This window comes from Sutcliffiella sp. NPDC057660 (genome assembly GCF_042800035.1).
Lineage (GTDB): Bacteria > Bacillota > Bacilli > Bacillales > Bacillaceae_I > Sutcliffiella_A.
This window is the reverse complement of record NZ_JBHVHV010000012.1, coordinates 1-57,671: the sequence shown is the minus strand read 5'-3', so window position 1 is coordinate 57,671 and position 57,671 is coordinate 1. Positions and strand designations below refer to the sequence as shown.

The following is a 57,671-nucleotide window of genomic DNA, read 5'->3' as shown; positions in this document are numbered from 1 at the left end:
AAAAATACTTGAAGCTTTAATCCTGCCAATTATTTGTCCAAATAAATTTTCCCGATTGTCTCACACTATATAGTGGACGCTTGTTGTCCTATATGAAAAGGGGGGCTTTCATAATGGGTAGAAGCAGCAAATCCAAACGTTTTGTACAACAAGGCAAGAACTCCGTGCAGCAGCATGATCAGCAAATCCCTTACCATCTGACAATGGAACAAGCTGAGGAACGCAAAGCCCACAAGGCCGAACAGAACTCACTTGGAGGATTTTAGATTATGGGCAATCAGCTTTTTCAATCCGCACGTGAGGCAGTCATGAATGCGGAAAAAGCCAACATGAATTCTTCATCCGTACAAAATGAAATAGATGTTGCAAAGAACGCATTATCCTCCGCCTATGCAAACACAACCGAGGCAGAACAACGCCAGCTTCGTGAATTGCAGGACCGTTTGCATTCATTAGAAGGTAAGTAAAAAAACAGCGCAGCCACTCTCTCTAGGGCTGCGCTGTTTTTCTGTTATCAGTCTTTACGGAAAAATCCAAAGATGCCCGCTGTCTGGACGATATTGGTGAAAGCATTTGGATCGGCATCCTTGATGATGCGTTCCAGATCATACATTTCATATCTGGTAATGACAATCATAAGCATCTCCTTGTCTTCCCCAGTAAATGCACCCTTAGCAGGGACAGATGTAATTCCACGAACCATTTTTGCATGGATCGCATCCTTGACATCCTTGCCTTTTTTCGTGACAATCATGGCCGTCAATTTCTCATGGCGTGTATGAATCGCATCAATGACCCTTGTTGATGCATAAAGCGTCACTAGTGTATAAAGCGCTTTTTCCCAGCCGAACACAAGTCCCGCTGTGATAATGATCACGGCATTCAATGCGAAGAAATAAGTTCCAACAGGCTTGTCCTTCATTCGGGAAAGGATCATGGCGATTATATCCAATCCTCCTGTTGATGCTCCCCACTTCAGTGTTAATCCAACTCCGACTGCTGCAATGACTCCTCCAAATACTGCATTGAGGAGAATATCGTCATTCACCTTATAGATAGGGACAATTTCGAGAAACAGGGACATCAGGAAAACACTTAAAAAACTATAAATGGTAAAAGAACGTCCAACCTTTTTCCATGCCAATATCGTCACAGGAATATTTAAGAGGAACAACGAAATACCTGTGGAAATGGTAAACGGAAAATAATCCTCGGATATCCGGAATATCAACTGTGACACCCCTGTAAAACCACTTGCGTAAACATCTGCGGGTATTAAGAAAAAATTCATTGCGATGGCATTCAGAAATGCCCCGATTAATACGATCAATACTTTCTTCACATGCTGTTGCATCATCATATGACTAAATAACCTCCTAACCAACCTACTGCCTTATTCTATGTATTTTTCCTCTTTTTACCCATCTCAAACGGTTGCTGCGATTTCTTTTCTTGAAGAGTTTTCATTTAATAGGTAAACTGAAAAAAAGGAGTAATCTTCCACGGCAGGGAACAAAAGAATACATGAATGTAAGTATAATAAAGAAGGTGACAGAATGACAATAAAAATCATTGCAGATAGTGCCAGCGACTTACCAAAAGACTTTTTTAACCAGGATCATGTAGAACTGCTTCCACTAAAAGTCTTATTTGGAGAAACGGAATATGAGGATATGGTAACGATCGACTCCTCCACTGTATATAACTCTATGCGTGAAGGACAGGTTATAAAAACCTCCCAGGCATCCCCTAATACAATGAAAGAAATTTTTACCGAAATTGCAGAAAAAGGTCAAACTGCCATCTATATCGCCTTTTCCTCTGAATTGTCAGGTACATATCAAACAGCTGTTTTGATGCAGCATGAGGTGATGGAGGAGCATCCAAACCTCGATCTCACCATCATTGATTCAAAATGCGCTTCCCTCGGTTTGGGGCTTGTTGTGAAGCATGCAGCCGAATTAGCCGCAAATGGTGCTTCCAAAGAGGACATCCTGGCTAATATCGACTATGACATATCCCATATGGAACATGTATTCACAGTGGATAATCTCGATTATTTGGCTCGGGGCGGACGTGTCAGCAAGGCGTCTGCATTTGTTGGCGGACTATTGAATATCAAGCCTTTACTACATATGGAGGATGGGAAGCTTATCCCCCTTGAAAAAATCCGCGGCCGAAAAAAAGTGCTGCGTAGGATGCTTGAAGTCATGAAAGAGCGAAACGGATTCACCGCTGCCAATCAACGGGTGGGAATCAGCCACGGAGACGACGAAGTGACTGCCATTGCACTTCAAGAAATGATAAAGGAATCCTCTGATTGCAGCAATTTCACGATCACTACAATCGGATCAGCGGTCGGTGCCCACGCAGGACCGGGCACGATTGCGTTATTCTTCCTGAACGATGACAAAGCATAATTAACTGGCACATAGTAGCTTCTGCATTTGGATAACCTATTCCTATCCTTATTTTGAAAGGGGTACATCCTGATGCCACATACAAGCGACAATGATAAAAAAGCGAAAGACAATAACGCTAAACGCCACGAAAAGAACATGGAACGCGAAAAGAGCCGCAAGAACGGCGAACGTCAATATTCCAAGAAAACAGATCATCTATAATTGGAAAGCCCGGCTTTTGGGAGCCGGGCTTTTTGATGGAGATATTTCAAAAAGAAACCAAGAAGACAAAGTTTCCTGGTAAATATTTTGCAAGCTTCAAGCCTTTTTCAGGGAATCCAATAAAAAAATTACCTTTGTACGCAAAAAGTAACGATTTTTAGGGTAATCCTCTTTCCAAATTGCGTTATGCCTAGTATAACAGGTGCATTCTAACAGATTTTCAAATCATTCTAACAGATGCAGCAATCATTCTAACAGATGTAGCAATCATTCTAACAGATGCAGCAATCATTCTAACAGAAATCCCCAACATTCTAACAACTTCACATTTGAGAAGAAAAAAGACCCGCCAAGTAGTCAATGCTGAATGACTTGTTTTGCTCAGCCCTTGCCCAAGACTATTCCCCTTTTTCCTCGTCCTTCTTATAAGTCCAGCCTTCCTTCTGTGTAATCAGGCCTTCCTTAAGAAGTTTCCCCATTGCACGCTTAAATGCCGCCTTACTGATCAGGAAGCGTTCTTTGATATCCTCTGGTGCACTCTTATCGCTGTATGGCATTGCGCCTCCGCGCAGCTCGAGATAATCCATGATAGCTTTGGAATCATCATCCATGGCATCCTGTTTTCGAGGAAGTAAGGAGACGTTGATGGTGCCATCATCCTTCACACCAATCACTCTACCTTCGACGATGCCGCCCAATCTCGGCTCTTCCTTACGTTCCGAGTGGTGAATAAACCCGACATATCCCTCATTGGTAATCATATAGCTGCCGACCTTCAGCAGTCGATAGATCGTCCCTTGGACATTCTGGTTTACGATGTCTGTTGGAGCATTGATGGAGCGATCGAGCATGACATCCTGGGACGCAAGCTTACCGATCAATTTGCCCCTGCGATCCGTCTTCACACGGCATAACAGAAGATCCCCCACTTCTGGCCAAACATCTTCAAATACCGGCAGATCATCCTCCGGGATCAATGCATCCTTGGCAATTCCGATATTGATAAAAACGCCAAGCCCTTGCAGAACTTCCACCACTTCCACCCATTCATGGCCATTGAGACCTTTAGGGATGGTCATTGTTGCAGTAATGCGGCTCTTCTGATCGGAATAGAGAAAGACCTCTACTGCTTCATCCTGCTGTAATTCTCTTGTCGCTTCATTCTTATGAAGCAGGATGGTCTCTTCCCCATCCGTAAGCATATATCCAAGTGGGGTTTCCCTATCCACTGTCAATTCCAAAATAGTACCTGTTTCCAACGTCATTCTTACCATTCCTTTTCATCCGTTCTTATGTAAAGTGTACCCGACTTTCATTAAGTTGTCCAAACCGCTTCATTCTACTATAATTAAGAACAGAATGCGATATTTTTTTATTCTATTGCCTTTTGGTAAAAATTTAAACATTAAATGGAGGGATTTCCCATGGCTAAAGAAAGCTCCTTTGATATTGTTTCAAAAGTAGATTTAGCAGAAGTAACAAATGCCATCAATATTGCCTTGAAAGAAATTCAAAACCGCTTTGATTTCAAAGGCTCTGTCAGTGACATCAAATTGGAGAAGGAGGAGCTTGTCCTGCTTTCCGACAGTGAGTTCAAGCTCGACCAGCTGAAGGATGTCATGGTTAGCAAAATGATCAAACGCAATGTGCCTACAAAGAATATCCAATACGGAAAAATCGAGGATGCCTCCAAAGGTGCTGTACGCCAGCGCGGAACATTGGTACAAGGCATCGATAAAGAGAACACAAAGAAAATCAACACCATTATCAAGAATTCCGGTCTGAAGGTAAAAACCCAGATCCAGGACGACCAGGTGCGCGTAACGGGCAAAAACCGCGATGACCTGCAACAGGTCATCGCCGCATTAAGAGCAGCAGACCTTGATATTGATCTGCAGTTTGTGAACTACCGCTAATATTTACAAAGTGCCAGGCCTCTATCAGGGTACCTGGCACTTTTTAGATACTTTTTAATTTTGTCAGGATTGCCTCCGATAGAAATTCGTACCCTTTGTAATTGAAATGCAATCCGTCCTCCGTCAGGAAATCCTCGTAGCCTGGGTGCTTGAGCATCTTTTTGAAAAAGTTTAGATAGTGTGCCCCTGTATCAGCTGCAATCTTTTCCACCACACTTGCAAACTCTTGAAGCGTTTCATTTTTACGTGCATCCTGCCTTTCTTCCACGACTGGAGCTGCACTGATTAATAATGTTTTTTCGGGACCGATCGTACTCGTAATCCTTCTCAGGTTTTCTTCGTACAACTCAATTTCTACATTCCGGTGAATGGCAGAATCATTGGCTCCAAGTAATACTGTGACCAGGTCCGGATGATGGTTCACAACATCCTCTTCGATACGCAGTAGGGCATCGACAGTGGTATTTCCAGATATCCCACTGTTCACAACCTTCCAACCAGGCATTTCCTTTGCAATACGAGGCGTCAACCTTTCTCGGCCTTCTTCGTCAAATTCCCTTGCTGTAATGCTATCACCAAAGCAAACCAATGTTTTCATTCTTTTCCACTCCCTTTTACAAATCTCCCCATGACATACTCATCTGCATATGTACCATCTTCAAACTTTGCATGTCTTTCTTTTCTGCCTTCCACCTTGAAGCCGAGCTTTTCATATACATGGATTCCTCTATCATTGTGTGAGAAAACTTCCAGGTTGACCTTTTCAATAATCGGATCCAAGGCGGCCCAATCGAGCAGCATTCTAATCATCCTGGTGCCGATGCCGTTATTGCAATAAGCTTCCTGAATGCTGATTCCGAATTGGCAATTGTGCTGGACCCGTTTTCTCGACCCCCTTTGCGCATTCAGCATTCCGATTATCCGGTTATCCTGTTCCGCAACGAGTACCAGATTGTTCTTAGCCTTATTATCAGCAAGCCAACGAAGCTCCTCTTCGACTGTAATGGTGAATTCTTCAGGTGTGGTCAGGAGGTTCCTGCTCTCTGAAAATGCTATTCTGCTATGTTCGAGAATGGATGCAGCGTCATCCCTTGTAGCCTCACGTACTATTATCTCCCCCATCGTTCCCCCTCATTTCCCCTCTTATTGTTCTAGCTTTATTAGGATAAATTATAAGGGTTTTTCCAATAATATGAAAGAATTATTGGAGGTGTCTACATGTCAAATGAAACAAAGAAAACCTTGCCTGCTCAACACCAAAATCAACAGCCAGGGCTGGAGTCCGAAATGGTCCCAGAACCAAAATCGGAGGATTCTTCCTATAAGGGAAGCGGAAAGCTAAAAGGTAAAGTGGCCATTATTACCGGGGGCGACAGTGGAATCGGACGTGCAGCAGCCATCCTTTTTGCAAAAGAAGGTGCCGATGTCGTGATTGCCTATTTGAGTGAACATAATGATGCAAATGAAACGAAACGACAGGTTGAACAGGAAGGCCGTCGTTGTCAACTGATTGCCGGGGATATCGGGCAGGAATCCTTTTGCAAAAAGGTGATCGATGAGTGCATGGGCAAGTTCAGCAAACTTGATATACTAGTGAATAATGCTGCAGAACAGCACCCTCAGGAAAGCATTGAAGATATTACTGCGGAACAGCTGGAGAAAACGTTCCGCACCAACATATTCTCTATCTTTTATCTGACAAAGGCAGCATTGCCATTCCTGGCTGGCGGGAGCTCCATTATCAACACAGCTTCTGTCACAGCATACGCCGGAAATGAAACCTTGCTCGATTATTCCGCAACAAAAGGCGCTATAGTCACCTTTACACGTTCACTTGCCCTGCAATTGGTCGGAAAAGGAATTCGCGTCAACGGTGTCGCACCGGGGCCGATTTGGACCCCTTTGATTCCGTCCACTTTTTCGGCTGATAAGGTGGCGAGTTTCGGTTCCAATACACCAATGAAACGTCCTGGTCAGCCAGAAGAGGTCGCGCCAAGCTACGTTTTCCTTGCAAGTGATGATTCCTCCTACATGACAGGACAGATCTTGCATGTGAATGGCGGGAAAATTGTGAATGGGTGATGAATCAGAGATATAGAGGTCAGTTTATGAAGAAAAAGCTTCTCTGTTATGAGGAGAAGCTTTTTCTTAGCTGATTTTTCAGTCACTGTGGGTCCTATTGAACTTTTTTCGGTTTGTATCGAACTTTTTTTAATGTCTATTGAACTTTTTTTAATGTCTATTGAACATTTTTTGAGGTCTATCGAACTTTTTTGACTTTCTATCGAACATTACCCAAATTCTTACAACAAAAACCACCAAACCAACCGCTCAAAAACAAAAAAGCCAGTCCGAAATTCAGACTAGCTTTCCACTATGTTGCATTTATGTTCCTTGCACGTTTGGCGCTTTACCATATTATGAGGAATGATGATTCGTTTCGTCGGTTCTGTTGGATCCTTCACTTTCTGAATCAGTGTTTTCGCTGCCTGAAACCCAAGTTGAAAGATATTGATATCCACTGAGGTCAAAGGCGGACGTGCCACTTCTGCCAACAGGACATTGTTGAAGCTGACAATCGACATCTGTTCTGGCACATCGATTCCCATATCATGTAGTGTATTCAGGATGCCCAATGCCATCAGATCATCGGCTACCACGAGGGCCGTTGGCGGCTCTTCCAAACTAAGCAGTTCGGATACCGCTTCCTGTCCACCCTCTTTCAGGAACTCCTCGTGGATAATGTATTCATCCTTGTAAGGAATTTCCGCTGTGCGCAACGCTTTTTCATAGCCCAGAAGGCGGTCGATCGTCACCACAAGCTGGATGCTTCCACCGACAAATGCCACACGTTTGTGCCCAAGGTCTATCAGGTGCTCGGTCGCTTCTTTTGCTGCCCGGTAATTGTCATTGTCCACATGTGTGATCTCTTCAACCTGCTCAAATGGCTTTCCGATCACGACAAACGGAAAACACTCTTTTTGCAAATACTTGATAATTTTATCCTCAACTGCTGAATACAGCAGAATGATCCCGTCTACTCGGCGTCCCTGCACCATCTGCATCACACCATCGAGAATTTCGTTTGCGGTTTCCCCGGTGGACATTTGAAGTGCATACTGCTTTTCGTGTGCGGCCGTACTTATTCCCCTTAGCACTTCCGGAAAGAAAGGATTTTGAAATGTTTTATCAGCTGAAGCCGGCATCACAAGACCAATGACCTGTGTGGATTGGTTTGCCAGGCTTCTAGCGATAAAGTTTGGATGATACCCAAGCTCTTCCATTGCTTCTCTCACGCGTTTTTTTGTTTTTTCACTTATGCGCGGACTGTTCGCGATCACGCGAGAAACTGTGGAAGGTGCAACATTGGCAATCTTTGCTACATCCTTTATCGTAACTGCCATGCACCTATCCCCTCCCTTTTAAAATGAAACTAAAATCATGTAAACGGATACATTTATCCACATGGAACATCTTCAATAAAAGAAAATGTATCCACAAAAAGTTATTCTTTCTTTTTCCGGCGTCTGACAACAGCAGCCACAATGAATGCAATAAAGCCACCGTATATAAGTGCCATTGCTCCAACGAATGGAACATTCATACCAGAATCCTCGCTTACCGTGTATATCTCAGCGGTTTCACGGTCCAGGCTGATCAAGTATTCGCCGTCGCTATTGCGGACCAGCTCATCACTCAGGGTGCCGCGAAGCTCAAGCTCTTCACCAATCATGTCCTGTTTTATCGGGGCGACTTGAGTGCCTGTTGTATTGTTTATTGCGATAATCGTCATTTCTTTCTCATATTCTCGCTTGAATACGGCCATACCGCCTTCTTCATAGAGCATCTCAAAGCTTCCATGTGTCAATGTTGGCATGCTGCTTCTCAGTTCTGCAAGCTTGGTTACATAGTCCACAATCTCTTGCTCCGCACGGAAGTTCATATCACGGCGGTTATCTGGATCCGGTCCGCCATCCAGGGCAATTTCCGTACCATAATACACGATTGGGATACCCGGAGCTGTATAAAGATACGCGAGTGCCTGCTTTATTCTTGCAGGGGGATACTGTTTTTTCTTGATTGCTTCTCTTGTAAAACGCTCCACATCATGATTATCGATGAATTTCCCCATGACATATGGATTGGAGTAGAAATTCTGGTTATGTGCCCATACCGTATCCAATCGACTCAGAGATTGATCTGGTGCAGAAAATACACGAGTTATCTCATTATAAGTAGGGAAATCCACGAATGAATCGATTCCCGTTTGCTCATATGAAGCCACATAACGTGGGTCATCATTCCAGACTTCCCCTATTAAAAAGAAGTCTTCTTTGACGGATTTCATTTCCTGAGCAAATTCAGTCCAGAATTCCTTTGGGACATGTTTTACGGTATCCAGTCGGTAGCCATCGATGTTTGTTTCTTCAATCCACCATTTGGCCATATCCAGTAAATATTGACGCGTCTCAGGATTTTCCTGGTTCAGATCCGGTAAGCCATAAATCCAGCCATTCTCCACCTCATCCTGGTCTTCCCAGTCTCTTACATCTTTTTTGGGATGGAACCAATCAGCCTTGTCGGACTCTTTCAACCAGGCATGTTGATAGCCTGTATGATTCACCACAATATCCACAATGATTTTAATGTCACGTTTGTGTGCTTCTTTTACAAGCTCTTTGAATTCTTCTATCGTTCCAAAATGCTCTTCCGTATTGTAGAAGTCCTCTGTCCAGTAGCCGTGGTAGCCCTTATCCTCATTTTTCACAATTGGTGTCAGCCATAAAGCAGTAAAGCCCATGTCCTTGATATAATCAAGCTTTTCTATAATTCCACGGAAATCCCCGCCATGATAGGCTTTCGGATCATCTCGGTTTACTGCGAAATCATTAGACGTGTCTCCATTGTTAAAGCGGTCGATCATAATAAAATAGATCATCTCATCTTGCCATGCGTGTTCTTCTTTTTCAGCTTTTACAGGTTGAACTGGTTGTACGAACCATGCAGAAAAAAGAAGAAACGGAACGAGAATGAGCCCCATCACTCTTTTCATCAATTCCGCTTCCCTCCCTTAAATCGTTTTAGTAGTTTTCGCTATATGTTCCTTCAATTAAAAGAACCTTTGCTTTCCTTAAACGATTATATACTATTATTATCCTTTTGTACCACCGGCAGTTAATCCCGCGATCAGATAACGCTGCAGGAATAGGAACATCAGCGCTATCGGGATGGCGATGAGTATGGATCCTGCGGCAAATCGGGTAAAGTTGTTGGCAAATTGATCATTGATAAAGTTGAACAATCCTAAAGCCAGTGTAAAGTTTTCAGGACTTCTTAAAATGATACGCGGTAATAGGAAGTCAGTGAAAGGTGCCATAAAGTTAAATAGTGCAACAACAGCCAGGATAGGTTTTGCAAGTGGAAGCATGATTTTGAAGAATACTCCAAAATGCCCCGCTCCGTCCATGCGAGCTGCTTCATCCAATTCTTTAGGAATGGTGTCGAAATATCCTTTAACAAGCCAAGCATTAAATGGAATTTGACCGCCGATATAGATTAGTGTTAATCCAACTAGTGTATCATCAAGCTTGATCATGTTCAGCATGATGTAGATGGCAACCATCGCCATCAATGCAGGGAACATTTGAAGCAGAAGGAATGCATATAATCCGTATGTTCTTCCGCGGAAGCGATAGCGTGAAAATGCGTATGCAACAAAGGATGTTACCAATACGGAAAAGAATGCATTTGCTACTGCCACAAGTATACTGTTTTTATACCAAAGCACATAATCACTCTGAGGGCTCGTAAATAGCCATTTGTAATGAGCCAATGACCAGTTTTCCGGTATCATGGAAGCTGAATAAAGGCTAGTTCCCGGATTCAGGGAGAGACCGATAGTCCACAATAACGGGTAGGCAATAATGATGAACATGAAGCCCAGGAATAAATAGATCAGTGATACTTCGATCTTTGATTTAGTTTTTCTGTTCATTAAATATTATCCTCCTCTTTAAACGAACGAGTGCGACGGAACTGGAAGAAAGCAAAGCCTGCTACAATCAATCCAAGTAGGATGGATATTGCTGCTGCCATGTTATAGTTGTTCGTCTCGAACGTCAGTTTAAATACCCAAGAAATCAGGATATCCGATCCACCGGCATTTTGTCCGCGAACTGCCGGACCACCATTATTGAATAGATAGATGATGTTAAAGTTATTAAAGTTTCCTGCATACTGCATGATTAACAATGGTGCAGTAGCATATAAAAGATGCGGCATTGTGATGAAACGGAATTTCTGGAAACGTGTTCCGCCATCCACGTCCGCTGCCTCATACCAGTCCTTCGAAATACTTTGAAGTACTCCTGTAAACAAAGCGAAAACAAACGGGAATCCAAGCCATGTCTGAATCATGATGATTGCAATTTTTGTATAAAATGGATCAGTCAACCAAGGAAGTGCCATGCCGATTGTTCCCAAGATATCACGGTTGATTGCTCCAAAGCGGTCATTGAACATTGCCGCGAAAATCAGGATTGTAACGAAAGCAGGTACTGCCCAAGGCAAAATCAATATTGTACGAATAAAACGCTTATATTTAACACGGGGGTCGTTAACTAGTAGCGCCAAAAATAGTCCTAATGCAATTTGTGTTGTGGTTGCAACAACAGTCCAAACAATCGTCCATGAGAATACACTCAAAAATGTGGATTTCCAAAGTGGAATCGATACCAGATTGATGAAGTTCTCAAATCCAACCCAACTAAGAAGGTTTCTAGGTGGAGAGTTATAGAGATTGTAATCGGTAAATGCAAGTGAAACCATGAATAATAATGGTAATACTACGATAAATACAAGCATGATCATACCGGGAATGACCATGAAATATGGGAACCCGGTATCATAGAAGTTTTTAAGTCCTTCTCTGATTGAAGGTTTATCTTTACCTAACTTAATATCTATGGCATTATTGCGGGCATCCATGACATTCAGGTAATACAAACCAGCTGCAAATACAGTGATAATAATGGAAATCAAGCCTTGAATTAATAAAAATATGGAGTGGTCCACCTTTGGGATTTCCCCAAGTGTGAAGATTCCCCAGTAACCCCAGCTTAAAAAGTTCCAGAAAGTTATTAAAAATGAAGCTTCGATGATAATGAATGCAATACCTTTCGCATATCTGCGGTTATACAGTTGCCCTAACCCTGCAAACAAAATGGAAAGGATCATGGCTAAGGTCGGGTTATGTTTCCGCATTGCAGTTGTTGCTGTCTCAGGCATAGCAGATCCTCCTTCTTAAAGAATAATAGTGGATAGACAAGCTTCAAGCTTTATCTATCCACCAACTTCTAACTCTTAATTGTTACTGTGCTCCACTTGCAGCAATTTTATCTTCAATTTGTTGTTTCGCTTCAGCTAGAACGTCTGCAACGTCGTCGCCATTAGCAATGAATTGAAGTGCAGAACCCATTGGATCCCAAACTTGTTGCATTTGTGGAATATTTGGCATAGGCTCGCCGTATTGAGTTTGCTCAGCGAATGCACCGATCAATTCGTCGTTTGCAATCTCTTCGCTTTCAAGAGCTTCTTGAAGAGCAGGCATTTCACCAGCAGCAGAGTAGTATTTCATTGCATTGTCATAGTTTGTAACGAATTTCATCAAATCGATCGCCCACTCTTGGTTTTCAGAGTAAGAGCTTAGCATCCAAGTCTTAACACCAACGAAAGATTTAGGAACGTCGCCATTGTCAAGCTTAGGAAGTGTAGCTGTACCAAGTTTATCTCCTAAAGCTTCTTTATAAGTCGGGATATTCCAAGGACCTGTGATTACAGCTGCAGTTTTACCTGCAGTAAATAGACCATTCATGATGTCCCCAGTGATTTCTTTAGGAATATAGCCATTAGAGAACCAAGATTGTACCAATTCTCCACCTTCAACTGCACCTTCGTTAGCAAGACCGATGTCTTTAGCATCGAAGCCGGAACCATCGTTCTTGAATACGTATCCGCCATTACCAGCGAAGAAAGGATAGATGAAATAGAAGTTAGTAGCTTCCATTAAGAAGCCGTATTTGTCTTGTGCTTGATCAGTTTGATCAGCAGCAACTTTCATTAAACCTTCCATAGTAGCAACTTCTTCAGCTGATACTAGGTCTTTGTTATAGAATAATCCATAAGTTTCAATAACTTGAGGCACACCGTAAACTTCTCCGTCAACAGTAACTGCATCCATAGCTGTTTCGCTGTATTTCGCAGCATCTTCACCTAAGTCGATAGGATCAGCTAAACCTTGAAGAACGATATCACCGATACGATCGTGTGGCTGGAAGAAAATATCTGGACCTTTTCCAGATGGAGCATCAAGCGCTAATACTTCGATTTGGTCAAGCATGGAAATTCCAGTAGCTTCTACTTTGATTCCAGTTTCTTCAGTGTAAGCAGCAAAAATTTCTTCAAGAGCTGCTTTTTGCTCTTCTTGATCATTTACCCAAACTGTAAGCTTTTCTGGTTTTTCAACACCTTCAGTTGTCGTGCCTTCACCATTGTTTGCAGCATTTCCGTTGCCTTCGCCAGCGTTTCTGTCTTCACGCTGTGGACCACAAGCAGCAAGAACGCCTAGAGTAAGGACCGCAACCATTAACATTACTAGGAACTTCTTCATATTGACCCCTCCGTCATTTTAAGTATATCTTTTACTAGATTGTACAAGCGGTTGCATTACCATGTAAGCGAAAACATATAGCGCTTACATTTTCGTGAAAACGATTGCACAACTTTCACTTTTTATTATACATGTATTCACCCAATTGACAACCTGTTTTTTTAAAAAATTTGATATATTTATAGAGAGGAACGTCTCTCATACCGGCAATCTATCAAAAAACCATTGATACACATGGCTTCCTTTCATTTTGAAAATGAATCATCCAGAAGATCGTCCATGACATTTCCTCCTCATCCCCCGCTCCTCTTTGCTTTTCATTGACAACGATTTCAATTTGACATAAGGTTATGTTGAATAAAATGGCAATGAAGCGATTTCAACCATTTTTTTCTCACATTAGATGCAAGCGATTGCATAAAGGAGAGGTTGAATACATGATGCTAAAAGAAGCGATCTACCATCGCCCTAAAAACAATTTTGCATACGCATACAACGACACCACTCTTCACATTCGGCTTCAGACAAAGAAGAATGATGTAGATTCGGTGGAATTGATCCATGGTGATCCGTATGTATGGGAAAATTCCGAATGGATTTCAACAAAAACGTCTATGACAAAAACAGGCTCAGATGATCTATATGACTATTGGTTAGCAGAAGTATCTCCAGAATTCAGAAGGCTGCGCTACGGTTTCTCTCTTACTTCAAAGGAAGAAAATCTGACACTTACAGAAAAAGGCTTCTATGAAGAAGAACCGAAGGATTGCGGTCTATACTTCTGTTTTCCTTTCTTGAATAAAGCGGATGTGTTCCATGCACCTTCATGGGCAAAGGATACAATCTGGTATCAAATTTTCCCTGAAAGGTTTGCAAACGGAAACAAGGATAATGATCCAGAAGGTGCACTTCCTTGGGGAAGCACTGAACCTACTACCACCAACTTGTTCGGAGGGGATTTCGAAGGAGTCATCGAGCATATCGATCATCTTGTTGACCTCGGCATATCGGGAATCTATTTCACTCCTATCTTCAAAGCACGTTCCAATCATAAATACGATACAATCGATTATATGGAAATCGATCCTCAATTCGGAGATAAAGAGACATTTAAAAAACTGGTGGAAACCTGCCATGAACATGGCATCAAGGTGATGCTCGATGCGGTATTCAACCATAGCGGATACTACTGGGCCCCATTCCAGGACGTATTGCAAAATGGAGAGTCTTCCAAGTATAAAGACTGGTTCCACATTTGGGACTTCCCGGTTCAAACGAAACCAAAGCCAAACTATGACGCATTCGCCTTCGTGTCGGATATGCCAAAATTAAATACGGAAAACCAGGAAGTGAAAGACTATTTACTTGAAGTGGGACGCTACTGGGTAAGAGAGTTCAATATCGACGGCTGGAGACTCGATGTAGCAAATGAAGTCGACCACCAGTTCTGGAGAGAATTCAGACAAGCAGTGAAAGCGGAAAAAGAAGACGTCTATATCCTAGGGGAAATCTGGCACGATTCCATGCCATGGCTGCAAGGAGACCAGTTCGATGCGGTCATGAACTATCCTTTTACAACTGCAACATTGGACTATCTTGCAAAAAACAAGACAAAAGCGGAGGAATTCGCTCATTCCATTACGAAAGTTCTCCACTCTTATCCGAAGAACGTAAATGAGGTAGCCTTCAATCTACTCGGAAGCCATGACACTCCACGGATCCTAACGATTTGTGACGACGACAAGAACAAACTGAAGCTTTTATTTCTATTCCAGCTTTCCTTCATCGGTGCACCTTGCATTTACTATGGAGACGAAATCAGCATGACCGGAGACCAGGATCCAGGCTGCCGCAAGTGTATGATCTGGGAAAAAGAGAATCAGGACGAGGACATGTTTGCTTTCGTGAAAAAGCTTACACACCTTAGAAAAGAACGTCCGACATTCGGGAACCACGGGGATATCCGATTTATCCAAGCGAGCAATGAAACCAATCATGTGATGTACGAAAAAACAGCCGATGACGAAACAATCTTGTTCATCGTTAATAACAGTGATCAGGAATTGGTTGTGACTCTGCCTGATGGGACGCAAGGAAAAGTGCTGCACGATATCTGGAACGACGAGGAGTTTGCGTTTGCAACTGATGCAAATGTTCTGCAGGCAAAACTTCCTGCATACGGGTTTCAGATTTTATCTTATAAATAAGTATTAGTGAAAAAAGCCTGATCTGCATGCTTGCGGATCAGGCTTTTTTCAGGTTGGTCGTTGTCCATCCTTACTTTTCCTTATTTTCGTGCCGTCACCCCACCCTTTTTCCACTGTCTAACGGTACAATTCCTCGTTCTTCTCTCAAAAGCCTGAAACATTCAAAGCAAAGGAACAGCTACTATTTACGATGCACCAGCCTCCTATATTCCATCGGCGTGGTCCCTTCCATCTTTTTAAACAGCTTGGAAAAGTAGGTAACATCCTCTATGCCTACTTCACGCGAAATCGTGGATACTTTATATTCCGTCTCCACCAGCAGGCGTTTTGCCTGATGCAGCCTGAAATGGGTCAAATATTGTACAGGGCTGATCCCTAACGTTTTTTGCATGCATCTTGTGATGTAATCCGGGTGGAAATTCAGCTCTTCCTTCAACCATGTCATGCTTATCTGGCTCTGATAGTTTTCCTGTATCAGCTTCATGGCCAACTCACATACCTTTTCTGTCGCACTGGGTATGGAAAACGCTTCTTTTTGAAGCTGTAAAATGAATTCCGAAAAATAGATCTGCTGCTTCAGATAGTCATCCGGTAGATGTGCATCCCCGTCACTGATACTCAGCATATTTTCAAGCTGCTGTTCCACAATCTCTCTTCTTTTTACCTCGGCATACTGCGGGATGTGAAACTGATAGTGGCCAGGTTCAGTGAATGTCGGCTCCTTTTTATAGACGTAGGACCAATCCAATTCCTTTGTGCCCACTACTTGATACTCATCGTTCGGAATGACAAAGTGAAGCCAGAAATACGTGGTATCCTCATCACACCCTTTGTATCCGGTATGCCTTTTTCCCGGAACCAAAATCACATACTGGCCCTCTTTCACTTCAAATTTTTCTTCATCTTCCTGCATATAGAGTGTTCCTTTTGTTACATATAGCAGATCAAAGACGGTAAACACTCTGGAAAAATGGCTCTTACCCTTCTGGAAGGTGAATTCTCCTCCTCTGATAAAAGTCGGGAAAGGAGGGATGGAAAGCGCAATCATTGACATTCTTTACACCTCAAGTCGTAATACTCCAATAAGAATCGAAATCATCTCTTTCTATTATAATAAAATCCGGTTAAACTATAAATTGTTTTATGTCGGAATCATCAAAAGGAGTAACTTAATGAAAGAAACAAACACGAAGAAATTGACCCTTTTCGCCTTAACCTGGCCAATTTTCATAGAAGTATTATTGCATATGGTAATGGGAAATGCAGATATCCTGATGCTGAGCCAGTACTCAGATGACTCAGTAGCCGCCGTCGGGGTGGCAAATCAGCTTCTATTCATGCTTATTGTCATGTTCGGCTTTATTGCAACAGGGACCTCCATCCTGGTTGCTCAGTACCTCGGAGCAAAAAATAGAACCCTAGCCTCTGAAGTTACCGTAGTATCCCTCGGTGCCAACCTTGCATTCAGCATTGTCATTAGTCTGATTGTCTTTGGATTCAGTTCACAATTACTGTTGCTAATGAATCTTCCTCCAGAGCTCCTGGCAGAGGCTGATTCCTATCTGAAAATAGTCGGGGTATTCTCATTTGTCCAGGCACTTGTCATTACAATGGGAGCCACCATCAGAAGCTACGGATTTACCAGGGATGCCATGTATGTGACAATCGGAATGAACATCCTGAATGTCGTCGGTAATTACCTGTTCATTTTCGGGCCATTCGGAATCCCTGTGCTCGGAGTGGAGGGAGTTGCCCTTTCGACTGTTGTCAGCCGTGCACTTGGTCTAATCGTCATTTCAGTCTTGTTATTTAAACGGATTGAAGAGCCTCTTCCTTTCAAAAGAATTTTCCAATTACCGATGGAACATTTGAAAAATCTTTTGAAAATCGGCATTCCCTCAGCCGGAGAGCATCTTTCCTATAATACCTCCCAGATCGTCATCACCTTTTTCATCGTGATGATCGGAACGGAAGCGTTAACCACCAAGGTCTATGCACAGAGCTTGATGATGTTCATCTTCCTTTTCGGCGTTGCCATCGGTCAAGGTACGCAGATCATGATCGGCCACCAAATCGGTGCGGGCAATATAGAGGATGCATATAAACGATGCATAAAAAGCTTGCGTTTGGCAATTTTGATAAGCATCCTTACCGCGGTACCAATTGCAATATTCTCTGATACCCTTTTAGGATTTTTCACTACCAATCCTGATATTATCGCACTTGGAGGTACATTGATTCTCCTAACCATCATATTGGAACCCGGCCGCTCCTTTAATCTGGTGGTCATCAGCTCGCTGCGGGCTGCAGGGGATGTAAAGTTCCCTGTTTATGTTGGAATCCTATCTATGTGGGGCATTGCCGTAACAGTCTCCTATGTGCTTGGAATCCATTTTGGAATGGGCCTTATTGGTGTTTGGATTGCCATGATCATGGACGAATGGCTTAGAGGCCTGATCATGCTGCGACGCTGGAGGTCAAAGGTCTGGGTAAATAAATCCTTTGTTGCATCAGAATCGAAAAATGCTTCCTAACTGAAAACAAATTACAGATGCACTCCCATTATAGGGGGTGTTTTTTTATGTTTTCGTACAATTGTCAGAATTCCTTACATACTTGTAAACGTTTTCGCCTGAATTTTTCGAAAATTCGTATTGCAAAGTGAGTAAATATGAAATATGATAATAAACATACCATATGATGTTAGGAAATATAACATTATTAAAAAGGAGAGATGACTATGAAAAAGGTGGAAGCAATCATTCGTCCAGAAACTTTTCGCAGCCTTCGTGAACGCCTCGAGGAAGTAGGGATAAACGGCCTGACCGTTTCCGAGGTGGCAGGATGCGGTCAGCAAAAAGGACAGCAGGGTGTGTTTCGGGGCAATACGTTTGAAATCAAACTTCTCCCGAAAGTAAAAGTCGAAATGGTCGTAGAAGCGGAGTTTGTCGATGAAATCGTCCAGATCATACAGGAAACATGCAGCACCAATTCTGTAGGAGACGGAAAAATATTTATCTACCATATTGAAGATGCCATTCGTATTCGTACCGGGGAAACTGGCAAACTTGCAATTATCTAACCATTACAGGAAGGGTTGATCTATATGAAAAAGAAAATCGGTTTAATGATGACAGGCGGCTTATTGCTTGGTTCTACGGCACATGCCCAAGCTCCGACAGTGGAAACATTGAGCATTTCCATGGATATGGTGTGGATCATGATTGGTGCATTGCTTGTATTCTTTATGCATGCAGGATTTGCGATGGTGGAGTCAGGGTTTACACGTTCCAAAAACTCTCTTAATATCCTGATGAAAAACTTTCTTACCATTTCCATCGGTTCCATCCTCTATCTGGCAGTTGGATATGCCTTTATGTTCGGCTCATCTGCAGAAGGCTTCATCGGGACAGAAGGATTCTTTCTTTCAGGACGCGAAGGGGACATCGGCTTCTTCGTCTTCCAGGCAATGTTTGCTGCCACATGCGCAACAATCATTTCCGGGGCAGTGGCAGAAAGAATGAAGCTTAGCAGTTATATTCTTATCACGGTTGTGATGACGGCTTTGATCTATCCAGTTGTGGGACATTGGGTATGGGGCGGAGGATGGCTGTCGGAAATGGGCTTTACTGACTTTGCGGGATCCACGGTCGTGCATCTGACCGGAGCGCTCGGTGCTGTTGTTGCGGTCCGATTCTTAGGCGCCAGACTTGGCAAATATTCAAACGGCAAAGTGAATGTCATTTCAGGTCATAATATCCCTTTAGGTGCACTTGGAGTTTTCATTCTTTGGTTCGGATGGTTCGGATTTAACGGCGGAAGCACGCTTGCTGCTGATCCCGAGCTTATCCCGCATGTCATTACGACCACCCTATTATCGGCTTCTGCAGGAGTAATAGCCTCCGCTTTTTATTCTCAAGTCCGCTATAAGCGGGTGGATGCTTCCCTTACGCTGAACGGAGCATTGGCAGGTTTGGTAGGGATCACCGCAGGAACAGGTGACGTTTCACCGATTGGCGCCATCATTATCGGTATAATCGCAGGTGTGATTCTGGTTGAATCGGTTTCCTTCATTGACAGAGTGTTAAAACTGGATGATCCTGTAGGGGCCATTGCTGTTCATGGAGTGTGCGGGATTTGGGGTACACTTGCTGTAGGATTATTCTCCACTTCAACCGGCCTTTTCTATGGTGGTGGTGCCAGTCAATTGGGGATCCAGGCAATAGGAATCTTGGCGGTAATAGCATGGACCGGTGCAACAGTAGCCGCTTTCCTTTTCCTTGTTACCCGTTTTACCAGCATCCGCGTTACAAAGGAAGAAGAAATTTCAGGCCTCGATTTTGCTGAGCACGGTTCCTCCGCATACGAGCTCAGAGAATCGGTATTCTCTGATAACAGCTCAGCACCGGAATTCGGAACGGGACTCGTCCACCGGTTAAACAACCTTGGAAGCACCAAACAGAAAGCCAAGCAAGTTTAACAGAAACTCTTATAGGCAATCATAGTAATCTACAATGGCGATCCATTCCGTTTGGATCGCTTTTTCATGTATACAAAACATATACATACATTTAACTAAAGTGGTATAATTCCTCCTAGAGGTGATAGTTATGGTCAGTAAATGGGAGAGGAATGTCTTTCGTTTCTTTATTCTATGGTACATTTGCGGAGTGGTTCTGTTAACATTCGATCTTCTCCCTTCATGGCTGGAGTGGGCGAATGTGGTATTTCTTGTAACAGCAGGCTCACTGGGTGCAATATATTTTATTAAAAACTATAAAACCTTCGGAATGCTTTACACTTTTTTCGTCTTTTTTTCGTCCATTGCTGCCGAACACATTGGCGTCAAGTATGGATTCCTGTTCGGAGACTATTATTACAACTCCTATTTTGGTCCGATGCTTTTAGACGTGCCGATCACAATCGGCTTTGCCTGGGTGATGGTAATTGCTACGTCCCATGTGATGGCCCTTCGCATCTTTCCTGCTTCGCCTTTATGGTGGAAAGCTGTCGTGGCAGCCGTTGCAACGGTAGTGCTCGATTTAATCATCGACCCCGTTGCATTTATTGCGAAGGAATATTGGATCTGGAATGGAGAAAGCTTTTACTATAACATCCCTATGTTCAATTTCTACAGCTGGTTTGGTTTGTCCCTGCTTTTCCATCTGATACTACTGCTTTTCACTTCCTATACTTCTTCAAAGGAGAATGCTTATTGGGAAAAGAATATGTATGTACTATACGGTCTGATGGTGGGCATGTTTTGCATGATTGCATTATCCTCACAATTATATCTGGCGTTCTTCGCCACGATCATACCTGCCCTCCTCCTTTATGCCGGAACGAAAAAAAACAAGGAGTTCATTCATGATACCAGCAAAAAAAAGCAGAGCATTTGATTATTTTTTTGATCATTTCAATAAGCGTTTCTTAAAATTTCATTTTCGGGGAGTGTTTTTTTCCAAAGGAGCAGCCGTTTCCATTCCTTCCTCCCCTTCCTTATTTGTCATCAATCACAGTACATGGTGGGACGCACTGGCAGTGTTCCATCTGAATCGCCATGTCATTATGCAGGAAAGCTATGTAATGATGCACGAAAAAGGAATAAAGGACTACCCCTTTTTCCGTAAAATCGGGGCATTCTCCGTCAACAGGCAGAACCCTAAGGATATTGTACTTTCCCTGCAGTACGCAAAAGAAAGATTACAAGAAAACAAGACGTTGTGGCTATTTCCCCAAGGAGACGAACGACATCAGGAAATCCGGCCCCTGGGATTTCTGCCAGGGGCCCTTCATATCGTAAAAAACACCAACGTTCCTATCGTACCTGTATGCCTCTACTATTCTTTCGGGAGAGAGCGTAAGCCCGAAATTCATATCAGAGTATGCGCTGCGGTAACGGCGACTGATCTGCCTGGTACTTCATCCAAAGAGAAGAATATTGCCCTGGAGAGGTTATTTACTGATCATCTAAATCAATTAAAACACGACGTGATAATGGAAAACACGGGTGATTTTGAAAATCTTTTATAGCGTGGAGGGGATATACAATGGAGCAGCTCGTCTTACTCTTATCAGGTTTTCTTCTTCTTTCATTAATAGGGATGCTGGTAAATGGCCTTTTTTTCCCACGGTTCCAGAAACCAATCCCGGATTTTACACCACTAGTGTCCATTTTGGTCCCTATGAGAGACGAAGAAAGGAATGTCATACCCTTGATTCAGAATCTGCAAAAGTTATCCTATGCCAATGTTGAATATGTCCTTTTGGATGATCATTCCTCAGATTCCACCCTCGCCCTGGCACAAGCTCAGACGAGGCATGATAACCGTTTCCGGCTTATAGAAGGGGTACCATTAGAAAAGGGGTGGGCCGGTAAAGTGCATGCATGTCATCAATTATCAGAGAATGCATCAGGGGACTTTCTGCTTTTTCTCGATGCAGATGCAAGACTGCAGCCAGATACTATAGAGAACTTTCTACCTTTTTTCGAACAAGGAAAGGTTCAGCTTGTCACTGGCTTCCCACGGTTCCCCGTTACCTCATGGTTAAGCAAATTGCTTGTCCCCATGCAGCATTTTGTCATTTGGCTTCATCTGCCCTTGGCCCTAGCCAATTATTCCAGCTACAAACAGGCCTCAGCCGCTCATGGAGCTTTCATGTTTTTTGAGCGGAACGCCTACCTTTCTGTTGGAGGGCATCGCGCAGTATGGGACTCCATTGTCGAAGATGTTCATCTGGCAAAGGTGATGAAACAGCACGGCTTTGCAGTAAACCTGGTGAATCCAACGTCGTATGTGACATGCCATATGTACGAGACAAATGAAGAGGTGTGGTCAGGCTTTTTGAAGAATATCTATATCGGAATAGGAAGATCACCTTGGATTGTGGCTGGATTAACGATTTTTTATTCGATCTTTTATTTCTTGCCCTTGCCATTGGCACTACTTGCTCCATTTTACGGATACTGGTATATCCTCCCCTTATTGCTTGTATGGATCCAAAAGCTTTATGTAGATCTGCAAACAAAGCAAAAAGCCTTTCTTTGTCTGCTAATGCCTCTAAGCGCACTCGCTTTTATGGTCATCATGCATGCTTCCATGTGGAAAAGCTTGAAAAAAGAACATTACCTATGGAAAGGACGTGCATATAAATGAAGAAGGTTGTTGTAATCGGAGGAGGGCTTGGCGGACTATCCTCTGCCATTTCCCTTGCAACAAAAGGTTTTGACGTAACACTCCTCGAAAAAAATCGTCATCTTGGTGGTAAACTGATGAAGGTGAATCTCGGGGACGCGCACTTCGATTTTGGACCGAATACCATTACCATGCCGGATGTGTTCCGCGAGGTCATCCGGCTTAGCGGGGAGAATCCCGATGAGTATTTGAATTTCATCAAACTGAATACTCATACCAGAAACGTCTCTTCTGATGGAAAGGTTCTTGATTTCAGTTCAAATCAGGAAAAAATGAAGGATCAGTTAAGTACGTTGGATCCGACCGGTGCGAAGAACTATGAATCCTTTATCAAAGAAATTACAAGGCTCTACCAGCTTGGAAGCTCGCAATTTTTCCGTAAGAGCTTTACATCCTACACGGATTATCTTTCACCAGGCCTTGGTGCAGCGATTGCAGGGTACGTCCCCTGCAATCGCTGCACCATTTCTATCGCAGGTATTTTTCGGATCCATTTATTTTGCAGGCCCTTGATCGCTATGCCACTTATATAGGCTCATCCCCTTATATATCACCAGCGACATTTGCCTTAATCGCCTATTTGGAGCTTGTGGAAGGAGTATATTACACGAGGGGCGGGAACTGGAAAATTGCTGAAGCTTTTGAGAAGGTCGCAAGAATTTCAGGTGTGACGATTCGTACAGACTGCCAGGTGACAAGTATACAAGTCATAAATGGCAAAGCGGTAGCAGTCGCGGTCGCAGATGGGGAATCCTATTCATGCGACTTGGTTGTCATGAATGCCGATTTGCTTGCAGCATATCCAGAGCTTGTCGAAGAAAAGGACCGCCCACATTTCTCAGACAGGAAAGCTGCCTCCTTTGAACCATCCATTTCAGCCTTTGTTGCCCTTGCCAGTCTGAAAACACGGAACAAGCAGCTGCTTCATCATACGGTCTATTTTTCCTCCGACTATGAAAGAGAGTTCAAGGAACTTTTTGCAGAAAAGAAATATCCTGAGAGTCCTACCATCTACATAAGCAATTCCTCTGTTACGGAGCCGGAAAAAGGTCCCAGCGGAGACAATCTCTTCATTTTGGCGAATGCCCCTGCAGTAAAGAAGGAAAGTGTGAAGGATGGTTTTCCGGAAAGATACAAGGAGCTTATTTATCAGAGTTTGGAGAAACAGGGTGTATCCATCAGCGGCCAGATCCTGGAGGAAAAACTGATAACGCCAGAAGATATACAATCCCAATTCGGAGCCTATAAAGGGGCTTTGTATGGAGTGGCTTCCAACAGAAAAAAGGATGCATTCTTCCGTCCAAGGAACAAAGCCCAGGATATAGGCAACCTCTACTTTGTAGGAGGCTCCACCCATCCAGGCGGCGGATCTCCGATGGTTACATTATCAGGGATGAATGTGGCGGACGCGATCGTCAGAGAATGGAATGCATAGAAAAGGCTGCAGCCACACCTTTTACAGGGCGCTGCAGCCTTTTTATCATATCAAGTAGACAATAGATATCGAAGCACAGAAAAGAAAGAAGATATAGGTGATCCCCGTCCCCTTTCCAACAGCTCTTTCTTTTTTCTGTAAAATGACATCGATCAGGTAGAATAGGATAAAGTGAATCACCAATAGCAATCCAAAGCTGACCAGTAGGGACATTTCATCATAATATTTATCCACTAGATTCACTACTAATAATGCTATGACAGAAGATGAAAGATATAAAAGTGTTTTGAGCTTCATTTTATCCACCCCACCTTACCCAGCCAATTTTACCCGTAGTTATTTACCTAATCATACCATATTTTTCTATATAATAGCTGTTATTTATCTTCAATTCTATAGCTATAATGATGCATATAAAAAAGTCTTCTTTGAACACCGCTGTTGATTTCCGCACTAGGCGCAGCGACCCAAGGGGCGGTGCTGGAGCCTCCTCGGGCTTTGCCCTGTGGGGTCTCCAGCCTACCGCTGCCTCCCGCAGGAGTCTCCGCCTATTGCTCCAATCAACAGCTAGTTTACACAAATCCTAACCAACTTTTTTGTAAATTAAAGCCTCCCAAAAAAAGACCCCCTTCTCCAATTGTTAAGGAGTGGTTAGGTCATTATCTTTTTTATATTTGTGATATGATCTGCTGCTTTTCATCGTTTGAAACATAATGCTTGGTCTTGAAAACTGAGTAGTGTTTTTTACGGATCGAGCCAAGGATTGCGCGATAAAGATAGGCAGCACCTTTTACTGGCGTACGGGAATGGGTCGGATATAGATCTAACGTACTTAATGCCTGTTCGTATAGGCGTTCCGCTTTTGCAGCAATATCCTCCCAAACGGAGATGAGGGCCTTGTTGACGACATGCTGCTGAAGTTCATGAATAGAATAGCCCGCCTCTTCCAATCTATTGATAGGAAGATAGATTCGATCACGCGTGAGATCCTCCCCTACATCTCTTAATATATTGGTTAGCTGCATGGCCTGGCCAAGTGCAATGGCATCCTGCCTCAGCACTTCTTTATTTTTCGGAGCCAGTATCGGCAGCAGCATCAGACCAACCGTGCTGGCCACATGGTATGAATAGTTCATTAGCTCTTCTTCTGTATAATACAGCTTCTTATAAAGGTCCATTTCCTGGCCGGTTATCATATCGCGGAAGGCTTCGATATCCATTTCATAGTTGGTGAAAACATCCTGAAGGGCAAGCCACATTGGATCTGATGTGGGCAGCTTCCCTTTCAGAAATTCATCAAAATATACCTTGAATCTACGCAACTCTTCTTTCGGGTTTTTTCCCTCATCCACTATATCATCCACTTGCCGGCAAAAAGCGTAGACAGCCCATACCGCTTTTTTCTTATCAGCCGGCAGCAGCATAAATGCTTTGTAGAAAGTCTTCGAGTTCTCTTTTATGATATTTTCACAATGTTGATATGCTTTCACCAATTCGTTCATGAATATTCACATCCTTCGTCGAAGAGTAATGGGCAAAATCGGCTATTATCTGATTGGCGGCAAGCCGGGCGCTCTGCATGACTATGGGAATGCCACCACCCGGATGAACGGAAGCACCAGTTGCATAGACGTTTTTCAATTGTGTTGGCTTGACTTGAGGGCGAAAGACCCCTGATTGAAACAATTCCGGTGCGATACCGAAGCTTCCACCCTGATACAAGCCTTCCACTTCCGCATCATTCGGTGTGTGCACTTCCATCCATTCTATATTTGCCCTTAATTTCGGAAAGGCCTCCGCTTCCATCCTATCCATCATCCTATTGATAAACTCCTTCTCACTGCTCCAATCTATATGACTTCCTGAAGGGACCGGAACCAGTACATACAGGACACTTTTCCCGTCAGGGGCCAAGCTTTGGTCAATGAGGCTCGGATTAAATGTGTAGAAGGAGGGATCAGATGGCACCTTTTTTTCTTTGAACACTTCTTTCATATGACAGTCAAAGTTTTTACTCATAAAAAACTGATGTACATCCGTATCGTAACTGCCCTTTACACCAAAGTAGAAAAGGAAACAGCCTGAGGATGGTGTATATTTCCTCTGCTCATTTGTTACTTCTTGAATGGAGGGGAAATCCCCATTCCATACCAATCCATCGATTTTAATCTTCCTGCCTCTTACTTTGATCGAAGCTACCATGCCTCCTACTTTTTCTATCTCTTCCACTTTGGAGTCAAGATGCAGCCTGATTCCTTTATCCTTGATCTGTTGAACCAGAACATCCACGAGCGACGCATAACCGCCATTGACGTAATGGATACCATGCTCATGCTCGCTGTAAGGGATGAGGCTGTACATGGCAGGAGCAGTTTGTGGATTACCACCGATATAGAGGGTTTGCAGGGAATAGGCTTCCTGGAGACGTGTATCGGAAAAAAAAGTGGAGGCATATTTTTTGGTCGATTGATAAGCTTTCAATCTCCATAACGAAGCGATGTTCTTCCAGGTCCAGAAGTCTTTTTTCTTCGTGAACGACTTTTCGAGAAAGGAGGCCTTGCCAATCATAAAGCTTTTTTGCATCTCTTCCATATAACGGTCGAATCCTTCCTCCTGGCCAGGAAACAATCTTGCAATTTCCCTTTTCTGCACGGTTGCATCACGATGCTTCCTGTAAACTGTACCATCTCGAAAATGGATGGAATACAAGGTGTCCAAAGGGATGAGCTCCCATGCTTCTTTTGGTACACCGGCTTCCTCCAATATTTCTGTCAGCATTTCAGGAAGCAGTACGATGGTAGGGCCCTTATCAATCCGGTATCCTTCTCTTTCTATAAAAGCAAGCCGTCCTCCCGCTTTCTTCTCTTTTTCAAAGATGGAGACGTCAAATCCCTGTTTTTTCAAAAGAAGTGCGGTTATCATTCCGCCTATTCCAGCACCAGCAATCGCGATATGTTGAGTAGTCATTGGGCCCGCTCCAATCTGTGTGATGTTACACTGTTCTTTTCAACATTTTGATGTTTCTCCTGTAAGAGATTGGCTGTAATCCTTGCTGACTCTAAAATGGTTGGCAGACCGCTTCCAGGATGGGTTCCACCTCCAACGAGCCAGCAGTTCTCGAGTTCTTCAAATCTATTATGCGGTCTGAGGACCATCATCTGTGAAAGCTGATGCCCCAGATTAAAGGTTGCCCCCTTGTATACAAGGATCTCTTTTTCCCAATCATGTGGTGTCAGCACTTTCTCCACTTCAATATGATTTTGAAGGTTTTTAAATCCGCTCTTTTTTTCCAAGGTATCAAAAACAAGTCCCTTAAACGTATCCTTATGGGTCTCCCAATCTATCTCACTGAAATTATTCGGGACCGGAGCCAGTATATAAAGCGCTGACTTTCCATCCGGTGCCAGGGTCGGATCTGTCACGGATGCATTTTGCACATAGATGGAAGGGTCTTCGGATAGTTTTTTGCTATCTGTGATTTCTTCTACATTCTTTTTGTAGTCGTCAGCAAAGATGATGGTATGGTGGTTGGTGTCATAAACCTTGTCTAGTCCCAGATAAATCATAAAAGTGGAGCACGAGTACTTCTTCTTTTCCAGTTTGCTTTTACTGTACTTCTTTAAGATTCCTTCATCAACCAGATTGGTCATCACATGGGCAAAATCACCGTTGACAATGACTTCATCCCCTTTCATTTCAGAACCGTCCTCCATTAGAACTCCTACGACCTTTTTTCCTTCGAGCAAAAGCTTTTGAACTCCGTTTCCCAGTTGAATACTGCCCCCATTTTCCTTTACCACCCTCGCCATTGCTTCAGAAAGCTGATTGACGCCTCCGATTGGATGATAGATTCCGTACGCATGCTCCATATAGGAGAGGATGGAAAAAGCACCAGGACACTCCCATGGGGACATCCCCAAATATTTCGATTGAAAGGTGAATGCCAATTTCAGCTGCTCGGCTGAGAAGAATTTGCTTAACTGGTCATATAAGCTGCTTCCTAAACTCAGGTGCGGAAGCGCTTTGATAACTTTCCACTGCAGATAGTGATGGAAACGGTCCATTTTCCCTTGCAGGATGGGAGTCAAGGCAGCCATCTTTTTTTCCGTTTCTTCCATGAAACGATCATAGCCAGCACCATCACCGGGAAAATACTGTTCTATCGTTCTTTTCATTTTTTCCGCGTTCCTCGTGACCGTAAAGGATTTATCTGGAAAAATCAGTTCATACATATCTTCCAATTCCCGTAAGTCCAAGTAATCATGAAGATTCCGTTTGCTCTCTTCGAATATTTCTTCGGCAATTTGAGGCATACTCAAAAAGGTTGGACCCATATCAAAGGTAAATCCATCAAGCTTTATACTCGAATTCCGTCCCCCTACATGGGCTTGCTTTTCCACCACTGTCACACTATGCCCTCTTGCCGACAGTAGCATCGCTGCCGCCAAACCTCCCGGCCCAGCTCCAACAATTATCATTTCTTTACTCATTTTGTTATGCCTCCTCATCTCCACCGAAACACCTTTTTGGTTAAACAAACATTATACAAATACTATACACAATACATTATGTATGCACAAGAATTTATGCTCTGAAAAAGAAAGAAGCATGTCCTTATTTGCAATAAAAATTTTCTCCCTCTGGCAAGCAGCGCTGAGGGAGATTCATGTCGAGTAAAATACACTTTTACTCTTTAACAATTTATCCCTTTATTGTAACACTGTATTCCGAGAACCATACGTGTATTTGTGCAAGATGCGCCAATAATTGGGGACCTGTCATCAACTGGCCGAACCAGGGAACCTGAAAAGCTTTTCCTTCAGAATCGATAATCTGCTGCAGTTTTTCCTTTTGGAAGAATTCAAGCAATGGAGTCTGTTTATCCTCGAGAATTTCATTCAACCACTTTTTAACTCCTTGTGTATAGATCGGATGATGGGTTTTTGGATAAGGACTCTTCTTACGGTACAGAACTTCATCAGGCAATACACCCTCCAGTGCTTTCCGAAGCAGCCCTTTTTCCCTGTTGCCATGCATCTTCATTTCCCAAGGGATATTCCAGACATACTCGACAATGCGGTGGTCAGCAAAAGGTACTCGCACCTCGAGGCTCGCTCCCATACTCATTCTGTCCTTGCGATCAAGCAATGTCGTCATGAACCAGATCATATTCAGGTAGAAAAGCTCTCTTCTCCGTGCCTCCAAACTGCTCTCGCCATCTAGCCTTGGAGTTTCTGCAACCGTCTCTTCAAAACGGGCTGTAATATAATCGTCCAGTTTCAGTTTTTTCTTCCATTCCGGACGAAGCAGGTCCATTCTCGCATCCGTAGACCGCATCCACGGGAAATTCCTTGCAGCAAGGTCCTCTGGTCGATGAAACCAAGGATAACCGCCAAAAATTTCATCCGCGCATTCCCCGGATAGACTTACCACATAATTCTGTTTGATCTCCCTGCAGAACCAAAGCAGGGAAGAATCGATATCCGCCATCCCCGGCTGATCGCGCACAAGCACAGCCTCTCTCAGATTTGCCACCAGGTTATCCTGAGAGATTACGGAGTAATGATGGACCGTTCCAAAGGTTTCCGTCATTTTACGAATCCAATATTCATCCGAGTTCGGCTGGAATTCATTGGCTTTAAAATATAGATCATTTTCTTCGTAATCGATGGAATAGGTGTGTAATGGAGGCTTTCCTTCTTCTTTGAATGCATTGGCGGCAATCGCTGTGATGGCGCTTGAGTCCAATCCCCCTGATAGGAAGGTACATACAGGAACGTCAGAAACCAATTGTCTCGTAACAGCGTCCGTAAAAAGTACGCGGACCTTTTCCACCGTTTCATCAAAGCTATCCGTATGAGGCTTGCTTACTACATTCCAATAGCGGCTGATTTTAAGCCCTTTTCTGGAATAGGTTAATAGATGGGCAGGCCGAAGCTCCTTGATATCCTTGAAAAGTCCATGACCCGGAGAACGTGATGGTCCGAGTCCGAAAATCTCGGCCAAACCGTCATGCCCTACTGCACTCGAAACGGAAGGATGTGCAAGAATTGCTTTTATTTCAGAACCGAATAATAGTTTCCCATCCTTTTCATGATAGAATAATGGTTTTACTCCCAAGCGGTCCCTCGCAATGAACAGCTGCTTCCTCTCCTCATCCCAAATAGCAAAAGCGAAGATTCCATTGAGATGATGAACACACTCCTCCTTCCATTCCATATAGGATGTCAGTAGCACTTCCGTATCCGAATGCCCACTGAAGGTATACCCTTTTTTCACAAGCTCTTTTCGGATATCCTCCGTATTATAAAGCTCCCCGTTGTAGCAGATGGTAAACTGTTGACCGTTCTTCTTTCTGGTCATCGGCTGCACTCCACCCTGGGGATCTACCACCACAAGGCGTTTATGCCCGAATCCCACATGATCCTGCATCCAGATATTTGTATCATCAGGCCCTCTGAACGATAATGTCTCGGCCATTTTTTTTACCGTATCCTCCTCATGCCTGATTGATTTCTGATAATCTATCCATCCAGTAATTCCACACATAGTATTTTCAACACTCCTTTTTAAAGACAGGCTCGATTATCTTTACTGTTGATTTCCGATTCAATAAAAAAACATTCCCATAAATGACTAACCTCATGAAGGAAGAACGGGGGACATCAAATCAAGCAGTCTCCCCTGTTGATTGGAGTGCAAGGGGTGAGACTCCTTGAAAATGCAAGCATTTTCTGCGTGCGATGTATCGCTGCCGGAGCCTTCCTTGTCCTGCGGGAGCAGCGTGTCAAGGGAGACCCCACAGGCGCTTTAGCGCCGAGGAGGCTCCCGAGGCCGCCCGCGATCGCTGCCCCCTGGAACGGAAATCAACAGGGTGTTTAACAACCACACCGCATTTTCAGGCTAGCCTCAAGACAAATTAAGGCTTTTTTATACTATGCAATTGGGGCTTATACCATGAATTATTGCGACACATCCATCATTTTTCCATGTTTGTCTTTCTACCATATATTTTTTCAAAAGATGGGGAATGTAAGAAAGTAAAAGAGTCCCTGTTTAAAGGTTTTGAAAGTGGGACAGAATTGGGAAAAGAGAAGATTCCTATTACTACTATGTTTCGCATTGGAGGAAGCCCTGTGAATCTGCAAAAAAGAAAAAACATCATTTACGGCCAAAAACGTTCCTATACGTGTGGAACCATCGAGAACATTAATGAGCAGTGGATTTTTTTTGAAGCGGAGGATGATGAGGCCTTTTTGCTGGAAGAAATAACGGAGGACGGAATAGAAGTCTTATTATCCAATGAATGGGTTCCTGGCGTACTTCTGGAAACAGGGGAGGTATTACTTCAAACCCAGCATTTATATGAGCTGAATAATGGAGATGCCGTCAGAGTCAGAAAACGGCTTCCATTAGCCTATATGGAATTTTTGGAGGAACTTTCAGAAGATGCCTTTTTCCATTTTACAAAGCTCCTGAATTCCTCAAAGATTTCTCTTTATGACTGCATCTTTTGTCATAATGCGATGCAATTCATGGAGACCGGCAAAGATCATAAAGGCGTCAATTTCTTTGTTTATGATAATGAAACCTTCATCTGCAGTGTGCAGCACCACTTTACAAGAGGAAAGCATCACTCGGACCGTTTTGAATATACGCTACAGACCGGCAAACGCTATCTGTTCACGAACTTGGAACGCCGGAAAGCGGAATAAAAAAGCACCGTTTTCAGCATAATTGCTGATCGACGGTGCTTTTGCTTTTTATATGAAACTCAGGAGACGCTCCTGGATAAACCTTTCAAACTCTTCCTGCTCACGCGGCTTTGATAGGTGGTATCCCTGGGCAACGTCACAGGAGAGTTTTTCCAATAACAGCAATTGGTCCTCGGATTCTATCCCTTCTGCAATCACTTTGAGGTTCAACCCTTTCCCCATTGTAACAATTGCATGGACGATAGCTACATCTTTAGAGTCAAAGCGGAGATTCTTAATAAAACTCCGATCAATTTTTAAGTTATTGATGGGCAAGTCCCTCAAATAGCTTAGCGAGGAATATCCGGTACCGAAGTCATCAACGGAAAGCTGGACCCCCAGCTCCTGTAGCTCCTGCATGACCGCAATGCTGTAGGCGGCATTGCGGAGCATGACGCTTTCGGTAAGCTCCAGCTGAAGATAGGAAGGTGCGAGACCACTGGCCACCAATGCATTCTTCACTTCCTCAATAAAGGTTGGCTGCTGGAATTGATGTGCTGATACATTAACGGAGATGGTCATATATCCTAGACCTATTTCCTGCCACCTTTTGGCCTCGCGACAGGCTGAACGAAGAACCCATATTCCGATATCGGTGATAAGGCCAGTTTCTTCCGCTAATGGGATGAATTCCGCCGGAGAGACCAGACCCAATTTCGGGTGATCCCACCGAATCAACGCTTCAGCACCAATTACCCGCTTCGACTGTATATCGATAAAGGGCTGGTAACAAAGGAAAAATTCGTTCTTTTCCAATGCTTTTCTCAGATAACTCTCCAGCTCTATCCTGAACATGGCCTGATGGTTCATATCATTGGAATAGAATTTCATGCGATTCCCTCCAAGCTTTTTTGCCTGGTTCATGGCAGCGTCCGCATTCTTTAACAAACTTTCTGCGTTCACGCCATCACTTGGGAATAGGCTTACTCCGATGCTTGCTGTCACATAGAATTCTTGCTCATTATAAAGAATCGGCATATTGATTGTATTCAATAGTACCTGGGCAATGTTGATGACTTCATCAATGCTTTTATAGTCGGATAAAGAAAGGGTGAATTTATCTCCACCAAACCTGCCGAGATAGCTTTTGTTAGGCAGGATTTTCCTGATTCTATCAATAATATGTATCAGCAATTTATCCCCTACATAATGACCCAGGCTGTCATTGATGAGCTTAAATCGATCAAAATCGATAAACAGTACTGCGAGCTTCTGCTTTGATTTCGCTTTCTTGATTTCATCCATTTCTTCTGTTAAACGATCATTGAAATTCTGTCTGTTCGGCAAGGCTGTGGCAGCGTCAAAATAAGCCAAGTATGCGACGCGCTCTTCGGCTTTCTTCTGAGCTGTAATATCTCGGCCTATTCCATATACCCCTGCGCGTTCGCCGTTAACGATAATCGGAATGTGCTTGATCAGATAGGTACGTTCCTGGCCATCCCGTTCCATGAGCTCCACTTCATAGGTTTGCTCTATCCCTTGCAAGGCCTGAAAGAAATGATTGGATACCCGTTCCACGTCAGAGGACTTCAAAAAGCTTAACGCGCTTTTCTTCAATATCTGCTTTTCGGTGAACCCGAAAATTTCCGAGAATCTGGGGTTGACACTTAGCACCCTACCGAAAAGATCAATGGAAAACACAATATCAGAATTGTGCTCAAACAAAGACTTATATCGCTGCTCCGAATTTTCAATGCTCTTATTAAGTTTGGCAATATCCCGCGAAGATGCATCCACCAAATGGGTAAGCGACAGAACGGCCTTTGTTTCATTCGGCATTTCAAAATCAACCGTCAAAGGGGACCTGTTCTTGATCTCCGCTGATTCGCTCATGGCAAGGGTGATGCTCGAAAAGCTGACGTAATCCACTTGACCCCTTGAGGAATGATCAATCTCCCCATAGGAAAAGAATCCTATGGTAGGTGCAATCTCTTGCAAAGCTTTGATTTCTTTTTCAACAAAATGACCGAAATATCTTCTTCTAGCCATACAGTTTAAAATCAGGATGGATTCCACCGATTTATTTACCAGCTCTTCTATCTGTAATTTCGTCGTATCTATGATTCCCTGGGCATCGGCATAGGAAAACGTGAAGGATTCCCCTCCGTATACCCTTCTATCCACCTTGACTCCGCCATCCTCCAATACTTGTGTGATAAATAAAGGAGTCTTCTTTCCGTTTCGGATCGTCATCATTGGGAATTGTGTTCCACTCTGTGGCAGCTCATTAACAAACTGCTCCCCCAGATATTTTTTCAAAATGGTAAAGGGGGTACCATGATTAATAGAATGAATGATGTTCCCTTCTGCATTTGTCATAAGAAATGAGGTGCCAATCTCTTTCCAGCAGTGATTCGAGAATGGGTAAACCTGCAAATCATCACTATCAAGAGCAATCGCCACTAGTCCATTGACTGTAATCAGTTGATTCAACCAAACATAGGTCTCGCCAAACTCACCGTTCGCACCTGCCAATGCTCCATATATTTTCGTTTCTGTTTTATCTGAATATTGTCCCAGCCCCTGAGCCAACAGATCGTAGTCGAAATGAAGGCCATTAGCCAAAAGAAAAACAAGCTTCGTCTTTTCCGTAATCATTTCCTGTACAATCTTCTGTCCCAATTTATCCAAATCTTGACCTTCCTCAAGGGGATACATCACGGTATGTACACGCGTTTTATCAAACATCATAAAGGAGATGACAATACTATTGGTGGAAATCACCCCATTGGAAATTTCCCCATCAGTTGTAGCACCTACAATCTGTGCCTGAGGGAGATTACCTTTGATTTCCTCAATGATTCCACTTAGTTCATCCTTATCCATAGAACCCGCGTACATATGGACAAGTACCTCAGAATAGGAGTCTATATCATGCTCTTGAATAAATAGAACTATATCTTTTGGATTGTGATATGTGAGATTTAAAGTTTTCATAAGCATAAACTCCCATGCGTTCTACACCTTTTTGCAAAAACAAGTGCATATTTTACAATTTATTCAGTTTAACTTTACCATAGTTATAGAACGGAAAACATGTAAAATTGAAAACATTCATAAAAGAATATTGGTGATGTATGGCAAAAAAAAATGTCTGACATCAATGGATGATGATCAGACATTTTTGCAGATGATTTAGAAGAAATTCATTCCCATATCCAAACTGAATCCTAAATAGATGACATACGCAAGCGCGGCTACGAAAATGACCCATAGGACAGTTGTCGATTTGGCTTTTCTAGTGCGAACAGAGATCATTTCCATCAGGCCGATAACAACAATCCCCATTATCCCTTTAATGATATAGTCCCCTGTAAGATTAATGTTCCAAAGCAGAAGTACTCCTGTAGCAACAATCAATATGTAGAACAATCGTAAAACCATGGAAACGATTTTTGCTCCTTTGGCTTTGCCGCTTTTTTGCAAAGCAATCGCTACAACAAATAGAATCAGTGCAACTGCCCAAGTAGAAATATGTGCATGTGTCATGCTTGTCCCTCCTTACATTCAAGTAAAATACAATACTTGTATCATACCATGTTTTGCTAAAAAACCTAAATAAATCGTATTTTTTCCCTTAATATAAGATTTTGAATTTTAACAATGCTATAATATTTTTTGAAAGCCATTACATTGATTAGATGGAGGTATTTCATACATGACCACTAAAACTCACGACATCATCAGCATTACTGAAAAATTTGGAGCAAACAACTATCATCCGCTTCCAATCGTCATATCCAAGGCGGAAGGAGTTTGGGTGGAGGATCCGGAAGGCAATAAATACATGGATATGCTTAGCGCTTATTCCGCTGTGAACCAGGGCCACCGTCATCCAAAGATCATTCAGGCATTGAAAGATCAAGCAGATAAAATAACCTTAACTTCCCGCGCATTTCATAATGACCAGCTTGGACCATGGTATGAAAAAGTCGCAGGACTGACAAATAAAAACATGGTATTGCCGATGAACACTGGAGCTGAAGCAGTGGAAACAGCGGTTAAAGCAGTTCGCCGTTGGGCCTACGATGTAAAGGAAGTTCCCGTCAACCAAGCGGAAATCATCGTTTGTGAAGACAATTTCCACGGACGTACCATGACAGCCGTTTCCATGTCATCAAGCGAAGAGTACCAGGAAGGCTTCGGACCGATGCTTCCGGGAATCAAAGTTATTCCATATGGAAGTATCGAAGCTTTGGAGAGTGCGATTACCCCTAATACCGCTGCATTCATCTTCGAACCGATCCAGGGGGAAGCCGGAATCAACATCCCTGCCGATGGGTTCCTGAAGGCTGCTTACGACGTTTGCAAAGCGAACAATGTCCTGTATGTAGCAGATGAAATCCAGGCTGGCCTTGGCCGCTCTGGTAAATTGTTTGCGTGTGACTGGGAAAATGTAGAGCCGGATATGTATATCCTTGGCAAGGCACTGGGCGGAGGAGTCTTCCCTATCTCATGCGTTGCAGCAAACAAGGAAATTCTAGGCGTATTCAATCCCGGGTCACATGGCTCCACTTTCGGAGGAAACCCGCTTGCGTGTGCCGTCTCCATGGCAGCCCTCGAAGTAATCGAGGAAGAAAAGCTTGTCGAGCGGTCCTTCGAGCTCGGAAACTACATGCAGGAGGAATTGCGAAAAATAAACAATCCTATCATCAAAGACATTCGTGGGCGAGGATTGTTTATTGGCGTGGAGCTGACAGAATCTGCCCGTCCATACTGTGAGAAGCTGAAAGAGGAAGGGCTCCTATGCAAAGAAACACATGAAACGGTGATCCGTTTTGCTCCACCTCTTGTCATTTCACAGGAAGATCTCGATTGGGCAATCAGTAAAGTGAAGAAAGTGCTATCTGTATAGGATTATAGTAAGAAATTGGACCAGGCACCCTAGTTTTGGGGAGGAGTGCCTGGTTTTTTATTGTGGATTGGCTGCGGAAATCGGCATTCTATCCAAAACGCCCATTAATCTAGCGAAACCCCCGCTTATTCTATCAACATTTTTGGGTAATCTATCCAAAAACGGATATAATCTATCCAGACTAAGTAACAATCTATCAACTTTACAATGAATGGAAATAACCGACCGCCTCCTTCTTCTATACAAGAAAAAAACGTGCTCCCGACACAATGTGCGGCAACACGCTTCATACCATCCACAATCCACTCAATTAACTGTATTCGTAAGCTTCCCTATCCCTTCTACATATACCTCTACTACGTCCCCTCGCTTAAGGAATTTTGGTGGATTAAAGCCTTTCCCGACCCCGGCTGGTGTCCCGGTAGCAATGATATCGCCCGGCTCAAGGGTCATCCCTTTGGACAACGTGGCAATCATCTCGGGTATGGAAAAGATCATCAGGTCGGTTCGGGCATGCTGCCTTATCTCACCGTTTACGCGTGTACTGATTTCAAGATCATGAGGATCATTGACAGCAGACTTATGAACAATAACCGGTCCCATAGGGCAGGATGCATCAAGGCTTTTCCCAAGAAAGAATTGTTTATGACGCGCTTGCATGTCACGGGCAGTTATATCATTGATGATCGTGTAGCCGAATACGTGATCATAAGCCTCTTCCTCTTTTATTCCTATTCCTTTCTTTCCGATGACCACTGCCAACTCACCTTCATAGTCAAGCTGGCTTGTCAGACTTTCATGGAGGGGAATCTCCGCCCCATCCCCAATAACGGAAGTTGGCGCTTTTGTAAAAATCATGATGTGTTCCGGGATGTCCCCTTCGCTTCCCATCTCCAGGACATGATCTTTATAGTTTTTCCCGACACAAAGTACATTTTTAGCAGGACGAGGAATTGGGGCTAAAAGGGTAATCTCCTCCATTTTATAGAAATGGGTTGGCGCCTCCCTCTGTGTTAAAACCCAGTCTCTTAAATCGGCTGCCTTTTCAAGGAAAGAATCTCCCAGTTCAATACATCCCTCGAGTGTTTGAGGCAGGGTCTGTACACCATTTTTCACCTGTTCCGTTTCATTGAGATCAATGACATACTGTTGTGCTTCGTCCGTTAAGCCTACAAATGTTTTCCCTTTAAACTGTGCAGTAAGAAAATGCATAATGGTTGATCTCCCTTTCCTATCGAAACGTTTTTTGTAGTATTTTGTTATATTATGACTTGTTTTAGCGAAGTCCTTTTTTTCTTTTTCGAACCATGCCATAATTAGGACAATCGATTGCATCTTATAAAAATGGAGTAGAGTCGTATGTTAGCTTTGAAAATTGAATTAAAGAGAAAACAAATGATTCATTATGCGAAAGAGTATGGATTTACCGCTTCTGAAACGGTTCAATGCAGTCAGGAGCTAGATGCTTTACTGAACAAGCAATGGGAGCAGCAATTGCTTTCCATTCATCAACCAAATAACTATTCTTTTGCCCAATAGGAAGATGCGAGATATTATTCTCGCATCTTTTCATTTGGGCTTTTTCTAAGCGGAGATTTCCTACCATATGTCCCCATTCTCCATAGCCACTCCATCGGACCATAATGATGACGGGACAGCCATAGCTTGCTCAGGAATATCTGTATCACATATACCCCGATACACAGAAGCAGCCCATGGAACGGCTGGAAGTTTCCATACAGTCCCAGTCCATAGCTGTAAAAAATGAAGGTGCAGAGGATCGACTGAAACAGGTAGTTTGTCAGGCTCATCCTGCCCACATATTTCAGAGGAGAAAGCAATTTAAGTCCCATCCCCTTCCTTGTTGCAAGAACGATGCTCAGGAAGTAGAATACCGCACTTGCCGGTCCCCCTAAGGAATCCTGCAGATAGTCCGTGGCAAGGTTTTCTCCCGCATAGTAAGGAAGCAATTTAAATACCAAGGATAATACCAAGGTCAGAACCCATAGCCTTTTAAAGAATCCGAGCTTATCCTCCACCTTTTGAAGCCATTTTTCCTTGGCTGCCGCTGCCCCGAAAAGGAACATGGGTAGGATGGATAGAACGATAAAGACCGAGTTGGCTATATTAACAAATGCCCAGTCTTCCATTCTCTGTCTGGTAATCTCCATGAACGTTCCATTTGCATAAACCTCCAGTGACCTCAGCACTGTACCCTGGTACCCCTCGTAAACGTCGAAGCCCCCATCCATCATCATCATGGATAGTAACGTTAAAAGAGTCAAAAGGAAGGTTGGGATGGCAATCAGAAGTATGCCGGTCCATACCATTGCTTTCGATGTCATGTTTCTCATGAGCAATAATAGAAAACCTGTTACGGCATAACTAATCAGAATATCACCATGCCAGATCAGGAATGCATGAATGCACCCTATTGCCAGTAGTACCATAAGTCTTCTGGAAAAATACTTTGGAACGGACAGATTCTTTTCTTTAAGCCGATCCATGAAAATGATGAACCCGTACCCGAACAAAAAGGAAAACAGGGTATAAAAGCTTGCCTGTGCCACTATGTCCACAAAATTTACCGTCCAGATATCCAATCTGTCACTCCAGTATGTACGCTGGTCCACATAGAGCATCGGCGAAAAAAAAGATGGCATGTTAACCAGGAAAATACCGAGTATCGCCAACCCTCTAATCATATCTAAAGCAATGATTCTATCTTTCTCTTGTATTGGAGCAGCTTTCATCCCATTCCTCCCATCAAATGATACGTATATTATAGCTGATTTACCCTAAATATTCCTATATGTAATATCACCTGCAGAGAATCATCCAATTTGTACTCACCATACCGGGCATTTGTCATAGGATAATAAGAAAACGAAGTCTTATCTGCTTGACCACTGATGAAAAAGGCTTGGGAATAGCAGGGACATTTAATTTGGTAAAGGGGTTAACGTTTATGCCAGCAATAGTCGGAGCTGTAAATGTTAACAGTATAGGTAATTCCGGCATTTTCCACATAGGGGATGTGTTTCAGATGTCTCCCACCAGTGTCGCAAAGACCTTTGCAGGTGCAGGAAGCTTTAACACAGGCGATGCAATCACTGTAAGTAACACGAACAGCCAGACCAATACGTATGATCAGGATGTAGCTGATCAGCCGGTTGCTTTGAATGCGTAAAAACATCGAATGGAGGATTGCAATGACTACTAATTTTTTCATTAACCAGAGTATCGTCATTCATCAAGTGAAAATTGGGGGAGTCAGCAACTCTTCCGTCTTCCAGATTGGGAGTGCCGGCGTCATAAAGAGCTTGTCGAATCTAAATAATACAGGTGGTTTTGTAGGCCCTGCCCCGGAAAGCTCCGCTGAAATTCAAAGTGGCACAGAAATACAGAGCGGTAGTGGCATAATAGGACCTTTAGTACCTTTGAAGGCTCGCTGATTTTCCATGGGCATTCACCCATTTCTGTTGATTGCATACAATGTTAATGCCTTTAGAAGGTGAATATTAACTCTGCAGACGAAGGGGTGATCAAATTGTATTACAATTTTCAGCAGTATTTATACGAATCACAACAGCATATAAAGCAACTACAAGACATTGTAGAAAAACAGTCAAAGCAGATATTGACCTTGGAAGAAATATTGAAAACGATGCAACAGGAGATCATCCAAATCAAAAGTAAACCCAGCATGAATATCGAGCGGATTGAATACAAATTTGACCAGTTGAAAGTGGAGACTCTCGAAGGTACACTCAACATCGGATTGACACCTGGCTCCTCAGGTGAAATTGAGGATTTCGTGGTCACCCAGAACAATCTGGAAGTGCCAGTACCACAGAGGAATCAGCAGCTATCAAAGAAAATAGAGAAAGAACTGGTAAACCATTTAAACAAGAATGGTGCGAATAAGATTAAGGAAATAGCAAATCAACAAGGAAGAAGCCTTGAAGAGCATTATTTTGATTTTATGATTCAGGATGTATCTAAGCAGCTTCCTCAAAGGATCAACCATACATTGAACAACTTAACAACAGAGGCGATTCAAAAAGGCTATAATGATGAGAAAATCCAGGAGCTGACGGTCGCACAGCTTCAAGGTGATATGGATAAGGCATTCGCTGCATTCATCCAGAATCTTCCCAAAAATAAATGAAGTGTGGTGTATATATTGAACTTTCATGTCGTGAACCATAATCTGCAGGTCGGCGATATCGATATCCTAGGGGTATCCTCCTCCGGCATCTTCCTTGTTGGGGATGCCCATTCCATTGTTCTCTCCTCCTATTTTGATACACCGGCCGAATCTCTTGTTATCGGGCCGTTTGTACCATTGACGACAGAAGGATAGGGTCATGCGGATTTCAAATGTCAATGAAATTAATGTGCATTCCCTTGCTTTCAGCTCTCATTTTCTTATCGGCGATTCTTGTTTTATTAATGCACGTTCGAAGGCGCTGGCAGTGAAGCGGGAGTTTCCCCGTTTTTATGGAAAAGAGGGAAGCTTTTCGGAATATCCCATTTTCTCCATGGAAAACCCTATTCCGGAAGTAAATGAAAATGTCCGGATGTGTGTGAAGAATGTCAACCCGAACATCCATGTTAATAGAATCAAAGTGAAAGGGATTTCTTCCTCTTCCATTTTGCAGGTAGGGTCCACCAACACGATATTTGCAGAAGCAAAGATAAAGCATATCAGACAGCTACTTGGCGATGCCGCACCATTTGTTACAAAGAAAAGACCAGAACAAGATATTGATGGAAAGAAGGAATAATCATGCCGGCAATAATCGGACCCGTCCAGATCAACAATGTGGGAGGAGGAACCCTTAACTTCGGGGATTCCTTTTATATCAGCCCGAAAGCCACAGGTAAATCTCATGCAGGCTCCGGTGCCTTCAATACAGGTAATTTCATTATTGCCAATAATGGCCTGAGTGCTACGAATACCATTGATCCGGATGCGAATGATCAAAATGTGACAGCCAATGAGTAAGATGAATTCCAGGCTCTTGAACACTTTCAGCCTAAAAACATATAGTGTACTATCACCTAAATAAAAAAGGATGTCTTACATGCCAGCTATTGTCGGTCCTGTAGCAATCAACAGTGTCGGGGGAGGCGTCATCAACTTTGGGGATTCCTTTTACATCTCTCCAAAAAGCGCGTCCAAGACCTCAGCAGGCTCCGGAGCCTTTAACACCGGTAACTTCATCATCACCAACAACGGCCTCAACGCCACCAACACCATCGATCCAGACATCAACGACCAGGATATCATCGCAAACAACTAAAATAGGGGCCAGACCCCGGCAGGAGTTTCCCCTTTTATGTCGACGTATATGCAAAAGGCCTTGCCCCAACCGGGGCAAGGCCTTTTGCTATATGGTTACTTAAAACTTCCATTAAGCTTACATTGCAATTTCTATGTTTATCTTTTTTTCTTTCTTTCGTTCGATTTCCGGGTGACCGGTATTCTCGTGGCTGGCTGTTTTTGGATCCATTTGAGGAACGAGGCTATCTTCGGATCATCCTGAAGGAGGGCGATCGTATTCAGACGGATAGCCAGTTCATCGTTGGTATATAGAGCATGAATCTGCTTATGACAGGGGATGCACAGATCTGCTGTAGGCAGGAATGTCCCGCCCATCTCTTTTGGTGTCAGATGATGGACGGTCGTTTCCACCTGTTCACGCAGACAAAGCTCACATGTACCAATCGCATTTTTCTTCTTCCCCATCCCGAAAACCTTCCTCCGGTCCAATTCGTTAAATTTCCACTATTACTATGCTACCCAATTACAGATTCTCTAATGTGACAACGGAACCTGTCCCCTCCGACTGGGCTGGGGTGACTACCAGGCGCCTTGGAAGTCTGGCCCTCAGCTCCTGCACATGGCTGATGACTCCTACTGCAAGATGATTGGATTGAAGTTTTTCAAGAGCCGTTACTACAGCATCCAACAGTTCGGAATCAAGTGTTCCAAAGCCTTCGTCCAGGAAGAAGAATTGAAGCGGATATTCCCCTCTTAATTGGATCTGCGCCGAAAGTGACAATGCCAATGCCAAGGAGGTCAGGAATGTCTCTCCTCCGGACAAAGAGGATACCGGTCGTCTTACTCCTCCATTTGCATCATCCCGTATGATGAATCCGCCCTGGGAATCCATCTCGAGCGCATACCGTTGTCGAGTAAGATGCCCTAGACGTTCGGATGCATCGCGGCTGATTTGATGCAGCTGTTCTTCGGCCAAGTATTCAACAAAGCTGTTCCCCTTGAAGATCGCCTGAAGCTTCTGATATGAGCCTATTTCATCGGAAAGCTTTTCTTTCTTTTCTTCCAGGCTACGGTATCGTTCATTTCTTTCCTTTACTGCTGAAAGGTGATGAAGTGCGGCACTTTTTGCTTCAATTTCCATTCGTAGCCTTTTTCTGTTTTCCTGTACTCTTCCTTGGATGTCAAACCATTCCGTTTCATCTATGGACTCTTCCCCAATTAAGGCACTCAATCGATTCCGATCTTTTTCGAGCATATTGCGCTCATCCCAATAGCTTTTCGTCTCTTTTTTCCAACTATCCATATTATCTAGGAACCTGATGGCGTTCTCCACCTGCTCCTTGGAAGTGAAGGTACTCTTCTCAAAGGCTGAACTCCATTTAACTAAAAGAAGGTCCTTGCGTGAAGAGGTTTCGGCAACCATCTGTTCACTCTGTTTCACTTTTTTGTCCCATTCGTGATAGTCATTTTGGGCTGAAGTCCACTTCTGATAGGCATCTTCCTCCTTTTCATTCAGCTTCAGCAGGTTCTCTTCCACCTGCTGAAGTTCATGAAGAATGGATAGATCACCCACAACAGCTTTTATTTCACCACTTGTTTCCTCTATCCGGTTCAGAAGCTGTTTCTTTACGAGATTCTCCTGGAACACAAGCTTTTCTACTTCCTGCTTACGCTCCTGCACCGTCCGTAATTCCCGCTCTTTTTCTTCAATAAATTCAACACTTGTGTTAATTCGCTCCTGCAGCACTTTCATCTGCTTTTCCACATCTTTTGCAGCCAGATAGACTGCTTCAATTGTTTCCAGCTTCAGATTTGGGAATTGCTCTTTCCAGGCGGCGCACAACTCTGCATTAACATTACGCAATCCTTCCAATCTTTCATTCCAGCCTGCCCACTGCTCCTCGAAGGATTGCATCAGCTTATGCGTTTCACTGACATTTTGGCTTGATTTTCTTAGAGAAAGATCGAGCTGTGCCTTTCGTTCCTGAATATGGATCAGGTCCTGCTGTAAGCCCTTCTGCTCGGTCTCAATCTTATGGAATCTATTTAATAACAGTTCCGCCGGGTCAGCTGTTTCACGATATTCCTTTTCCCACTCTGCCACCTGCTCCTTAGAAGGATTCGGGTCCGGCAAAGAATAGGATCCTTCGAGCTCTTGATACAATTCGGAAGCCAGCTGTTCAAGCTTCAGCTTCACGGTAACATTTTTCTGTTTTTCCACCTGAATGGAAGGGATCAGTGCTTCCACTCCATTTTCTTCCTTGCTGCTGGCAATTTCCTTCATGCTTTCATGATCAGGTCGACTAGGGTGATGGGTGGAGCCGCATACTGGACATGCCTCCCCTTCCTCCAACGATTTGGCAAGTTCCATGGCAAGCTGATGGATTTTCAACTCCTCCTCCAAATTCCTAACATCCTGAAGGAACTTCTCCACCTGAGTTCCAACCCAATCGAGCTCAACTGTCAGGCGGGAGCTTGCCGCATAATATTTTTCCGTGCTTTTGAAAAATGCCAAAAGCCCTTTTTTCCCTTCTTGCAGCTCGGTCTGTGCAAGACTGTTATCCTTCTGATACTGCTGCAGTTTTTCAAAAAGCTTCTGTGTTTCTTCGTTGGTATCTTGCAGCTTCTTTTGGTTCTGGGAAATTTCCTGCTTTTTTTCAAATGCTTGCTGGAGCTCATCCATTCTATTGGCCGAAAGGGAGATGTCTGTCAATTCCGCCTTCAAGCTTCTCTGCTTGGCTAGTGCCTTCTGATGAATTTCCCTTGTCCGATTTTCTAAAAGCTCTTTTTGGGTTAGATTTCCCTTTTTCTGCTCTAGCTCTTCTTCAAGCTTCTTCAACTCCATTTTTAACGGAGCCAGACCTTCTTCCAATGTCTTAGCCCTTGCCAGCTGTTCCTTTTTCCGGAGAAGCTCCGGATGCTGCAATTCTTTTTTCTTTCTGGCTGCTTCATAGGCCGTCACCGTTTTTTGCAGGAGCTCTTTTGCCTCCCTATGTTTGATGGTGTCCTGTTCAAACTGTCGCTGCCACTTATTCAATGACGCCTCAACTTCCATCAGGTCATCCAATAGGGGCTTCAATGAAGAGGCCTGCTGAGCAAGAGAGACCTTCTCCTCCAAACCCTTAATGTGACTCTCGACTTCTAGCATCTGTTTTAGGGAAAGCTCCACCAGGCCTCTTTCTGCCTGCCACTCCCACTTTTTCTTTTTTTCCTCGAAAAGAGTTTCTATTTCCTGAAGGGACTTTTCGGAAGAGGTTACAGCCCGTTCCAATTCCTTATAGGCTTCTTCTGCCGCCTTTACAGCTACATCCGATGCTTCTCCAAGCCCCAGCTGCTCCGCTTGGATTTCACCAAGCAGGCGCGTTTTCATATGAAGCTCTTCCTTGATTTTACGGGAAAGCTCATCGCCGTATTTCTCCAGTTGAAATAGTCGCTGCAGCATCTGTCGTCTATCCGCACCCTTCAGAGAGAGAAATTCCGCAAACTTACCCTGGGGAAGCACTACCGCACGTGTAAAGTCATCAATAGTCAAGCCGAGGATTTCCTGCACCGCCAGGTTTACTTCCCCCGCTTTATCTGCAATCACAAGATGCTCTTCATCCCTGATTTCCGACAATCGGCAAATGCCTGATTTTACGCGAATATCATCCGTTCTCTTGAACGTACGCTCCACTTTGAACCGCTGCTTGCCTTTGGCATTTTCCAATTCGAAGACATAGGACACTTCCAGCACATGTTCCGCATGATTCATGATTCCTTGTGTATTATTGGATGCCCGCTCCACTTTTCCGTAAAGGGCCAGGGTCATCGCATCTAAAATCGAAGACTTACCGCTTCCGGTCGGACCGAATATCCCAAATACACCGCCTTGGCAAAGTGCTTCAAAATCGATCACCTGCTTCTCTCGAAAGCTGTGCAAGCCAGCCACTGTCAAACTTATCGGCTTCATGCTTCCCCCTCCCTTCCTGCTTTTTCATTATTCAATAAGGATAAAAATAAACGCACAAGCTCTTCTTCCGGCCGAGCTCCGCCTGATTGTTTCTCATAAAATCGTACAAACAGCTCTTCGATCGGCATACTGTCCATTTTCACCATATTACGTTCTTCCACCATTTCCGGAAAGATGGGCCTGATGTGAAGAATCCCATCATGCAGCTTTCTCACACGGTGAATTTCCTCCATGGATAGGGCGTTTGTCACATGTATCTCCAGGTCAATCCAGGCGTTATAATCCCTTTTCTCCTCGAGCCAGCCAAAAACCTGCTGTAATCCCTCGGTTGCCTTCCAACGTACCAGAGGTTTTCCGCTAGACAAAAAGACCTCGTTTGTCGCAACTTCTTTTCCTGGCACAGCATCTATGATTGTTACACTCTTGGCATAGCCGGCCTCCGAAAAGCTGTAGGCAAGCGGCGAACCGGAATAGCGTGCCTGCGTTTTTGCCCTCTTGATTGTCTGAGGTCTGTGCAGATGGCCGAGGGCAACATACTGAGCCTGATGCGGCAGGCTTTCGGCAGCAACCGTAAATGCCCCTCCCACCTCGATTGGCCTTTCTGAATCACTGGAGCTGCCGCCTGCAACGAACAGGTGACTCATCGCAATATTCACCGAATCAGTTGTAAAACTCTCACACATTTTTTCAAAAAGCTGACGGATCCGTGCATCATAATGGTCACGAATAACTTTTTCATCAAAGGTTTCGGAGAGCACCTCGTTCAGCCTTGATTCCGATGGATATGGCAGGGATGCAAGCTTCAGCAGTTCGCCGGTAGTTGGAATATGAATGGATTGTACGTCCGTGGTAGGGTAGCCTAGCAAGGAAATTTCTTGAGTGGATGCGAGTGGCTGAGAGGCGGAAAGTCTGTCCGGATTATCGTGATTCCCGGCAATCACAGCTACAGGTCGTCGTCCTTTGTCGGAAAGCTTTTGCAAGGATTCGTAAAATAGCACCTCCGCTTGTGCTGGCGGATTTACGGTATCATACACATCCCCTGCCATCAGAATGATATCGATCTTTTCTTCTTCTACAATCGTGGCTAGCTCATCGAGAAATTGAGCCTGCTCTGGTAATCTGCTTCTCCCTTCCAATGTCTTGCCCAAATGCCAATCGGCCGTATGCAATATTCTCAACTTTCTTCCCCCTATCATAAAAGGACGCAAGCGGATCAGAACCTTCTCCTCTCCGCCTGTGCACTTTTTCTATTCTTCTATCTTCACTAAATGATTCCCATCAAAGAAATAAAGGTATTTGGCAGTGAGCTTTTTATTCCAGATTTGCTCCACCGCTTTGCCATATAAGGAAACCTGTTCACGGTAGCGATTCCGCAATACCGGCTCCGCCTCTTCAAAGCCGTTTGCAAACCTTCCTGTAATGGCATCTGTTTTATAGTCAAGCAGTACCAGTCCATCCTCATCCTCGATCAAACAGTCGATGACCCCTTGTACAAGCACGGTTTCGTCCTGTAGCTCTGCATCGTTACCAATCTCGCTTCCTTTTAAGGCAAAGCTGAATGGAACCTCACGATGTACCTTTTCGGCATGCAGCATCCGCTTGCCGATCGGTGTTGAAAAGAAGGACTGTACAGCGCTCATATCAATGACTTCTGCCTGTTCACCCGTAAGCAGTTCTTTTTGAACCATTTCCAGAATCATTCCCTGCAGCTCTTCCCGGGTGAAGCTGCTTTGGTCCAGTCGGATGTTCTGCATGACGGAATGCATCGCTGTTCCAATTTCTGATGGAGACAAACGTTTTTTCTGCAGAAAAGTCGGTCTGTCCAAAAAATACTTTCGTTCGGTCTGGACAAGTGAGTGATCCGCATAAGGATCCTGCTGCTCCTTCATCCGTTTCAACTCGGACACCGACTGCTTAGAGCGGTGCCTGCTCGCTTCCTTAAATGGATATTGCCAATGCAGCTGCTCTTTTACCTTTTCAGACAGGGGACTTTGGATGTCCACATGAAGACCATGCTTCACTTTTTCCAGAAGCTCATTCTCCTCCAGTTTGGCAGCCTCCAGTTCTTCCAGCAGTTCCTGCACATCGGTGACAGTAATCTTCCAAGAAGCAGGATGTTGGGTTATCTCCTCTGGTACGAGTGTAGATGTTGCCCCTTCGCGGAGCTCGTCTGCGTCTTGATGTCGGACCAATGCCGGTCCCACCCAATCCATATAGGATTTTGCCGCGGCTCTTACATAGTCTGGCAGCAGCCAGTTATTGGAGCCTGCAGACTCATTCCATTGTAACCTGGATTTTTCAAAATCCTTCAGCGTTCCAACAAGATAAAGCTTCTCTTTCGCCCGGGTCAGGGCTACATATAGCACCCGCATTTCCTCTGCAATTAGCTGGGCCTTCGCTTTGCGTTTCAATGCCAGCTGTAATAGCGTCGGGTAAGTGATGCGCATGCGTGCATTTACATATTTCGAACCGAAACCAAGCTCCTTATCCAGCAGATAGCTGCTGTTTAAATCCATCATATTGAACTGCTTGGATAGGCCTGCAACAAAGACGATCGGAAACTCGAGCCCTTTGCTGGAATGGATGGTCATAAGACGGATAACATCCTCCTGCTCACCAAGTGCCCTTGCCGCTCCTAGATCCTCCCCCCTATCCTGCATTCTCTCAATGAAACGCAGGAATCGGAACAGTCCCCTGAAAGAGGTCGATTCGTATTGTCTTGCCCGGTCATACAGCGCACGCAGGTTTGCCTGACGCTGCTTGCCGCCTGGCATCCCCCCGACAAAATCGTAGAAGTGGGTATCCTGGTAGATCTGCCAGATAAGCTCAGATAAAGCCCCTTCCCTGGCTGATGTCCGCCAGTTCTGAAGCATCTCATAAAAGCCCTTCACCTTTCTGACAACCTCTTGTTCTTCTACACTATCAGGAGTTTTATTCAGGAACACAAGAAGTGCGTCAAAATAGTTCCCCTTCCTCTGCTGAATTCGTATGAGTGCCAGTTCATTGGAATCAAGCCCCACAATCGGGGACCTCAGAACAGAAGCAAGCGGAATATCCTGATATGGATTATCGATGATTTTCAATAGGGATAGCATGATCGCAACCTCTGTTGCCTCGAAATATCCCGTGCTCAGGTTCGCATATAAAGGGAGCCCCTCCTGCTTGAACTCTTCCATGAATTGCGGAGCCCATGGCATCGATCGCATCAGGATGACAAAATCCCTGTAGGTGACGGGGCGCATGCGCTTTTCATCTTTATCATAGATCTTGTAGCCCGACCCTATCAGCTTTTTGATTTTACGTGAGATCAATTTTGCCTCCACCTGAGCCGTCTCCAGTTCCACCTTGTCAAAGGCAGATGGACTGAAATCATCTTCTGACACTCCGAATGATTCATCGGCGGAATGGTCGCTCCGGTCAACAAGCAGCAGTTCCGTTTCCCTCTCGTCGGCTTGTGGATAATTGTCTGCACCAAACTTCAATTCGGCAGCTTCATTGTAGTCGATCTCCCCGACCGTCTCTCCCATGATCTGCTTGAAGATAAAGTTGGTGGCATCCAGCACCTCTGTTCTGGAACGGAAATTACGGTTAAGATCGATCCGAAGCCCTCCATCTTCCCCAGTGGTGCCGAACCGCTTGTATTTGCTAAGGAAAAGGAACGGCTCTGCCAGACGGAAGCGATAGATGGACTGCTTCACGTCACCTACCATGAACATATTTCCGGCCTCTTCCTCTTCCTTCGTCACAAGCTTCAGGATCGCTTCCTGCACCATATTCGTATCCTGGTATTCATCCACCATCACTTCTTTGAAAGTGGCTTGATACCTAAGAGCGGCTTCCGATCTTTCGAAGCCTGAGCCAGTCGGCGTGCGCAGGATACTTAAACAGAGGTGCTCCAGGTCAGAAAAGTCCACCATGCCCTTCTCCTGCTTCAACACGCTGAACTGTCTGCCATATTCCTTTACAAGCCCCACCAAAGTACTCATGACAGGAGCAAGTTCCTCCAAGTCCTTAAGAAAAGATTCCGGGCGTCTGGAAAACAACTCGTCCTTGATTCCTTGAACGATTCCTTTAGCCTTGTTTCGCACCTTGGTCCAGCTTTCGATCAGTTCTTTATCATATTCATCTCCACGGCAGGTTTTCGCCCGTGGAAAATCAAGGCTCTGCATTTCTTCATATAGCACATCCCATGATTCCCCAAGTGCAGCCTGCAGTCTTGTTAGCTGCTTTGTGTCCTCTTCGATATTGATGGAACGGGGAGCTGGCCCTCCAGGTTCAAGGGTTATCTCCATCGCTTTTTCCAATAGACTCTTCGCGCCAATGAATTGCAGTTCCATCTCCCTTTTAAGCATAGATATAAACGGAAGCTCATCAATCGGTAGCTGGCTGGTAGACTGATAGAAAGCTGCGATGTCCTCCAACCACTTCTCAGGCGCCGGATTGGCCCTGGAAAACTCATGTAGATCCAGTACCAGCTTTTGGAGCGCTCCATCTGTCCGATCATTCGTGTAACGATCCACCAGGTCAAAGAAAGCGTCATTCCCCTCTTTCCCGTACTCTTCCTCAAAGACGGTCTCCAGCACTTCCTCCTGCATCAGCTGAATCTCCGTTGTATCTGCAATGCGGAAGCTCGGATCGATATCGATCAGGTAATAGTATTTTCTCACTACATCCAAGCAAAAGGAGTGGATGGTCGAAATGGAAGCGCGGTTCAAGAGACTGAGCTGCCTGCGGAGATGGAGCGATGCCGGCCGCCTTTCCAGCTGACCTTCCAATGCTTCCCCGATACGATGCCTCATTTCCGCTGCTGATGCATTCGTAAAGGTCACAACAAGGAGGCGGTCCACATCCACATGCTCTTGCACTATCTTATGAATCATTCGTTCTACCAGAACGGCCGTCTTCCCGGATCCGGCAGCCGCCGCAACAAGTATATCCCTGCCACTAGCAACAATGGCTTTCCACTGATCATCCGTCCACTGTGCATCCACTGGTTTTGGCAATAGTTCCATCCCCATCATTGACCTCCTCCTTCCAATTTTCTTTTGATGGATTCCATGATTTCATCCTTCGGGATATTTGTCAGCAATCTATAGTCGTTCTCGTCAAGCGAGGTATCAAATTGACAGAACGATTTAAAGGAACAGAAGGTACATGGTGTTTGGTTTTTCAGCTTGTAAGGGGCAATGCTCGTTTCCCCTTCTGATATTTTCATCCCGATGTCTTCAAAGGTCTTTCTCACATAGTTTCTAAGATAGGTAAATTCCGTTTCACTTGCTACAGAGGAATTGGAGTAGAACTCCCCATTGGTCTTCAATCCCGCGGAAACAATTTGGGAATGCCCTTTATCAAGCGTCTGATCCATGAGGCGGACAGATTCCTCTTCTCCTAAAAGAAGTCCCTTCATTTTGAAGCTTTTGAAGATCTCCTCTTCAATGATATCCTCAGGTGCCATCCCATTCGTTTTGATCATAGGATTATGCACATGAAAATAAAGGACCCCTGCAGGTGACGCCTGAGTACCAAGCCAACCCTGTGAATGGGAGATGACGATATCCAGATAGGTCAGCATCTGCAAGGCCAATCCATAGTACACTTCTGTCAGATCCAATGCTTTATTGCTTGATTTATAGTCGATGATCCGAAGCAGTAAGCCATTGGAGCCCTCCGCCTTATCAACACGGTCAATTCGCCCGACAAGCTCCATGGATACCCCGTTAGGCAAATCCACCCTGATCGGAGGCAGCTCTTCCTTCTGGCCGAACCCAAGCTCAAGGCCAACTGGCGTGAATTTACTTGCCCTTGAATGCTCACTCAGGATTTGTGCTGCTCTCGTAATGATCGTTTCAAGCTTTCTTTTTATATATTGGAAACGGTTGGAGCTTAAGAGAATTTCCCCTTGCAGCTTAGGTGCCAGCATATTTACGGCCTCTTTTGCCAGCACTTCACACTCAGACTTCGTCAATGACTTCCAATCACTGCCCTTTTGCCGCAGACTATCGGAAATGGTTTTTAATGCAGCATGAAACAGCTGCCCGATATCAGGTGCCTCCAAACGATAGATCTGCCTGTCCTTCAGCTTCAACCCATGGGAAGCAAAGTGCGAAAAGGCACAGGAACTGAATTTCTCCATCCTGGATACACTGGCTTCCATATGATCTCCGTATAACTTTCTGCTGACGCCAACTTCCAGCTTTTTGGCTTCATTCCTATAGAACAGACTCTGTAGCACCTGCTCGGTTCGCCCGTTCCATTTTTCATCCTCAAGAAGGGTGTTATACACGTCCCACCATACTGGATCGACCGGATATTTTTTCATCCAGGCCTGAAGCTGAACTGCCAGATTGGAAAGCGTAGTGCCAGGGGTATGGACAAACATCAGCTGCTCCTCCTGGGATAGCTCCGCAGGTTCATTCATTATCAGTCTTTCCTCCACCTCCGGGAACATCTCCTTCATCCGCTTAATATAGGAGGAAGCCAAAAGTGATTTCCCCTCTTCATCAGCCAAGGAATAGCTGATATAAAGCTGATGGGAAGGAGAAAGAAAAGCAGAATATACAAGAAAATGGTCATCAAGCAATCTTTCCAGGCTAGTTGGTGCAAGCTCCAGTCCGTAGCTTGCGAGAAGCTCCCTCTCTTCCTCCGAAACGAAGCCTTCATCCTTGATCTTTGCAGGGATGACTCCTTCGTTTACGCCGATGACAAAGCTGTGCTTGATATCCGTCAGTCTCGACAAATCAAAGTTTGCAACAATCACTTGATCGATGGCTGGCGGTACAAGACTGAAGCGGAGGCTTTCCAACCCGCTTTCGAGCATTTTTGAAAACATCGCCATGCTAATTGGCTGATCTCCAACCAGTTCTACCATCTGATCGAGCATTCCAATGATCGCTTTCCACACCTGCTCATTTTCTTTTGAGGAAGATAAGTTTCCAGCTTGTTCGGCCTTTCTCATCCGGTTCTCCAGTTTCGCTGGAATTCCAAGGTCCTCCATGAATTCGTAAAGCGCCTTGCAAAAGCCTTCAATGGACTTCGAACGCTTCCATCGCTTCTCAAGCATCAAGAGCGGCTCCACAATCATACTTCTCAGTTCATTGATTTCCTGTTCGTAGGCAAGCTCTTCATCTGTCTGCACATAAGGTCCTTCGGTATCAATACTGAAAAAACGACGGTAGGTCCAAGGTTTATCCGCCGTCCACCTTTTTCCCTGAATTCCATAGGAAAGGCAATAGTTCTCCAGCTTGTCCGTCTTCTCCCGCATCTCTTCTATATCCTGATCCATCGAATAAAAGAAATCCGTTTTTACACAGCGGAAAACAGACTCATAGCGCCAGTTACGTGTGATGACCTCAATACTTGAACGCAAGAGCTCAACAAGCGGATGATGAAGCATCGTGCGCTTCTGATCGATGAAAAAGGGAATCTCATAATCTTTGAAAACCGTATTGATCAGGTCCACATAGGACTCGGCATTGCGGACAATTACCGCAATATCCTTATAGCGGTTACCTTTATCACGAACAAGCGATGTGATTTCCCTTGCTATTCCTTCAATCTCCGCTCGTCTGTTTACAGCCTGCAAAATGGAGACCTCACCTTTACCGGGATAAGCCACGGTAGGTCTTACATCAAAATATTGCTCCAAATGCCGCAATGAATCTGATTCCATAAAGCGGTGGGCATCCTCCATTAAAATAGGCGCCTCCACTTCGCATCCTTCTTCAAGTGCAATGTTTTTCAGCTTCTGGTAAGTGGTGCCGGTTGACCGGAACAGATGCAGGTCATATGGCGCCTCCTCGTCATAGGGCTTGTCCAATGTAAGAGCAATGGTAACGGACCTGGCATGCACCATAAGCTGCTTCAGGACCTCCACTTCCTGTGGTGTAAAGCTATGAAAACCATCTATAAAAATATCTGATTGTTTTATATAGGAGGATGAAGAGATCTTTTCAGACAGCAGCTGCAGATAATCCTCTCCATCCACATATTTGCCTTCCAGGGTATGCTCCAATTGGCGGTAGACCACCAAAATATCCGTCAGCTTCTTGGCGAGCATTCTTTCATGTTCTGAAATGGTGCTATCTTCCTTGATACGGACAATCTCTTCCTGCAATAGCTCAGGTGTCACACAGTAGCGCTTGAATTCCGTTACCATGCTTTCCATCTGTTCAATAAAGCCAAACTGCTCGGCAGAACGGCCAAACACCTGAAACTCATTCTTATGCTCCTCGACCACCTTGCGAAGCAGCATATGTATCCCGGTCTGATCGATATGAAAACGGCTGATTCCCCCAACCTCCTGCAGGATTCTCCAAGCAAGGCGGGTAAAACTGAATACCTGTGCCCGGATCATCCCCTGTATATCAGGCGATTGAACCATTCGATATTCCGATTGAAAGGTCATCTGTTCCGGAACAAGATAGACAATCGGAGGTCCTTCGGGATTGTCTTTCAACTGCTGAAGGATCTGATCGCTACACCATTTTGTTTTTCCACTTCCTGTTCTTCCTATCAAAAAACGAATCGACACAGCATTTCCCCCAAACGTCTCTATGGTTAAAATGGCGACCGGCTCTCACTACTCCGGTCGCACTAAATCTATGATTATATAATTATTTTCCCATTTCTATTGTACTTAAAAAATGACCGTTATGCCAACCAGCCGCATACAAATATTAGGATGTTTCATGGAATTCCAGGCACCCCACCTTTTAATTGATTCTGCTTCCATGGATAAAAAGAAAAAACACTTGAATAGATCAGTCATTCAAGTGTTTTTGTCAAAAGATTAAGTGGTCGCCACAGTGGCTTCTGAAGAGTTTTCCTTTAAATTCTTCATTCGTTTTTTCAGGAACAGCCCTTGTCCGATCCCGAAAAGATTACCGATCACCCAGTAAAGGGCAAGCGCAGATGGCAGGGTCAGACCTGCAATAAGGATGAATACCGGCATGATATTCATGACCATTTTCATTTGCGGCTGAATGTCGGGGGTCAGGGTCACTCTTGTTTGAATAAACGTAGTGATGGCCGCCACAACCGGCAAAATGAAATAAGGGTCGGATTGACCGAGGCTGAACCAGAGAAAGGAATGCTCGGCAATTTCTGTTGTTCTTCCAATCGCATAATAGAACGCCATAATGATTGGCATCTGAATCATGACAGGCAGGCATCCAGCGACAGGGTTGATTTTATGAGCCTGGTAAAGCTCCATCATTTCCTTTTGCATTTTCTGCTGGTCAGCCGGATCCTTCTTGCCTTTATACTTCTCCTGTAGAGCCGTCATTTCAGGTCGAAGCTTTTGCATCGCAATTGTACTCTTCTGCTGCTTCATCACAAGCGGAAAAATAAGAAGGCGAATCAGAATGGTCACGACGATGATGGACAAGCCATAATTTCCTCCCGAAAAATCCGCTACTGACTTCAAAAGAAGAGACATAGGGTAGATAAAATAGTGATTCCACACTCCCTGTGTATCTGAAGTGATCGGTTCATTCATACTACACCCTGTCATTACTGCCATTAATACAACCATCAAGGCTGCCATTGTTAATTTTTTCAATGTAGATTCCTCCTACTGATTCTCAAAGTATTTTACTTTTCTATTAGTAGAAGGAGAGGTGTTCCTCATCATCGAGTGTTTCCTTGGTAGGACGTTTCCTGAAAACGAATGCCAATCGTTTTCTTCTTTTCCTATCCACCTGATAGGAAACCGCCCCGCTCGTATCAAGGGATGGAGAGCAGGAACGGGACTGATACCAGACCTGCCTGGATTCCAGATAAAAACAATACGTGACAAGACATAATAATGTAGCTGTTACATATGGTGCATACAGTAGCAAATCCAAATAAAATTCCATTTATAAAAACCTGCCTTACAGGTAGTAGTCTTACACTATTAAATAGTACGTGCTCATCTAGTAGAAAGTTTCAATAAAAGTATTTCCCTATAATAAAAAGATACACCTAGTCCGGTAAAAAAACTAGGTGTATCTTATTGTAAATTATAAGCGTTCTTTTTCATAGATGAAGATCTCCCGGTACCTTTTCATCAGAAGCTTCTTATCAATTTTTCCGACCGCTGTTTTAGGAATCTCTTTTACAAAAATGAACCTCTTGGGTACTTTGTATTTTCCCAGCATTTGAGAACAGAAGGTGGTCAGCTCTTTTTCAGATGCCGGACTCTTTAGTGAAACTACTGCAAGAATCGCCTCTCCCCACTTTGGATGAGGTATTCCCACCACACTGACCTCTTTAACGGCAATATGCTGAGAAATTGTCTGTTCCACCTCTGTTGGATACACATTCTCCCCGCCAGAGATGATCAGATCCTTCGCCCGACCGACAATATAAAAATAACCGTCTTCATCTTTTCTTCCCAGATCCCCTGTGCGCAACCATCCGTCACATTTCACTTTCTCCGTTTCTTCCTGATTCGACCAGTAGCCAGTAAACACATGTGGACCTTTAAGCAATATTTCACCGACTTCATTGGGGCCTGCTTCTGAATTGTTCTTCATTACTATTTTCACTTCATTGAACATCATGGGTTTTCCAACAGAACCTTTTTTCCCGTAGGCTTCTACCGGATCGATATAGAAATTGTTAGGACCAGCTTCCGTTAGTCCATAGCCCTCCTTGAACAGCTTGCCTTTTTTGTAAAAGGCTTCATAGACCTCCAAGGGGCAGGGAGCACCTCCGGATAGAAATGTTTTCATGGAGGGAAAGCTTTCATTTAAAAAAGCAGGATGTTCAATCAGCATATGGTACATCGTCGGAACCATCAAAACCACCGTGCAATGATAAAGATTCAATAAGTCTATCACTTTATCCTTCTGGAAATCCTTCATGATGACGACAGTTCCTCCTGCCATCAAAAGTGGTGTGGACAGGGCATTCAATCCTCCCGTATGGAACATCGGCAGGCAAGTTAGTGTAATATCCCGTTCACTTAATCCCCAGCTGATTATCGTATTGATTGCATTGCTCGCTATGTTCTGATGGGTAAGAATGACACCTTTAGGCTTTCCTGTCGTCCCTCCCGTATAGATGATTGCGGCATGAGTGCAAGATTCCCTCAAAGAGATTTCAACAGATTTGGACTCTGAATCGGTCTGTGCTTCCAAAGGAAACGTTTCACAGGGAAAATTCTTCACAAATTCGCTATAGTCCGGATGGACAAAAACACACTTAGCCTCGCAATCTTTCAGAATATAAATTAGCTCCTCTTCTGATAATCGCCAATTGAGCGGAACGAATATTGCCCCTGCTGCCTGGCAGGCAAACAGCAATTCAAAGTATGAAGGATCATTCGGAGACAGCAAGGCCACTCTATCCCCCTGATCAATGCCAAGTTGACACAATCTATCAGCCATATTTAAAGTGCGATTATACAATTCTTTGTAATTCCATTGCTCTCCAGTTTCCCCATCAATAATGGCGACTTTTGCAGGAGACAGTTGTGAACGCTTCTGTAGCCACGATCCATCAAATGCCACTTCCATCTCTCCCTTATCCTTTTCAAGTAATTACCACTATAAGGGGGGGTGGTTACAATAGGGTTACAAAAAAAAGGTGAACCCCTTTTACAGGAATTCACCTCGACATTTATTTATTTTATGACTACATTAAACACCGCTGTTGATCTCCGCACTAGGCTTCGCTTTCCGCGGGGCGTTAATGGAGCCTCCCTCTATAAATGTAGCTATATCAACGTTTTTAAGAGTTTTTCCTTTTTAAAAATATTTTTAAAAGAATATGATTAACCTTTTGTATGGGGC

Annotated in this window: 53 protein-coding genes (1 of these 53 running past the window's edge); 26 read left to right on the top strand and 27 right to left on the bottom strand. The window is 44.1% G+C overall.

All coding sequences use genetic code 11. The features are described from left to right. The 3 genes from ACFVAD_RS14990 to ACFVAD_RS14980 all read left to right on the top strand — a co-directional run. Positions 1–20, top strand: the 3' portion of a protein-coding gene (locus ACFVAD_RS14990; RefSeq protein ID WP_386641579.1) for a Cof-type HAD-IIB family hydrolase. It extends 787 nt beyond the left edge of the window; 20 of the gene's 807 nt are visible here — the last part of the coding sequence; its start codon lies beyond the left edge, outside the window; it ends in the stop codon at positions 18–20. 93 nt (positions 21–113) lie between these two features. Continuing rightward, positions 114–266, top strand: a complete 153-nt coding sequence (locus ACFVAD_RS14985; RefSeq protein WP_386641577.1) for a hypothetical protein — start codon at positions 114–116, stop codon at positions 264–266. Positions 267–269: 3 nt separating this feature from the next. Further along, positions 270–467 carry a DUF3813 domain-containing protein gene (locus ACFVAD_RS14980; RefSeq protein WP_386641574.1) on the top strand — a complete coding sequence of 66 codons (198 nt, stop codon included), beginning with the start codon at positions 270–272 and terminating at the stop codon, positions 465–467. Positions 468–514: 47 nt separating this feature from the next. Here ACFVAD_RS14980 and ACFVAD_RS14975 read toward each other — a convergent pair whose 3' ends face one another. Beyond that, a complete protein-coding gene (locus tag ACFVAD_RS14975) occupies positions 515–1,360 on the bottom strand; it encodes a YitT family protein (protein WP_386641571.1) in 846 nt (281 codons plus the stop codon). Positions 1,361–1,556: 196 nt separating this feature from the next. Between ACFVAD_RS14975 and ACFVAD_RS14970 the strand changes: the two genes are divergently transcribed. Both ACFVAD_RS14970 and ACFVAD_RS14965 read left to right on the top strand, forming a co-directional pair. Further along, positions 1,557–2,420 carry a DegV family protein gene (locus ACFVAD_RS14970; protein ID WP_386641567.1) on the top strand — a complete coding sequence of 288 codons (864 nt, stop codon included), beginning with the start codon at positions 1,557–1,559 and terminating at the stop codon, positions 2,418–2,420. 72 nt (positions 2,421–2,492) lie between these two features. Further along, positions 2,493–2,624: a DUF3941 domain-containing protein gene (locus ACFVAD_RS14965; RefSeq protein WP_386641564.1), complete on the top strand. Its 132-nt coding sequence runs from the start codon at positions 2,493–2,495 to the stop codon at positions 2,622–2,624. Positions 2,625–3,022: 398 nt separating this feature from the next. On the opposite strand, the gene ACFVAD_RS14960 is transcribed toward ACFVAD_RS14965, so the two are convergent. Then, positions 3,023–3,889, bottom strand: coding sequence for a CvfB family protein (locus tag ACFVAD_RS14960; RefSeq protein ID WP_386641561.1), 867 nt, complete (start codon positions 3,887–3,889; stop codon positions 3,023–3,025). A 159-nt stretch (positions 3,890–4,048) separates the two neighbouring features. Between ACFVAD_RS14960 and ACFVAD_RS14955 the strand changes: the two genes are divergently transcribed. Further along, the gene (locus tag ACFVAD_RS14955; protein WP_204416613.1) at positions 4,049–4,540 is read left to right on the top strand and encodes a YajQ family cyclic di-GMP-binding protein; all 492 of its coding nucleotides are present in this window, start codon (positions 4,049–4,051) and stop codon (positions 4,538–4,540) included. 43 nt (positions 4,541–4,583) lie between these two features. On the opposite strand, the gene ACFVAD_RS14950 is transcribed toward ACFVAD_RS14955, so the two are convergent. Together ACFVAD_RS14950 and ACFVAD_RS14945 are read right to left on the bottom strand one after the other, a co-directional pair. Next, positions 4,584–5,138, bottom strand: a complete 555-nt coding sequence (locus tag ACFVAD_RS14950) for a DUF459 domain-containing protein (RefSeq protein WP_386641558.1) — start codon at positions 5,136–5,138, stop codon at positions 4,584–4,586. Then, entirely contained in the window at positions 5,135–5,662 is a 528-nt protein-coding gene (locus tag ACFVAD_RS14945; protein ID WP_386641555.1) for a GNAT family N-acetyltransferase, read from the bottom strand. The genes ACFVAD_RS14950 and ACFVAD_RS14945 overlap by 4 nt, the downstream gene beginning before the upstream one ends. Positions 5,663–5,758: 96 nt before the next feature. Between ACFVAD_RS14945 and ACFVAD_RS14940 the strand changes: the two genes are divergently transcribed. Continuing rightward, positions 5,759–6,622, top strand: coding sequence for an SDR family oxidoreductase (locus ACFVAD_RS14940; protein WP_386641552.1), 864 nt, complete (start codon positions 5,759–5,761; stop codon positions 6,620–6,622). A 281-nt stretch (positions 6,623–6,903) separates the two neighbouring features. On the opposite strand, the gene ACFVAD_RS14935 is transcribed toward ACFVAD_RS14940, so the two are convergent. The 5 genes from ACFVAD_RS14935 to ACFVAD_RS14915 form a co-directional block, all read right to left on the bottom strand. Next, positions 6,904–7,944, bottom strand: a complete 1,041-nt coding sequence (locus tag ACFVAD_RS14935; protein WP_386641549.1) for a LacI family DNA-binding transcriptional regulator — start codon at positions 7,942–7,944, stop codon at positions 6,904–6,906. A gap of 101 nt (positions 7,945–8,045) precedes the next feature. Next, positions 8,046–9,593: an alpha-amylase family glycosyl hydrolase gene (locus ACFVAD_RS14930; protein ID WP_386641936.1), complete on the bottom strand. Its 1,548-nt coding sequence runs from the start codon at positions 9,591–9,593 to the stop codon at positions 8,046–8,048. 99 nt (positions 9,594–9,692) lie between these two features. Beyond that, positions 9,693–10,535: a sugar ABC transporter permease gene (locus ACFVAD_RS14925; protein ID WP_204416621.1), complete on the bottom strand. Its 843-nt coding sequence runs from the start codon at positions 10,533–10,535 to the stop codon at positions 9,693–9,695. Further along, on the bottom strand, positions 10,535–11,827 hold the full coding sequence (locus ACFVAD_RS14920) for a carbohydrate ABC transporter permease (protein ID WP_386641545.1): 1,293 nt from the start codon (positions 11,825–11,827) through the stop codon (positions 10,535–10,537). Before ACFVAD_RS14920 ends, ACFVAD_RS14925 begins: the two co-directional genes overlap by 1 nt. 82 nt (positions 11,828–11,909) lie before the next feature. Next, on the bottom strand, positions 11,910–13,208 hold the full coding sequence (locus ACFVAD_RS14915; RefSeq protein WP_386641543.1) for a sugar ABC transporter substrate-binding protein: 1,299 nt from the start codon (positions 13,206–13,208) through the stop codon (positions 11,910–11,912). 440 nt (positions 13,209–13,648) lie between these two features. On the opposite strand from ACFVAD_RS14915, the gene ACFVAD_RS14910 reads away from it, so the two are divergent. Beyond that, entirely contained in the window at positions 13,649–15,415 is a 1,767-nt protein-coding gene (locus ACFVAD_RS14910) for an alpha-glycosidase (protein ID WP_386641933.1), read from the top strand. Between the two features lie 181 nt (positions 15,416–15,596). Here the strand turns inward: ACFVAD_RS14910 and ACFVAD_RS14905 are convergent, their stop codons facing one another. Next, on the bottom strand, positions 15,597–16,469 hold the full coding sequence (locus ACFVAD_RS14905) for an AraC family transcriptional regulator (RefSeq protein WP_386641540.1): 873 nt from the start codon (positions 16,467–16,469) through the stop codon (positions 15,597–15,599). Positions 16,470–16,587: 118 nt separating this feature from the next. On the opposite strand from ACFVAD_RS14905, the gene ACFVAD_RS14900 reads away from it, so the two are divergent. The 8 genes from ACFVAD_RS14900 to ACFVAD_RS14865 all read left to right on the top strand — a co-directional run bounded on the left by ACFVAD_RS14900 (position 16,588) and on the right by ACFVAD_RS14865 (position 24,046). Beyond that, positions 16,588–17,949, top strand: a complete 1,362-nt coding sequence (locus ACFVAD_RS14900) for an MATE family efflux transporter (RefSeq protein WP_386641537.1) — start codon at positions 16,588–16,590, stop codon at positions 17,947–17,949. A 206-nt stretch (positions 17,950–18,155) separates the two neighbouring features. Next, positions 18,156–18,497 carry a P-II family nitrogen regulator gene (locus tag ACFVAD_RS14895; protein WP_386641534.1) on the top strand — a complete coding sequence of 114 codons (342 nt, stop codon included), beginning with the start codon at positions 18,156–18,158 and terminating at the stop codon, positions 18,495–18,497. A 24-nt stretch (positions 18,498–18,521) separates the two neighbouring features. Continuing rightward, a complete protein-coding gene (locus ACFVAD_RS14890) occupies positions 18,522–19,895 on the top strand; it encodes an ammonium transporter (protein WP_386641531.1) in 1,374 nt (457 codons plus the stop codon). Positions 19,896–20,025: 130 nt separating this feature from the next. Next, positions 20,026–20,814: a carotenoid biosynthesis protein gene (locus ACFVAD_RS14885; RefSeq protein WP_386641528.1), complete on the top strand. Its 789-nt coding sequence runs from the start codon at positions 20,026–20,028 to the stop codon at positions 20,812–20,814. Beyond that, the gene (locus ACFVAD_RS14880; RefSeq protein ID WP_386641525.1) at positions 20,783–21,448 is read left to right on the top strand and encodes a lysophospholipid acyltransferase family protein; all 666 of its coding nucleotides are present in this window, start codon (positions 20,783–20,785) and stop codon (positions 21,446–21,448) included. Before ACFVAD_RS14885 ends, ACFVAD_RS14880 begins: the two co-directional genes overlap by 32 nt. A 17-nt stretch (positions 21,449–21,465) precedes the next feature. Then, positions 21,466–22,572 carry a glycosyltransferase family 2 protein gene (locus ACFVAD_RS14875; protein WP_386641522.1) on the top strand — a complete coding sequence of 369 codons (1,107 nt, stop codon included), beginning with the start codon at positions 21,466–21,468 and terminating at the stop codon, positions 22,570–22,572. Beyond that, the gene (locus ACFVAD_RS14870) at positions 22,569–23,144 is read left to right on the top strand and encodes a phytoene desaturase family protein (protein ID WP_386641520.1); all 576 of its coding nucleotides are present in this window, start codon (positions 22,569–22,571) and stop codon (positions 23,142–23,144) included. The genes ACFVAD_RS14875 and ACFVAD_RS14870 overlap by 4 nt, the downstream gene beginning before the upstream one ends. After that, entirely contained in the window at positions 23,060–24,046 is a 987-nt protein-coding gene (locus tag ACFVAD_RS14865; protein ID WP_386641930.1) for a phytoene desaturase family protein, read from the top strand. The genes ACFVAD_RS14870 and ACFVAD_RS14865 overlap by 85 nt, the downstream gene beginning before the upstream one ends. A gap of 45 nt (positions 24,047–24,091) precedes the next feature. On the opposite strand, the gene ACFVAD_RS14860 is transcribed toward ACFVAD_RS14865, so the two are convergent. The 5 genes from ACFVAD_RS14860 to asnB form a co-directional block, all read right to left on the bottom strand. Next, on the bottom strand, positions 24,092–24,343 hold the full coding sequence (locus ACFVAD_RS14860; protein WP_386641517.1) for a hypothetical protein: 252 nt from the start codon (positions 24,341–24,343) through the stop codon (positions 24,092–24,094). Positions 24,344–24,714: 371 nt separating this feature from the next. Then, positions 24,715–25,548, bottom strand: coding sequence for a phytoene/squalene synthase family protein (locus ACFVAD_RS14855; RefSeq protein WP_386641515.1), 834 nt, complete (start codon positions 25,546–25,548; stop codon positions 24,715–24,717). After that, on the bottom strand, positions 25,514–27,013 hold the full coding sequence (locus ACFVAD_RS14850; RefSeq protein WP_386641512.1) for a phytoene desaturase family protein: 1,500 nt from the start codon (positions 27,011–27,013) through the stop codon (positions 25,514–25,516). Before ACFVAD_RS14850 ends, ACFVAD_RS14855 begins: the two co-directional genes overlap by 35 nt. After that, positions 27,010–28,536 (bottom strand): phytoene desaturase family protein, encoded by a 1,527-nt coding sequence (locus tag ACFVAD_RS14845; protein ID WP_386641509.1) that lies wholly within the window; start codon positions 28,534–28,536, stop codon positions 27,010–27,012. Before ACFVAD_RS14845 ends, ACFVAD_RS14850 begins: the two co-directional genes overlap by 4 nt. Positions 28,537–28,747: 211 nt before the next feature. Further along, positions 28,748–30,595 (bottom strand): asparagine synthase (glutamine-hydrolyzing), encoded by a 1,848-nt coding sequence (gene asnB, locus ACFVAD_RS14840; protein WP_386641506.1) that lies wholly within the window; start codon positions 30,593–30,595, stop codon positions 28,748–28,750. A gap of 587 nt (positions 30,596–31,182) precedes the next feature. Here asnB and ACFVAD_RS14835 point away from each other — a divergent pair. After that, positions 31,183–31,761, top strand: coding sequence for a DUF2777 domain-containing protein (locus ACFVAD_RS14835; RefSeq protein WP_386641503.1), 579 nt, complete (start codon positions 31,183–31,185; stop codon positions 31,759–31,761). Positions 31,762–31,809: 48 nt separating this feature from the next. On the opposite strand, the gene ACFVAD_RS14830 is transcribed toward ACFVAD_RS14835, so the two are convergent. After that, positions 31,810–34,737 (bottom strand): bifunctional diguanylate cyclase/phosphodiesterase, encoded by a 2,928-nt coding sequence (locus ACFVAD_RS14830; RefSeq protein ID WP_386641500.1) that lies wholly within the window; start codon positions 34,735–34,737, stop codon positions 31,810–31,812. 198 nt (positions 34,738–34,935) lie between these two features. Continuing rightward, a complete protein-coding gene (locus tag ACFVAD_RS14825) occupies positions 34,936–35,289 on the bottom strand; it encodes a YisL family protein (RefSeq protein ID WP_386641497.1) in 354 nt (117 codons plus the stop codon). 169 nt (positions 35,290–35,458) lie between these two features. Between ACFVAD_RS14825 and ACFVAD_RS14820 the strand changes: the two genes are divergently transcribed. Then, positions 35,459–36,655, top strand: a complete 1,197-nt coding sequence (locus tag ACFVAD_RS14820) for an ornithine--oxo-acid transaminase (RefSeq protein WP_386641494.1) — start codon at positions 35,459–35,461, stop codon at positions 36,653–36,655. 306 nt (positions 36,656–36,961) lie between these two features. Here the strand turns inward: ACFVAD_RS14820 and ACFVAD_RS14815 are convergent, their stop codons facing one another. After that, positions 36,962–37,867, bottom strand: a complete 906-nt coding sequence (locus tag ACFVAD_RS14815; protein WP_386641491.1) for a fumarylacetoacetate hydrolase family protein — start codon at positions 37,865–37,867, stop codon at positions 36,962–36,964. Between the two features lie 147 nt (positions 37,868–38,014). Between ACFVAD_RS14815 and ACFVAD_RS14810 the strand changes: the two genes are divergently transcribed. Continuing rightward, complete coding sequence (locus tag ACFVAD_RS14810; protein WP_386641489.1) at positions 38,015–38,194, top strand: aspartyl-phosphate phosphatase Spo0E family protein; 180 nt, start codon at positions 38,015–38,017, stop codon at positions 38,192–38,194. Between the two features lie 14 nt (positions 38,195–38,208). Here the strand turns inward: ACFVAD_RS14810 and ACFVAD_RS14805 are convergent, their stop codons facing one another. Beyond that, on the bottom strand, positions 38,209–39,408 hold the full coding sequence (locus ACFVAD_RS14805; RefSeq protein ID WP_386641487.1) for a DUF418 domain-containing protein: 1,200 nt from the start codon (positions 39,406–39,408) through the stop codon (positions 38,209–38,211). Positions 39,409–39,623: 215 nt separating this feature from the next. On the opposite strand from ACFVAD_RS14805, the gene ACFVAD_RS14800 reads away from it, so the two are divergent. The 7 genes from ACFVAD_RS14800 to ACFVAD_RS14770 all read left to right on the top strand — a co-directional run bounded on the left by ACFVAD_RS14800 (position 39,624) and on the right by ACFVAD_RS14770 (position 41,964). Further along, positions 39,624–39,845, top strand: a complete 222-nt coding sequence (locus ACFVAD_RS14800; protein ID WP_204416665.1) for a spore germination protein — start codon at positions 39,624–39,626, stop codon at positions 39,843–39,845. 22 nt (positions 39,846–39,867) lie between these two features. After that, complete coding sequence (locus ACFVAD_RS14795; protein ID WP_386641484.1) at positions 39,868–40,110, top strand: spore germination protein GerPB; 243 nt, start codon at positions 39,868–39,870, stop codon at positions 40,108–40,110. A 95-nt stretch (positions 40,111–40,205) separates the two neighbouring features. Next, positions 40,206–40,826 (top strand): spore germination protein GerPC, encoded by a 621-nt coding sequence (gene gerPC, locus ACFVAD_RS14790; RefSeq protein ID WP_386641480.1) that lies wholly within the window; start codon positions 40,206–40,208, stop codon positions 40,824–40,826. Positions 40,827–40,841: 15 nt separating this feature from the next. Beyond that, entirely contained in the window at positions 40,842–41,021 is a 180-nt protein-coding gene (locus ACFVAD_RS14785) for a spore gernimation protein GerPD (protein WP_386641478.1), read from the top strand. 4 nt (positions 41,022–41,025) lie between these two features. Beyond that, positions 41,026–41,445, top strand: a complete 420-nt coding sequence (locus ACFVAD_RS14780) for a spore germination protein GerPE (RefSeq protein WP_386641476.1) — start codon at positions 41,026–41,028, stop codon at positions 41,443–41,445. Positions 41,446–41,447: 2 nt separating this feature from the next. Then, positions 41,448–41,666, top strand: coding sequence for a spore germination protein (locus ACFVAD_RS14775; protein WP_386641473.1), 219 nt, complete (start codon positions 41,448–41,450; stop codon positions 41,664–41,666). 79 nt (positions 41,667–41,745) lie between these two features. Beyond that, positions 41,746–41,964 carry a spore germination protein gene (locus ACFVAD_RS14770; RefSeq protein ID WP_386641927.1) on the top strand — a complete coding sequence of 73 codons (219 nt, stop codon included), beginning with the start codon at positions 41,746–41,748 and terminating at the stop codon, positions 41,962–41,964. Between the two features lie 137 nt (positions 41,965–42,101). Here ACFVAD_RS14770 and ACFVAD_RS14765 read toward each other — a convergent pair whose 3' ends face one another. The 8 genes from ACFVAD_RS14765 to ACFVAD_RS14730 form a co-directional block, all read right to left on the bottom strand. Next, on the bottom strand, positions 42,102–42,410 hold the full coding sequence (locus ACFVAD_RS14765; RefSeq protein WP_386641470.1) for an HNH endonuclease: 309 nt from the start codon (positions 42,408–42,410) through the stop codon (positions 42,102–42,104). A 58-nt stretch (positions 42,411–42,468) separates the two neighbouring features. Further along, positions 42,469–45,894, bottom strand: a complete 3,426-nt coding sequence (locus ACFVAD_RS14760) for an SbcC/MukB-like Walker B domain-containing protein (RefSeq protein WP_386641468.1) — start codon at positions 45,892–45,894, stop codon at positions 42,469–42,471. Then, entirely contained in the window at positions 45,891–47,072 is a 1,182-nt protein-coding gene (locus ACFVAD_RS14755; protein ID WP_386641466.1) for an exonuclease SbcCD subunit D, read from the bottom strand. Before ACFVAD_RS14755 ends, ACFVAD_RS14760 begins: the two co-directional genes overlap by 4 nt. A gap of 69 nt (positions 47,073–47,141) precedes the next feature. Then, on the bottom strand, positions 47,142–50,912 hold the full coding sequence (addA, locus tag ACFVAD_RS14750; protein ID WP_386641924.1) for a helicase-exonuclease AddAB subunit AddA: 3,771 nt from the start codon (positions 50,910–50,912) through the stop codon (positions 47,142–47,144). Beyond that, positions 50,912–54,424: a helicase-exonuclease AddAB subunit AddB gene (gene addB, locus ACFVAD_RS14745; protein ID WP_386641464.1), complete on the bottom strand. Its 3,513-nt coding sequence runs from the start codon at positions 54,422–54,424 to the stop codon at positions 50,912–50,914. Before addB ends, addA begins: the two co-directional genes overlap by 1 nt. A 258-nt stretch (positions 54,425–54,682) precedes the next feature. Then, a complete protein-coding gene (gene yidC / locus ACFVAD_RS14740) occupies positions 54,683–55,438 on the bottom strand; it encodes a membrane protein insertase YidC (protein WP_386641922.1) in 756 nt (251 codons plus the stop codon). A gap of 58 nt (positions 55,439–55,496) precedes the next feature. Next, complete coding sequence (locus ACFVAD_RS14735; protein ID WP_386641462.1) at positions 55,497–55,751, bottom strand: hypothetical protein; 255 nt, start codon at positions 55,749–55,751, stop codon at positions 55,497–55,499. 144 nt (positions 55,752–55,895) lie between these two features. After that, complete coding sequence (locus ACFVAD_RS14730) at positions 55,896–57,395, bottom strand: class I adenylate-forming enzyme family protein (RefSeq protein WP_386641459.1); 1,500 nt, start codon at positions 57,393–57,395, stop codon at positions 55,896–55,898. Positions 57,396–57,671: the final 276 nt, after the last annotated feature.

Coding starts and splice junctions, on each gene's coding strand:
- ACFVAD_RS14915 (WP_386641543.1), bottom strand. CDS start 13,208: ATGAAGAAGTTCCTAGTAATGTTAATGGTTGCGGTCCTTACTCTAGGC.
- addA (WP_386641924.1), bottom strand. CDS start 50,912: ATGGGGATGGAACTATTGCCAAAACCAGTGGATGCACAGTGGACGGAT.
- ACFVAD_RS14940 (WP_386641552.1), top strand. CDS start 5,759: ATGTCAAATGAAACAAAGAAAACCTTGCCTGCTCAACACCAAAATCAA.
- yidC (WP_386641922.1), bottom strand. CDS start 55,438: ATGGCAGCCTTGATGGTTGTATTAATGGCAGTAATGACAGGGTGTAGT.
- ACFVAD_RS14880 (WP_386641525.1), top strand. CDS start 20,783: ATGATACCAGCAAAAAAAAGCAGAGCATTTGATTATTTTTTTGATCAT.
- ACFVAD_RS14795 (WP_386641484.1), top strand. CDS start 39,868: ATGACTACTAATTTTTTCATTAACCAGAGTATCGTCATTCATCAAGTG.
- ACFVAD_RS14825 (WP_386641497.1), bottom strand. CDS start 35,289: ATGACACATGCACATATTTCTACTTGGGCAGTTGCACTGATTCTATTT.
- ACFVAD_RS14805 (WP_386641487.1), bottom strand. CDS start 39,408: ATGAAAGCTGCTCCAATACAAGAGAAAGATAGAATCATTGCTTTAGAT.
- ACFVAD_RS14970 (WP_386641567.1), top strand. CDS start 1,557: ATGACAATAAAAATCATTGCAGATAGTGCCAGCGACTTACCAAAAGAC.
- ACFVAD_RS14945 (WP_386641555.1), bottom strand. CDS start 5,662: ATGGGGGAGATAATAGTACGTGAGGCTACAAGGGATGACGCTGCATCC.
- ACFVAD_RS14910 (WP_386641933.1), top strand. CDS start 13,649: ATGCTAAAAGAAGCGATCTACCATCGCCCTAAAAACAATTTTGCATAC.
- ACFVAD_RS14845 (WP_386641509.1), bottom strand. CDS start 28,536: ATGAGTAAAGAAATGATAATTGTTGGAGCTGGGCCGGGAGGTTTGGCG.
- asnB (WP_386641506.1), bottom strand. CDS start 30,595: ATGTGTGGAATTACTGGATGGATAGATTATCAGAAATCAATCAGGCAT.
- ACFVAD_RS14935 (WP_386641549.1), bottom strand. CDS start 7,944: ATGGCAGTTACGATAAAGGATGTAGCAAAGATTGCCAATGTTGCACCT.
- ACFVAD_RS14925 (WP_204416621.1), bottom strand. CDS start 10,535: ATGAACAGAAAAACTAAATCAAAGATCGAAGTATCACTGATCTATTTA.
- ACFVAD_RS14930 (WP_386641936.1), bottom strand. CDS start 9,593: ATGAAAAGAGTGATGGGGCTCATTCTCGTTCCGTTTCTTCTTTTTTCT.
- ACFVAD_RS14890 (WP_386641531.1), top strand. CDS start 18,522: ATGAAAAAGAAAATCGGTTTAATGATGACAGGCGGCTTATTGCTTGGT.
- ACFVAD_RS14950 (WP_386641558.1), bottom strand. CDS start 5,138: ATGAAAACATTGGTTTGCTTTGGTGATAGCATTACAGCAAGGGAATTT.
- ACFVAD_RS14955 (WP_204416613.1), top strand. CDS start 4,049: ATGGCTAAAGAAAGCTCCTTTGATATTGTTTCAAAAGTAGATTTAGCA.
- ACFVAD_RS14965 (WP_386641564.1), top strand. CDS start 2,493: ATGCCACATACAAGCGACAATGATAAAAAAGCGAAAGACAATAACGCT.
- ACFVAD_RS14735 (WP_386641462.1), bottom strand. CDS start 55,751: ATGGAATTTTATTTGGATTTGCTACTGTATGCACCATATGTAACAGCT.
- ACFVAD_RS14985 (WP_386641577.1), top strand. CDS start 114: ATGGGTAGAAGCAGCAAATCCAAACGTTTTGTACAACAAGGCAAGAAC.
- ACFVAD_RS14765 (WP_386641470.1), bottom strand. CDS start 42,410: ATGGGGAAGAAGAAAAATGCGATTGGTACATGTGAGCTTTGTCTGCGT.
- ACFVAD_RS14980 (WP_386641574.1), top strand. CDS start 270: ATGGGCAATCAGCTTTTTCAATCCGCACGTGAGGCAGTCATGAATGCG.
- ACFVAD_RS14860 (WP_386641517.1), bottom strand. CDS start 24,343: ATGAAGCTCAAAACACTTTTATATCTTTCATCTTCTGTCATAGCATTA.
- ACFVAD_RS14975 (WP_386641571.1), bottom strand. CDS start 1,360: ATGATGATGCAACAGCATGTGAAGAAAGTATTGATCGTATTAATCGGG.
- ACFVAD_RS14810 (WP_386641489.1), top strand. CDS start 38,015: ATGTTAGCTTTGAAAATTGAATTAAAGAGAAAACAAATGATTCATTAT.
- ACFVAD_RS14780 (WP_386641476.1), top strand. CDS start 41,026: ATGCGGATTTCAAATGTCAATGAAATTAATGTGCATTCCCTTGCTTTC.
- ACFVAD_RS14815 (WP_386641491.1), bottom strand. CDS start 37,867: ATGCATTTTCTTACTGCACAGTTTAAAGGGAAAACATTTGTAGGCTTA.
- ACFVAD_RS14885 (WP_386641528.1), top strand. CDS start 20,026: ATGGTCAGTAAATGGGAGAGGAATGTCTTTCGTTTCTTTATTCTATGG.
- ACFVAD_RS14960 (WP_386641561.1), bottom strand. CDS start 3,889: ATGACGTTGGAAACAGGTACTATTTTGGAATTGACAGTGGATAGGGAA.
- ACFVAD_RS14875 (WP_386641522.1), top strand. CDS start 21,466: ATGGAGCAGCTCGTCTTACTCTTATCAGGTTTTCTTCTTCTTTCATTA.
- ACFVAD_RS14895 (WP_386641534.1), top strand. CDS start 18,156: ATGAAAAAGGTGGAAGCAATCATTCGTCCAGAAACTTTTCGCAGCCTT.
- ACFVAD_RS14870 (WP_386641520.1), top strand. CDS start 22,569: ATGAAGAAGGTTGTTGTAATCGGAGGAGGGCTTGGCGGACTATCCTCT.
- ACFVAD_RS14905 (WP_386641540.1), bottom strand. CDS start 16,469: ATGTCAATGATTGCGCTTTCCATCCCTCCTTTCCCGACTTTTATCAGA.
- ACFVAD_RS14830 (WP_386641500.1), bottom strand. CDS start 34,737: ATGAAAACTTTAAATCTCACATATCACAATCCAAAAGATATAGTTCTA.
- ACFVAD_RS14770 (WP_386641927.1), top strand. CDS start 41,746: ATGCCAGCTATTGTCGGTCCTGTAGCAATCAACAGTGTCGGGGGAGGC.
- ACFVAD_RS14855 (WP_386641515.1), bottom strand. CDS start 25,548: ATGAACGAATTGGTGAAAGCATATCAACATTGTGAAAATATCATAAAA.
- ACFVAD_RS14850 (WP_386641512.1), bottom strand. CDS start 27,013: ATGACTACTCAACATATCGCGATTGCTGGTGCTGGAATAGGCGGAATG.
- ACFVAD_RS14800 (WP_204416665.1), top strand. CDS start 39,624: ATGCCAGCAATAGTCGGAGCTGTAAATGTTAACAGTATAGGTAATTCC.
- ACFVAD_RS14900 (WP_386641537.1), top strand. CDS start 16,588: ATGAAAGAAACAAACACGAAGAAATTGACCCTTTTCGCCTTAACCTGG.
- ACFVAD_RS14920 (WP_386641545.1), bottom strand. CDS start 11,827: ATGCCTGAGACAGCAACAACTGCAATGCGGAAACATAACCCGACCTTA.
- ACFVAD_RS14820 (WP_386641494.1), top strand. CDS start 35,459: ATGACCACTAAAACTCACGACATCATCAGCATTACTGAAAAATTTGGA.
- ACFVAD_RS14760 (WP_386641468.1), bottom strand. CDS start 45,894: ATGAAGCCGATAAGTTTGACAGTGGCTGGCTTGCACAGCTTTCGAGAG.
- ACFVAD_RS14775 (WP_386641473.1), top strand. CDS start 41,448: ATGCCGGCAATAATCGGACCCGTCCAGATCAACAATGTGGGAGGAGGA.
- ACFVAD_RS14730 (WP_386641459.1), bottom strand. CDS start 57,395: ATGGAAGTGGCATTTGATGGATCGTGGCTACAGAAGCGTTCACAACTG.